44 protein-coding genes, 6 tRNA genes and 1 rRNA gene (1 of these 51 running past the window's edge) are annotated in these 57671 nt (G+C 38.4%); 38 read left to right on the plus strand and 13 right to left on the minus strand.

Annotated features, from left to right (window positions below):
• Nucleotides 1-201: 201 nt before the first annotated feature.
• The 6 genes from rrf to ihfA all read left to right on the plus strand — a co-directional run bounded on the left by rrf (nucleotide 202) and on the right by ihfA (nucleotide 6932).
• Nucleotides 202-316 (plus strand): 5S ribosomal RNA (rrf, locus tag I6F42_RS04445).
• An 819-nt stretch (nucleotides 317-1135) separates the two neighbouring features.
• Nucleotides 1136-2191 carry a DUF2066 domain-containing protein gene (locus tag I6F42_RS04450; protein WP_197151138.1) on the plus strand — a complete coding sequence of 352 codons (1056 nt, stop codon included), beginning with the start codon at nucleotides 1136-1138 and terminating at the stop codon, nucleotides 2189-2191.
• Entirely contained in the window at nucleotides 2191-2901 is a 711-nt protein-coding gene (hda, locus tag I6F42_RS04455; protein WP_007580342.1) for a DnaA regulatory inactivator Hda, read from the plus strand. The genes I6F42_RS04450 and hda overlap by 1 nt, the downstream gene beginning before the upstream one ends.
• Nucleotides 2902-3246: 345 nt before the next feature.
• Nucleotides 3247-4227, plus strand: coding sequence for a phenylalanine--tRNA ligase subunit alpha (gene pheS / locus I6F42_RS04460; RefSeq protein ID WP_002960692.1), 981 nt, complete (start codon nucleotides 3247-3249; stop codon nucleotides 4225-4227).
• A gap of 15 nt (nucleotides 4228-4242) precedes the next feature.
• On the plus strand, nucleotides 4243-6630 hold the full coding sequence (gene pheT, locus I6F42_RS04465; protein ID WP_197151141.1) for a phenylalanine--tRNA ligase subunit beta: 2388 nt from the start codon (nucleotides 4243-4245) through the stop codon (nucleotides 6628-6630).
• A gap of 2 nt (nucleotides 6631-6632) precedes the next feature.
• On the plus strand, nucleotides 6633-6932 hold the full coding sequence (gene ihfA, locus I6F42_RS04470; protein ID WP_002960690.1) for an integration host factor subunit alpha: 300 nt from the start codon (nucleotides 6633-6635) through the stop codon (nucleotides 6930-6932).
• 239 nt (nucleotides 6933-7171) lie between these two features.
• On the opposite strand, the gene I6F42_RS04475 is transcribed toward ihfA, so the two are convergent.
• Nucleotides 7172-7972: a DUF2989 domain-containing protein gene (locus I6F42_RS04475; RefSeq protein WP_197151143.1), complete on the minus strand. Its 801-nt coding sequence runs from the start codon at nucleotides 7970-7972 to the stop codon at nucleotides 7172-7174.
• Between the two features lie 174 nt (nucleotides 7973-8146).
• On the opposite strand from I6F42_RS04475, the gene I6F42_RS04480 reads away from it, so the two are divergent.
• From I6F42_RS04480 to ccoG, 10 genes are all read left to right on the plus strand, one after another.
• Nucleotides 8147-9589 (plus strand): glyceraldehyde-3-phosphate dehydrogenase, encoded by a 1443-nt coding sequence (locus I6F42_RS04480; protein WP_010554014.1) that lies wholly within the window; start codon nucleotides 8147-8149, stop codon nucleotides 9587-9589.
• A gap of 184 nt (nucleotides 9590-9773) precedes the next feature.
• Entirely contained in the window at nucleotides 9774-10901 is a 1128-nt protein-coding gene (locus tag I6F42_RS04485) for a M14-type cytosolic carboxypeptidase (protein ID WP_197110724.1), read from the plus strand.
• 376 nt (nucleotides 10902-11277) lie between these two features.
• Entirely contained in the window at nucleotides 11278-12780 is a 1503-nt protein-coding gene (locus I6F42_RS04490) for a sodium:alanine symporter family protein (RefSeq protein WP_010554016.1), read from the plus strand.
• Nucleotides 12781-12919: 139 nt separating this feature from the next.
• A complete protein-coding gene (locus I6F42_RS04495; RefSeq protein ID WP_007580349.1) occupies nucleotides 12920-13246 on the plus strand; it encodes a hypothetical protein in 327 nt (108 codons plus the stop codon).
• Nucleotide 13247: 1 nt separating this feature from the next.
• The gene (locus I6F42_RS04500; protein ID WP_007378333.1) at nucleotides 13248-13529 is read left to right on the plus strand and encodes a YeaC family protein; all 282 of its coding nucleotides are present in this window, start codon (nucleotides 13248-13250) and stop codon (nucleotides 13527-13529) included.
• Nucleotides 13519-16200 carry a DUF349 domain-containing protein gene (locus I6F42_RS04505; RefSeq protein ID WP_007580352.1) on the plus strand — a complete coding sequence of 894 codons (2682 nt, stop codon included), beginning with the start codon at nucleotides 13519-13521 and terminating at the stop codon, nucleotides 16198-16200. The genes I6F42_RS04500 and I6F42_RS04505 overlap by 11 nt, the downstream gene beginning before the upstream one ends.
• A gap of 366 nt (nucleotides 16201-16566) precedes the next feature.
• Nucleotides 16567-17121, plus strand: a complete 555-nt coding sequence (locus I6F42_RS04510) for a DUF1439 domain-containing protein (RefSeq protein ID WP_002960677.1) — start codon at nucleotides 16567-16569, stop codon at nucleotides 17119-17121.
• A gap of 68 nt (nucleotides 17122-17189) precedes the next feature.
• Nucleotides 17190-18494, plus strand: coding sequence for an AarF/ABC1/UbiB kinase family protein (locus I6F42_RS04515; RefSeq protein WP_197151145.1), 1305 nt, complete (start codon nucleotides 17190-17192; stop codon nucleotides 18492-18494).
• Nucleotides 18495-18587: 93 nt separating this feature from the next.
• Nucleotides 18588-20006, plus strand: coding sequence for a sigma-54-dependent Fis family transcriptional regulator (locus I6F42_RS04520; RefSeq protein WP_197151154.1), 1419 nt, complete (start codon nucleotides 18588-18590; stop codon nucleotides 20004-20006).
• A gap of 145 nt (nucleotides 20007-20151) precedes the next feature.
• Nucleotides 20152-21534 carry a cytochrome c oxidase accessory protein CcoG gene (gene ccoG, locus I6F42_RS04525; protein WP_197151165.1) on the plus strand — a complete coding sequence of 461 codons (1383 nt, stop codon included), beginning with the start codon at nucleotides 20152-20154 and terminating at the stop codon, nucleotides 21532-21534.
• 25 nt (nucleotides 21535-21559) lie between these two features.
• Here ccoG and I6F42_RS04530 read toward each other — a convergent pair whose 3' ends face one another.
• The 3 genes from I6F42_RS04530 to I6F42_RS04540 form a co-directional block, all read right to left on the minus strand.
• Nucleotides 21560-21979 carry a hypothetical protein gene (locus I6F42_RS04530; protein ID WP_197151168.1) on the minus strand — a complete coding sequence of 140 codons (420 nt, stop codon included), beginning with the start codon at nucleotides 21977-21979 and terminating at the stop codon, nucleotides 21560-21562.
• Between the two features lie 144 nt (nucleotides 21980-22123).
• A complete protein-coding gene (locus I6F42_RS04535; RefSeq protein WP_121954316.1) occupies nucleotides 22124-23047 on the minus strand; it encodes a M14 family metallocarboxypeptidase in 924 nt (307 codons plus the stop codon).
• Nucleotides 23048-23161: 114 nt separating this feature from the next.
• A complete protein-coding gene (locus I6F42_RS04540) occupies nucleotides 23162-23899 on the minus strand; it encodes a hypothetical protein (protein WP_197151170.1) in 738 nt (245 codons plus the stop codon).
• 282 nt (nucleotides 23900-24181) lie between these two features.
• Here I6F42_RS04540 and I6F42_RS04545 point away from each other — a divergent pair, with 282 nt between their 5' ends.
• Together I6F42_RS04545 and I6F42_RS04550 are read left to right on the plus strand one after the other, a co-directional pair.
• The gene (locus I6F42_RS04545) at nucleotides 24182-27031 is read left to right on the plus strand and encodes a UvrD-helicase domain-containing protein (protein ID WP_197151185.1); all 2850 of its coding nucleotides are present in this window, start codon (nucleotides 24182-24184) and stop codon (nucleotides 27029-27031) included.
• 126 nt (nucleotides 27032-27157) lie between these two features.
• On the plus strand, nucleotides 27158-29428 hold the full coding sequence (locus tag I6F42_RS04550) for an EAL domain-containing protein (protein WP_197151188.1): 2271 nt from the start codon (nucleotides 27158-27160) through the stop codon (nucleotides 29426-29428).
• 76 nt (nucleotides 29429-29504) lie between these two features.
• Here the strand turns inward: I6F42_RS04550 and I6F42_RS04555 are convergent, their stop codons facing one another.
• The 3 genes from I6F42_RS04555 to I6F42_RS04565 all read right to left on the minus strand — a co-directional run bounded on the left by I6F42_RS04555 (nucleotide 29505) and on the right by I6F42_RS04565 (nucleotide 31503).
• Nucleotides 29505-29903 carry a hypothetical protein gene (locus I6F42_RS04555; protein WP_197151190.1) on the minus strand — a complete coding sequence of 133 codons (399 nt, stop codon included), beginning with the start codon at nucleotides 29901-29903 and terminating at the stop codon, nucleotides 29505-29507.
• Nucleotide 29904: 1 nt separating this feature from the next.
• Nucleotides 29905-30819: a zinc dependent phospholipase C family protein gene (locus tag I6F42_RS04560; RefSeq protein ID WP_197151192.1), complete on the minus strand. Its 915-nt coding sequence runs from the start codon at nucleotides 30817-30819 to the stop codon at nucleotides 29905-29907.
• 96 nt (nucleotides 30820-30915) lie between these two features.
• Nucleotides 30916-31503, minus strand: coding sequence for a hypothetical protein (locus I6F42_RS04565; protein ID WP_010554028.1), 588 nt, complete (start codon nucleotides 31501-31503; stop codon nucleotides 30916-30918).
• A gap of 262 nt (nucleotides 31504-31765) precedes the next feature.
• Between I6F42_RS04565 and I6F42_RS04570 the strand changes: the two genes are divergently transcribed.
• Together I6F42_RS04570 and I6F42_RS04575 are read left to right on the plus strand one after the other, a co-directional pair.
• Nucleotides 31766-33403: a cyanophycinase gene (locus I6F42_RS04570; RefSeq protein WP_197151193.1), complete on the plus strand. Its 1638-nt coding sequence runs from the start codon at nucleotides 31766-31768 to the stop codon at nucleotides 33401-33403.
• Between the two features lie 103 nt (nucleotides 33404-33506).
• Nucleotides 33507-33755: a hypothetical protein gene (locus I6F42_RS04575; RefSeq protein WP_007580368.1), complete on the plus strand. Its 249-nt coding sequence runs from the start codon at nucleotides 33507-33509 to the stop codon at nucleotides 33753-33755.
• Nucleotides 33756-33828: 73 nt separating this feature from the next.
• On the opposite strand, the gene I6F42_RS04580 is transcribed toward I6F42_RS04575, so the two are convergent.
• The 5 genes from I6F42_RS04580 to I6F42_RS04600 all read right to left on the minus strand — a co-directional run bounded on the left by I6F42_RS04580 (nucleotide 33829) and on the right by I6F42_RS04600 (nucleotide 39621).
• The gene (locus I6F42_RS04580; RefSeq protein WP_010554030.1) at nucleotides 33829-34584 is read right to left on the minus strand and encodes a DUF1266 domain-containing protein; all 756 of its coding nucleotides are present in this window, start codon (nucleotides 34582-34584) and stop codon (nucleotides 33829-33831) included.
• On the minus strand, nucleotides 34568-36679 hold the full coding sequence (locus I6F42_RS04585; protein ID WP_197151194.1) for a CDC27 family protein: 2112 nt from the start codon (nucleotides 36677-36679) through the stop codon (nucleotides 34568-34570). The genes I6F42_RS04580 and I6F42_RS04585 overlap by 17 nt, the downstream gene beginning before the upstream one ends.
• A 114-nt stretch (nucleotides 36680-36793) precedes the next feature.
• Complete coding sequence (locus I6F42_RS04590; protein WP_010554032.1) at nucleotides 36794-38452, minus strand: Hsp70 family protein; 1659 nt, start codon at nucleotides 38450-38452, stop codon at nucleotides 36794-36796.
• Nucleotides 38453-38810: 358 nt separating this feature from the next.
• Nucleotides 38811-38887: transfer RNA gene (locus I6F42_RS04595), tRNA-Pro, on the minus strand.
• Nucleotides 38888-38997: 110 nt separating this feature from the next.
• The gene (locus I6F42_RS04600) at nucleotides 38998-39621 is read right to left on the minus strand and encodes an arylesterase (protein WP_007580376.1); all 624 of its coding nucleotides are present in this window, start codon (nucleotides 39619-39621) and stop codon (nucleotides 38998-39000) included.
• Here I6F42_RS04600 and I6F42_RS04605 point away from each other — a divergent pair, their 5' ends adjacent.
• The 17 genes from I6F42_RS04605 (at nucleotide 39622) to I6F42_RS04685 (ending at nucleotide 53174) form a co-directional block, all read left to right on the plus strand.
• Nucleotides 39622-40335 (plus strand): ABC transporter ATP-binding protein, encoded by a 714-nt coding sequence (locus I6F42_RS04605; RefSeq protein WP_008137049.1) that lies wholly within the window; start codon nucleotides 39622-39624, stop codon nucleotides 40333-40335. It begins immediately after the preceding gene.
• On the plus strand, nucleotides 40325-42826 hold the full coding sequence (locus I6F42_RS04610) for an FtsX-like permease family protein (protein WP_197151195.1): 2502 nt from the start codon (nucleotides 40325-40327) through the stop codon (nucleotides 42824-42826). Before I6F42_RS04605 ends, I6F42_RS04610 begins: the two co-directional genes overlap by 11 nt.
• Before the next feature lie 130 nt (nucleotides 42827-42956).
• Nucleotides 42957-43481, plus strand: coding sequence for a crossover junction endodeoxyribonuclease RuvC (ruvC, locus tag I6F42_RS04615; RefSeq protein ID WP_002960649.1), 525 nt, complete (start codon nucleotides 42957-42959; stop codon nucleotides 43479-43481).
• 2 nt (nucleotides 43482-43483) lie between these two features.
• Entirely contained in the window at nucleotides 43484-44101 is a 618-nt protein-coding gene (ruvA, locus tag I6F42_RS04620) for a Holliday junction branch migration protein RuvA (protein WP_197151196.1), read from the plus strand.
• A 7-nt stretch (nucleotides 44102-44108) separates the two neighbouring features.
• On the plus strand, nucleotides 44109-45116 hold the full coding sequence (gene ruvB, locus I6F42_RS04625; RefSeq protein ID WP_007580382.1) for a Holliday junction branch migration DNA helicase RuvB: 1008 nt from the start codon (nucleotides 44109-44111) through the stop codon (nucleotides 45114-45116).
• Nucleotides 45117-46225: 1109 nt separating this feature from the next.
• Complete coding sequence (tolQ, locus tag I6F42_RS04630) at nucleotides 46226-46930, plus strand: protein TolQ (RefSeq protein WP_007580384.1); 705 nt, start codon at nucleotides 46226-46228, stop codon at nucleotides 46928-46930.
• Nucleotides 46917-47345 carry a protein TolR gene (tolR, locus tag I6F42_RS04635; protein WP_007580386.1) on the plus strand — a complete coding sequence of 143 codons (429 nt, stop codon included), beginning with the start codon at nucleotides 46917-46919 and terminating at the stop codon, nucleotides 47343-47345. Before tolQ ends, tolR begins: the two co-directional genes overlap by 14 nt.
• 4 nt (nucleotides 47346-47349) lie before the next feature.
• Nucleotides 47350-48276 (plus strand): cell envelope integrity protein TolA, encoded by a 927-nt coding sequence (gene tolA / locus I6F42_RS04640; RefSeq protein WP_007580388.1) that lies wholly within the window; start codon nucleotides 47350-47352, stop codon nucleotides 48274-48276.
• 9 nt (nucleotides 48277-48285) lie between these two features.
• Nucleotides 48286-49644, plus strand: coding sequence for a Tol-Pal system beta propeller repeat protein TolB (tolB, locus tag I6F42_RS04645; RefSeq protein WP_010554039.1), 1359 nt, complete (start codon nucleotides 48286-48288; stop codon nucleotides 49642-49644).
• 34 nt (nucleotides 49645-49678) lie between these two features.
• Nucleotides 49679-50221, plus strand: coding sequence for a peptidoglycan-associated lipoprotein Pal (gene pal / locus I6F42_RS04650; protein ID WP_010554040.1), 543 nt, complete (start codon nucleotides 49679-49681; stop codon nucleotides 50219-50221).
• 13 nt (nucleotides 50222-50234) lie between these two features.
• Complete coding sequence (gene ybgF, locus I6F42_RS04655; RefSeq protein ID WP_197151200.1) at nucleotides 50235-50984, plus strand: tol-pal system protein YbgF; 750 nt, start codon at nucleotides 50235-50237, stop codon at nucleotides 50982-50984.
• Between the two features lie 226 nt (nucleotides 50985-51210).
• Nucleotides 51211-51286 (plus strand) — tRNA-Lys (locus I6F42_RS04660).
• 66 nt (nucleotides 51287-51352) lie between these two features.
• Nucleotides 51353-51428: transfer RNA gene (locus tag I6F42_RS04665), tRNA-Lys, on the plus strand.
• Nucleotides 51429-51512: 84 nt separating this feature from the next.
• Nucleotides 51513-51588: transfer RNA gene (locus I6F42_RS04670), tRNA-Lys, on the plus strand.
• A gap of 63 nt (nucleotides 51589-51651) precedes the next feature.
• Nucleotides 51652-51727: transfer RNA gene (locus I6F42_RS04675), tRNA-Lys, on the plus strand.
• 141 nt (nucleotides 51728-51868) lie between these two features.
• The gene (gene nadA, locus I6F42_RS04680; protein ID WP_007580396.1) at nucleotides 51869-52909 is read left to right on the plus strand and encodes a quinolinate synthase NadA; all 1041 of its coding nucleotides are present in this window, start codon (nucleotides 51869-51871) and stop codon (nucleotides 52907-52909) included.
• Between the two features lie 175 nt (nucleotides 52910-53084).
• Nucleotides 53085-53174: transfer RNA gene (locus I6F42_RS04685), tRNA-Ser, on the plus strand.
• A 70-nt stretch (nucleotides 53175-53244) separates the two neighbouring features.
• On the opposite strand, the gene I6F42_RS04690 is transcribed toward I6F42_RS04685, so the two are convergent.
• On the minus strand, nucleotides 53245-55923 hold the full coding sequence (locus I6F42_RS04690; RefSeq protein ID WP_197151203.1) for a CHASE domain-containing protein: 2679 nt from the start codon (nucleotides 55921-55923) through the stop codon (nucleotides 53245-53247).
• 658 nt (nucleotides 55924-56581) lie between these two features.
• Between I6F42_RS04690 and I6F42_RS04695 the strand changes: the two genes are divergently transcribed.
• Nucleotides 56582-57671, plus strand: partial view of an OprD family outer membrane porin gene (locus tag I6F42_RS04695; protein ID WP_169043456.1) — the 5' portion only. Its footprint extends 236 nt past the window's final position; 1090 of the gene's 1326 nt are visible here — the first part of the coding sequence; it begins with the start codon at nucleotides 56582-56584; its stop codon lies off the right edge, out of view.

Here is a 57671-nt window from a genome sequence, read left to right on the forward strand (position 1 = left end):
AAGTGGTGTGAGCCATTAAGCTAACTTGTACTAATTACCCGTGAGGCTTAACCATACAACGCCAAACGCGTTTTATGCGACAGTTTAGACAGAAGTTAATATGACTAAAGTAGATATTACTTAAGAAAGACTTAAAAAATATTATCAGATATTTTCCAAATTCAGTTAATACGTAACGATACGAATTAACGCCCTAATTTGCTTGGTGACAATAGCGTTTTGGACCCACCTGATCCCATGCCGAACTCAGTAGTGAAACGAAACAGCGCCGATGATAGTGTAGCATTTGCTATGTGAAAGTAGGACATTACCAGGCTTCAAATTGTAGAAAGCCCGAATCTAACGATTCGGGCTTTTTTACGTCTGCAGAAAAGTAAATGTGCGTAATTAATACACACTACATCAACACGCATCACGTAGGGCGGGCGAGCATAGCGACTCCCGACGTTAAAATCACAACAAAACCCCTCAATAACTCAGTCGGCCAATAAATTAGCATTTGCTACGTGACTTTCTACTGCTGTGGGCACTATGACATTACACAAGCTTCACATTGTAGAAAGCCCGGCTCTAACGGTTCGGGCTTTTTTACGTCTGCAGAAAAGTGAAATGCGCACAATTAACACACACTACATCAACACCTATCACGTAGGTCGGGCGAGCGCAGCGACTCCCGACGCTAGAATCACAACAAAAATCCTCAATACCCCAGTCGGCCAATACAGCAGCATTTGCTACGTGACTTTCTACTGCTGTGGGCACTACGACATTCTACTGCGTAGCGCACCGACTTCACATTGTAGAGAGCCAACATCTAAAAATTCGGGCTCTTTACGTCTGCAGAAAGTAAAATGTGAACCAATAACGAACAATCAATGCCATAACATCATCAAGTACTTACATTAAATACCTTCATGATCTAACTAAACCCGAAAGGTTCGCGTTTTAAAAGTATAGCAAAGTTAAATGTAGGTAAATAGCGTACAACTCACTCAACTATCTTATTCATATTTAATCTTTTTTACTTTCTATAAAAGCTAATTACTTTCATTTCCTTAGATAACAAATTTAATTTTGCTTTGTTACTGTCTTTGATTTAGGATCAAATCAGTTTAAAACCAAGAACTAACAGCCTGTGTATAGATTATTAATTAGCTCCATATCCATTTTATTTTGTTTTTCTGCGTCGGCAGTTGAAGTAACTGATCTATATCAAGATATTTTAAAAGTGGATGACAAAACACGAGACACTCGATTAGCTGCGAGTCGTAAAGCTTTGCTCAATGTTTTAGTGAAAGTAAGCGGTGATGAAACTGCGGATCAAAATAAATTAGCACAGCAACGCACTAAAGATATTTCTGATTATATGCTTAAGTTTGAATATGACGAGAGAGCAAATGGACAGTTGAAACTTGTTGTTAAATTTGAAGCTCGAAAGATCAATGCGTTAATCAAAGAGTTAAACTTACCTTTATGGGGAGTACAACGCCCGTTAGTCGCAATATGGTTAGGTATTGAAGACAATTGGCGCAGAGAATTAGTAACACAAGAAAGTTACCCGCAATTAGAGCAGTTAATTTATGACAAAGCAGGACGCCGTGGTCTGCCTGTCGTTGTGCCATTACTTGATTTACAAGATAGACGTTTAGTAGGTATTCCTGAGGTATGGGGTAACTTTTCTGAACCAGTAGAAGAGGCCTCTAGACGCTACAGTGCTGAGCGAAGTATTACAGCAAGAATGTATAAAGAAGCGGATAGTGAAAATTGGATTTTAGATTGGCGTTTTACTAATGATGATCAATTTGATTCAAATAGATTAACGGGCGATAAGCAGCAAATAGTGAGTCAAATGATTGATACCTTAGCTCGAGGCCTTGCAAGCGAGTACGCTATTGATCCAAATGCTTATTATGAACAAGCCGCGGCCACGCTAATATTAAAAGGCACGCAAAGTTTTGTTGATGTTGAATTAGCAAAACAAAGATTATTGAACTTAAGCGTTGTTACGCAAGTTAAAATTGTTCGTAAAACACCAGAATTTGTAGAATTTAAACTAAACCACACTGGTAACCTAAGCGATCTTAAAAAAGGGTTAGGGTTAGACTCCTCATTTAAAGATTATGAGGATCCACGCGCTTTTTATCATGTTGTTGATAAAAATAGCTTAGAGTATCAATGGATAACGCCATAATGCTAACTTCTGAGCCGATGCAAATGGCATTACCGGTTACCTTGCCGGATGACGAAACATTTGCATCGTACTTTGGTGGGGAAGATTCGTTAGAGGTTAACCATTTAAAAGATAGCTTTTCGAAGTTAGCTAAAAAGTTTCAGTATACTTATTTATGTGGGTTAGGTGATTCGGGTAAGTCTCACCTTTTGTATGCAACCTGCATTAAAGCACAAGAGCGTGGCCTATCTAATATGCTGCTGTCTATGCGCGAAGTAATTGACTTTGGGCCTATGGTATTAGACGGTTTAGAAGCACTTGATGTTCTATGTATTGATGACGTGCATTTAGTTGCAGGCAATGATGCATGGGAAAAAGCACTATTCAACTTTTTTAACCGGTTTAACGAACCCGGAAAAATGTTAGTAGTAACTGCCGATTTACTTCCTAGCATGCTTAATATCTCGCTGCCTGACTTAGAGTCTCGCTTAACGTGGGGAACAACCTTTCAAATTCGTTCTATGAGTGACGACGATAAAGCACAAGCACTTGTTAAGCGCGCTCATATGCGCGGCCTTGAATTAAGTGATGAGTGTGCACGCTTTTTACTAACCCGTTTAAGCCGTGATATGCGTGCTTTATTAGATGTACTCGACAAATTAGATCATGCATCTATGGCAGCACAGCGAAAATTAACTATTCCTTTTATAAAATCAACGTTAAAGCTGTAGTAGGTCTAGAATCTAGACCCTTCTTTCAGTTATCATAAGCTATTATCAGAGCGTGTTTACCTTTCCTGATTGGAATTTGTTTAACTTAAGAGTGCTTTAATCGCGTCGTGAGGGCTTTAGCGTAGTATTTATATGCGAAACCCGAACAACAAAGAACGTAGCCTCCGAGATAAACACTTCAAACTGCATGTGTTTGGTCTTTATTTAGCGTTATTGCATCACTTATGTAGGAAACTACAGTCCAATGCTTAACCTTATTTAATAACCAACCACACTGTTGTAAAGCAATCTTGAAAGGCCAACACGCTCTTAAGCAATCACCTTCTGTGAAAGATCAGGTATCGAATGAACTTAGAAAACATATTAGCGCAAGCACTTGAGGCGGTAGCCAGTGCCAGTGAAATAGCGCAGTTAGAAGATATCAGGGTTAATTACCTTGGTAAAAAAGGCGAAATCACTAGCTTACTTAAAACGTTAGGTAAAATAGCACCTGAAGAACGTAAAGAAGCAGGCCAAGTTATAAACCAAGCTAAACAAGATGTACAAGCTGCTATCAACGAAAAGCGTGAGTTGCTAGCAAGTAAAGCACTTGAAGAAAAACTAGCTGCTGAAACTATAGATGTAACTCTACCAGGGCGTGTTATGCCTACTGGCGGTTTACACCCAGTTACGCGCACTATTGAGCGCATAGAAAGCTTTTTCGGTGAGTTAGGTTTTGAAGTTAAATCTGGTCCAGAAATCGAAGACGATTTTCATAACTTTGATGCGCTAAATATTCCAGAGCACCATCCAGCACGTGCTGATCATGATACCTTTTATTTCAATCCTAAATTAGTACTACGTACACAAACAAGTGGCGTGCAAATTCGTACTATGGAAACTGAGCAGCCGCCACTGCGCATTATTTCACCTGGACGCGTATACCGTAACGATTACGACCAAACACATACACCTATGTTCCATCAGGTTGAAGGTTTAATGGTTGATACCGATGTTAGCTTTACTGAGCTAAAAGGTATTTTGCATGATTTTTTACGTAACTTTTTTGAAGAAGATATGGAAATTCGTTTCCGTCCTTCATTCTTCCCATTTACAGAACCTTCGGCTGAAGTAGATGTTATGGGTAAAGACGGTAAGTGGTTAGAAGTACTAGGCTGCGGCATGGTACATCCAAATGTACTTAAGTCTGTGGGCATTGACCCAGAAAAATACACCGGCTTTGCTTTTGGTATGGGTGTAGAGCGTTTAACTATGTTGCGCTATGGCGTAAACGATTTGCGTGCATTTTTCGAAAATGACTTAAAATTCCTGAACCAGTTCCGTTAAGAGTGAAACAATAAAATGAAATTTAGTGAAAAGTGGTTAAGAGAGTGGGTTAATCCTGCTATTGATACGCAAGCTCTTTCGGAACAGCTTTCAATGGCTGGTCTAGAAGTTGATGGCGTTGAGCCTGCTGCTGCCAAATTTAATGGCGTAGTTGTAGGTGAAGTTGTTGAATGTGGACAACACCCTGATGCAGATAAACTGCGTGTTACCAAAATTAACGTAGGTGGCGACGAGCTACTTGATATCGTGTGTGGTGCACCAAATTGTCGTTTAGGTATTAAAGTTGCTGTTGCAACTGTGGGCGCTGTACTGCCTGGTGACTTTAAAATTAAAAAAGCCAAACTACGCGGTCAACCTTCGAACGGAATGCTATGTGCTTTTGTTGAGCTAGGTATTAGCGAAGAAGGCGACGGCATTATGGAATTGCCAAGCGATGCACCAGTAGGCACTGATTTACGTGACTACCTAGGTCTTGATGATAATATTATAGATGTTGATTTAACACCAAACCGTGGTGACTGTTTAGGTATAAAAGGTTTAGCACGTGAAGTAGGTGTTTTAAATAGTATTGATGTAAATGTATTAGATATTCCAGCTGTTACTCCAACAATTGATGACAAAGTATCAATTGAGCTAGTTAATGAAGATGCATGTCCTCGTTACCTTGGTCGTGTGATAAAAGGCATTAACCTTGACGCAGAAACACCACTTTGGATGGTTGAAAAGCTACGTCGTAGTGGCGTACGTTCAATCGACCCAGTAGTTGATGTTACAAACTATGTATTACTTGAACTTGGTCATCCAATGCACGCGTTTGATTTAAATGCGGTTGAAGGTGGTATTAAAGTACGTAGTGCAAACGCAGGTGAAGAACTTGTTTTATTAGACGGTAACACCGCTAAATTAAACGACACAACACTTGTGATAGCCGATCATAACAAAGCACTTGCAATTGCAGGTATTTTTGGTGGTGAGCAATCAGGTGTTACAGATAAAACATCTGATATATTACTTGAAAGCGCATTTTTTAATCCTGTAGCAATTGCAGGGCAAGCACGTAGCTACGGTTTACACACTGATGCTTCACACCGTTATGAACGTGGTGTTGATTTTGCTCTACAACATGATGCAATGGAACGTGCAACAGCACTTCTTCTTGAGATTGTAGGTGGTCAAGCAGGCCCTGTAGTTGAAGCTGTTGCGGCTGACAAACTACCAAAAGTGACTGAAGTACGTCTTCGTCGTGCACGTTTAGACCGTGTTATTGGTCATCATATTGAAGATGCTAAAGTAACAGATATTCTTACGCGTTTAGGTCTTGATGTTAAAGTAGAAAATGAAAGCTGGAGTGCGGACGTACCAAGCTACCGTTTTGATATTCGCATCGAAGAAGATTTAATTGAAGAAGTAGCACGTGTTTACGGTTACAACAGCATTCCAAATGTTGCACCAACTGCAAAACTTAAAATGACGACACATAACGAAGCAACTATTGCGCTTAGCAAGTTCCGCAATACGTTAGTGACTCGTGGTTACCAAGAAGCAATTACATATAGCTTTGTAGACCCTAAAGCACAAGCTATTTTACACCCAGAGTGTAAAGCAATGGTATTACCGCACCCTATTTCAATTGAAATGTCAGCGATGCGTGTAAGTTTAATGCCGGGTTTATTAGCGTCTGTAGTGTATAACCAAAATCGCCAACAGCCTCGTATTCGTTTATTCGAACATGGTCTTAAATTTATAAGCGACGAAAGTGCAGAAAACGGTGTTTACCAAGTACCGGTTATTGGTGGTGTTATTACTGGTCTTGTAAATGGTGAGCATTGGGTTGAAGAAAAACGTAACGTTGATTTTTACGACCTAAAAGGTGATGTTGAAGCCTTACTTGCAATTACTAATGACGTTACTCGCTTTGAAATTAAAGCCGAGCAGTCAGATGGACTTCACCCTGGTCAATCAGCTGTAATATATGTTGATGGCAAAAAGGTTGGTTTTTTTGGTGCTTTACATCCTCAAGCTCAAAAGTCGTTAGATATCAACAACGCAACTTTTGTTTTTGAAATTGAAATGTCAGCAATAGAAAAAAGAAATTTACCGCAAGCAGAAGGGGTGTCTAAATTCCCTTCAAATCGCCGCGACATCGCGATTTTAGTGGCAGACAGCGTTAAATCTGGCGACATTTTAAGTGTGATCGAAAAAGTTGGCGGAAATCAATTGGTTGACCTAAACTTATTCGATGTGTATAAGGGCAAAGGTATTGAGCCAAATTATAAGAGTTTGGCGATTGCTCTAACACTGCAAGCGGTTGATAGAACACTCGAAGAGAAAGATATCAATCTAGTAGTTGATAACGTGGTGGCCGAATTGGCCGAACAGTTTAATGCATCGTTGAGGGACTAGATATGGCGCTTACTAAAGCCGACATAGCTGAACACCTATTTGAAAAGCTCGGGATCAATAAAAAAGATGCCAAAGATTTAGTTGAAGCGTTTTTTGAAGAAATCCGCTCAGCGCTAGAAAAAGGCGAGCAGGTTAAGCTCTCTGGATTTGGTAACTTTGATCTTCGAGACAAAAAAGAAAGACCAGGCCGCAACCCGAAAACAGGCGAAGATATTCCTATTTCGGCACGTCGCGTGGTGACTTTTCGACCAGGTCAAAAGCTTAAAACCCGCGTAGAAGTGGGCACAAGCAAAGCAAAATAAAAAAAGGCAGCGTAAGCTGCCTTTTTATTTGACTGAATAACCTAGTTATTAAATTATACCAACCTGCATAAATCTTTGATCAATTTAACGAATTAAATTGCACTATAACGTCGTTAAAAATGTTTTATTTAGAACAACTAGATACAAAAATTTTTGCCTAGTTCTAGCGTAATTTCCTTAACGTTAAATAGACCCCATATATAAGCAGATTGGTATTAGGTTATTTTTGCGATTATAAATTAAAACTCTCGAGGAGATACAAAATCACCTGCCATTATTTGCTGAAATGTTTGCTCTGCAAGTACATCTAGGCTGTCTAAGCTTTTACCATTCGTTATTAATTGCTGCTCAATTTCAAACACGTCAATATTTTCAATCCCCGACATTTGCGCTACTTTAGAAAATATATATGCATGCTTAAATTTATCATGTTTATAAAAAAGACTAATAAGTGATGTATACACTTCAGGATTCGGTACGTTGTCTTTTTTATTGAGTTCTAAAGTTTTATAAAGCAAATCAATGGTTTTTTCATCGTCGAACTTAATATAGTACGATGCTAAAAAAAATTGCATTTCGGCACTTTGCGTTACACTTTTGTCATTTTCTATCGCCAATAATTTAGTCAGTGCGTTTTGGTTATTATTTCGTGACCATTGGTAGTAGAGCAAACCTGGATGGTTCGTATTTTGGGTATCTTGATATAAGCGAGTCATTTCTTTAATGCTCGTTAATTGACCGTCAATACGTGACGTTTTTTTAGCTTTTAACTTAATATGTTCAATTTTGGCGGCCAAAGTTATGCATTGGTTATAAGATTCAAAGTCCTTGAGTAATTGGTATTTATTTTCATCAGTAGGGTCTTTGTATTCTATGTAACGTTTGATAATTACATCAGAACGCTCATCCTTGCAGTGGCTGTCTTTGTTTAAGTCGCTACAAAAGCCAGGTGTTTCTTTGCACACTTGTGCGAGTGTCAAGGGCTCTTCACACCCTGTCAACGTTAGCAAACCCAATAGTACACTTGCTTTTTTAAGCATCCCTTAACCCCAAATGAATATCTACCTTGTTATTCTAACGCAATCATTTAACGCCTAACAGTAGAGAATAACTTCAGATTAAATTAGAATAGCCCTGCCTGAAGTGCATTACTCTCAAAATATAGTGCATTTTTAAAGGCTATCCGTTCAAAATGATAAACTTAGGTAAATAAAATGACCTCATCTCACGAGTTAGAATACACAAATAGTTGGCAAGAGCGCCAAGATTACGCAGAAAGCATGCAACCAATTATTGGTAAACTTTACCGTAATCGTGGTATCGAAATCGCTGTATATGGCCGTCCTCTCGTAAATGCCAGTACTATCGATATTATCAAATCTCACAAAACCGTTGCTCAGTTTGAAGGCACTAAATTACGTTTGCGTGAAAGCTTCCCATTTTTAGAAGCTATCAGCAAAATGGAATTAAACTCTGCACGTATTGATATTGGTAAGCTTGCATATAGTTATTTGTTCACTGAAGCTGCAAAAGGCCGCTCAGTAGAAGAATTTGTAAAAGATGAACTTGCAGAAATAGCTGACTTACCAGCGAAAGAACCACGCGATGTTGTATTGTATGGTTTTGGTCGTATAGGTCGTTTACTAGCGCGTTTATTAATTGAAAAATCAGGTCCATATTCAGATTTACGTTTGCGCGCTATTGTTGTGCGTGGCGGTAAAGAGGGTGATCTTGAAAAGCGTGCAAGCTTACTGCGTCGTGATTCAATTCACGGTCCATTCAATGGCTCAATCACTATTGATAAAGAACGTAACGCAATTAAAGCCAACGGTAGCTACATTCAGGTTATTTACGCTAACTCTCCTAGCGAAATTGATTACACTCAATACGGTATCGACAATGCATTAATTGTTGATAACACCGGTATTTGGAAAGACGAAGCGGGCCTTGGCCAGCATCTAGAGTGTAAGGGCGCTGCAAAAGTATTATTAACAGCTCCTGCAAAAGGTAATATCAAAAACATCGTATATGGTGTTAATAACAAAGATATTTTACCTGAAGATAAAATTGTTTGTGCAGCAAGCTGTACAACCAATGCAATTACACCAACGCTTAAAGCACTAAACGATAAGTTTGGTATTAATAATGGCCATGTTGAAACTGTACACTCGTACACGAACGATCAAAACCTTATTGATAACTACCACAAAGCAGAGCGCCGTGGCCGCGCCGCAGCACTTAACATGGTAATTACTGAGACAGGGGCTGCAAAAGCGGTTTCAAAAGCATTACCAGAGCTTGAAGGCAAATTAACAGGTAACGCAATCCGCGTACCTACACCTAATGTGTCGCTAGCTATTTTGAACCTTAACTTAGCAACAAGCACATCAGTTGAAGAGCTAAACGCATTTTTACGCGATACTGCACTTCATTCAGACTTACGTGACCAAATTGATTACACAGCATCAACGGAAATTGTTTCTACCGATTTAGTAGGTAGCCGTTACGCAGGTGTTGTTGATTCACAAGCAACGATTGTTGAAGATAACCGTATTGTTTTATATGTATGGTACGACAATGAGTTTGGTTACAGCTGCCAAGTAGTTCGTTGTATGCGCGATATGGCCGAAGTGTCATTCCCAAGCTTACCTCGCTAATTTATTTGCAGTGACTTAAAAGCCAGCATGTTGCTGGCTTTTTTGGTCGTGTATTATTTTTAAAGCGTATGCCTTGTGATAGGCTTTAATTAAGAAAATGCACATTCGTTTTACTATTTACAAAATAATGTCAGTTCTGTGAATTAATAAGCAGATAAACTTATTCAACCTAAAGGTTTTTTTCATGAAAATCAGCAGCAATTTCGACAGTGGTAATATCAAAGTTATTGAAGCCACCGATCCTTTAAATATTCAATTAGAAATTAATAAAGATCACCAGTCTGAATTTTATCAGTGGTTTCACTTTCGTCTTGAAACAACGCCTTACCAATTGCATAAGTTAAATATTAATGAGCTTGATAAATCAGCTTACCCAGATGGTTGGGAAGGGTATCAAGCCGTTGCATCATATGACCGCCAAACATGGTTTCGTGTACCATCAAGCTATAAAAATGGCACATTAAGCTTTGAAATTGAACCAGAGTGCGGCAGCGTGTATTTTGCTTACTTTGCGCCATATAGTTACGACCGCCATTTAGATTTATTATCTTGGGCACAAAGCCAAGGCGCTTGCCAATTAATAACGCTTGGTGAAACACTTGATGGCCGCGATATGAGTGTGCTCAAAATTGGTGAGCCAAGTGAAGATAAGAAAAATATCTGGATCACAGCACGTCAACATCCAGGTGAAACAATGGCGCAGTGGTATGTTGAAGGTCTACTGCACAAACTTCTTGATGACGAAGACCCACATGCAGCTGCGCTTCTATCAAAAGCAGTGTTTTACGTTGTGCCAAATATGAATCCAGATGGCAGCGCACGCGGACATCTCCGTACTAATGCTAAAGGCGTTAACTTAAACCGTGAATGGCAGACACCAAGCATGGAAAATAGCCCTGAGGTTTACCTAGTACTAAATAAAATGCGCGAAGCTGGCTTAGATATGCACTTAGATATACACGGCGATGAAGCTATTCCGTATAACTTTGTGGCAGGCAGTGAAGGTATTCCAAGTTACGATGCTCGTCTTAAAGGCCTTGAAGATAGCTTTAAAGCTGCGCTTTTAACTATTACTCCAGAGTTTCAAGATGAGCATGGCTATCCAAAAGATGAGCCCGGCCAAGCTAACCTTACGGTAGGTTCATCAGCTACTGCTGAAGAATTCAAAGCATTAACGTACACAATTGAAATGCCATTTAAAGACAACAACGATTTACCTGATCCAGACTATGGCTGGTCAGACCGTCGTTCGTATCAATTTGGTCAAGATACGTTAGCGGCAATTGTTAATGTTGTTGATAATTTAAGATAAAACGTTTATTTGAAGGGTATCAATAGTTTTGATGCCCTTTTTGCTTTTAGTAAAACCCCTTTTACAAAAAATAATAATCATATAGCAACTTCACTCCAAAACGTTTTTAACGTTTCTTCGCCGCGTATCATCACCGTATCGGTACAAATCAATCTACTTTCCTTTAAATACTGCTGATGTAGTGCCTTACAATAGCTACGTAATTAGATATTTTGAAAATTAAGTGTTAACAAAGTTGGGGTACTTAAGTTAAGATTAATTAAATAATGAGTCTGGACGGGAGAGGTAAAACCTTATTTCGTGAAACTTATGTTGCGTAGTAGCTAAAGCAGAGTCTCGTAATTAAAAATAATAAATATAACTATAGAGGATATCCATGGAAGCTTTTGTAAGCGCTGTTAATGATGTTGTTTGGAGTAATGCACTCATCTATTTATGCCTAGGCGCAGGCTTGTTTTATTCAGTATTAACTCGATTTGCTCAAGTTAGACATTTTAAAGAAATGTGTAAGTTATTATTTAGTCCAAACACGTCTGATAAAGGTATTTCATCTTTTCAAGCCCTTGCAGTATCGTTGTCTGGACGAGTCGGTGTTGGTAATATCGCAGGTGTTGCAGCAGCTATCGGTTTTGGTGGACCAGGTGCTATTTTTTGGATGTGGGTTGTTGCTTTTCTAGGTGCAAGTACCGCATATGCAGAATCTACTTTAGGCCAAATTTATAAAACAGAAGAAAACGGGCAATATCGTGGCGGCCCAGCGTATTATTTTGACCGTTGTTTAGGGCAAAAATGGCTAGCTGTTTTATTTGCTGTTTCGGCAATTATTGCATGTGGTGTTTTTCTGCCAGGCGTACAAGCAAATGCGGTAGGTAATGCATTTACTCAAGTTTTTGGCGATGGCAATATGGTTTCTACTAGCTTTGGTGACGTAGGCAGCTTTAAATTGGTCGCTTTGGCAATTATCCTTATTGTTTTGGCGTTTATTATTTTCGGCGGAATAAAGCGTATTGCGAACTTTACGCAAATAGTAGTGCCATTTATGGCGCTTGGTTACATAGTATTGGCACTAATCGTAGTATTTTTAAATTTAGATAAAGTGGGTGATATATTTTATTTAATTATTAGTGATGCGTTTACTGCGCAGGCCGGTTTTGGTGCTGCTATTGGTTGGGGCGTTAAACGCGGTATATATTCTAATGAAGCAGGCCAAGGTACTGGGCCTCATGCAGCAGCCGCTGCAGAAGTTGATCACCCTGCTCAACAGGGGTTAGTACAAGCTTTCTCTGTTTACGTTGATACCATCTTTGTGTGTACTGCAACAGCATTAATGATTTTAATAACGCAGCAATACAATATTGTGGGTGAGTTACCAGCAGGGCAATTTATTGTTCAAAATGTTGATGCAGCCACTGAAGTGGGTTCAGCAGCCTTTACGCAAATGGCTCTATTTAGTGTATTTGGTAGCTTTGGGCAGGCATTTGTTGGCATCGCATTGTTCTTCTTTGCTTTTACCACAATACTTGCTTATTACTTTATTGCAGAGACTAATATTGCTTACTTAAATCGTTATTTTAAAGGCAGTATTCCGCTTGTTATCGTGAAGTTTGTGATTATGTTTATGGTTGCATACGGCATGGTAAACAATTCAGGTTATATCTGGACTATTGGTGATATTGGCGTTGGCTTAATGGCCTGGATCAACATACTAGGTATTTTAGCTATTTTCTTCGTAGCTAAGCCTGCTTTGTTATGTTTGAGCGATTATGAAGAACAGAAGAAAAAAGGCGGAAAAATCATATTTGATCCAGTTAAATTAGGCATTAAAAACGCCACGTTCTGGGAAAAACGCTTAGAGAAGCAGTCAAAAGACGCAGAGTAATTAAACTTAGTGGGCAACTTAGAAAATTATCGCCCCAAAATTAGTTATTGGTTTGAATTCAAAAAAGACAACGAGAAATAAAACAAGTACAATAAAGGCGCCGAAAGGCGCTTTTTTTATGCGTAGTATGGAGAGAAGTATGGCGATTATTCGTTGCCCAAAATGTGCAAAATCAATTTCAGATAAACATAAGCAATGTCCGCATTGCGAAAGCAACATTGCAGAGCTAAACGACGAGCAAGTTTTGCAACTTCAGCGCGAACAGCGAATTAAAAAAAAGCAGATGTTTATAAATCACTCCTTTTTGGCGCTTATCTTATTTTTAGGTGGTTTTTTCTGTTTGTACTTTTTACAACCGCAAGAAAAAACGCTTCAGTGGTATGCTTATACTGCGGCTATTGGCGTAGGGTGTATTTGGTATCTTATAAACCGAATTGTTTTAGTGACTCTAAAAAAGAAAAAATGACATGAATATCGACAATCTTGTACAAAATATTACTCCCGAATTATTCGAACGCTTACAATACGGTGCATCAACTGGCAAATGGCCAGACGGTACCGTTTTATCAGACGAGCAAAAGCAACAAACAGTGCAGTTGGTTATGTTGTATCAAGCAAAAGTGGCTCAATCAAACGAGCAATTTACGATTGGTGCTAATGGTGAAATGATCCAAAAGACAAAAGCTCAACTACAAAAAGAATTTAAATCAGACAACGAAATAGCTAGGTTTAGTGAACATGATCTTTAAGCACCTTTTTACACCGAAATGGAAACACCCTAAGCAACAAGTACGTCTTGATGCTATCGAAAAATTAGACATTGAACGTGATGCAACCATATTAAACACGTTAGCACTTGAAGACAGCTCAGCTGAAATACGCCGCAAAGCACTACAAAAAGTAAACGAGTTACCACTTTGGTGGAAAGCGTATAAACAAGATCAAGCATTAAAAGATATAGCAGAGCTGCAAATATCTAATGCTGTTTTAAATAGCGAAAGTGCACTAACACCGCAAATTAAAAACGAATACATAGAGCGTTTTGCACCCGTCAAAACACTCGAAAAGTTAGCGTTTGCAGAAAAAGAACTGCAAGTACGCGTTAAATTATTAAAACGTTTAGCAAATCCAAAACTAGTAGAAAAAGCATTTAAAGAAGGTAGCGAAGAGCTACAAACTCAATTAGTTGAACTTGTTATTACCCATCAATTAATTAAGCCATTAGTAAAGCATGCAAAGGATGGTGCAAAAGCAGCACTTGAAACGCATATTGAAAATGAGCGTTTAGCAATAGAAATGCCACTGCAGGTTGAAAGTGCAACACGTGTTATTTTAGCTAAGTTAAATGCTTTACGTGAAAAAACAGATTTTGGTGTTGTAAATCCACAAGCCGGCGAATTAATGGCCCAGTGGCAAGCACTTGAGCTCAAATGGCTAAGTGATGAGCGTGTTAAGCTTCTTGACGAAAAATATATTTCGATTACCACTAAGTTAGATGCACACATTGAACAGCTAAAAGCGATACACGACAAAGAGCAGCAAAAATTAGCGCTACAACAGCGCCAATTGCTAGCGCTTGCAACTGTTGAAGCGTTAAGTGAAGAAATAGAAAACGCCTTACAGCTAGGCCTTGAAACACCAGAGCAAATTCAACAAGATTGGCTTGATGCAAAAGTAGCGCAAGCTAAGCAAGCTATTAGCGAAACAGAACTTGCTAATAATACGCAATCTAAACTGGCTGTAAGCAAGTTAGAAAAGCTATTTACTCAAGTTGCTAAATTACCTGAGCTAACAACGGCTATTAAAGAGTACAAACTCGCTTTTGCAGCATTATGCGAAATTAAGCCAGCAGAAGATTTAGCGCAATACGATGCAACTCTAACTGAATTTAATAATGGTTTTAAAGCAGCGCGTAGTCATTTAAATATTTTAGATGGTGCACTGCAAAGTACCTTTAAAACACAGTTAAATACGCATAAAAAGCAATTTTTAGCACCAATGAGTGAGCTAGTTAAGCCACTTGAAAAAAACCAAAGCCAAGCAAAACGCAAAGCTCGTGATGTTAAACGCCTAATTGAAGAAGGTCGTTTTAATGTTGCCTTTGGCGTGTTTAAAGGGTTTGAAGAGTTATTTAATACACTCACTGAGCAATATCAACAGCCGCTTGTAAATATTAAAGCGGAACTTGAAGCGCAACTTGCAGATGCTAAAGATTGGCAAAAATACGCTGCAGCACCAAAGCGTGAAGCTTTATTAGAAGAAGTAAGTGTATTAGTAAGTGAAGAGTGTACTGACCCACAACAACGTGCAGAGCAAGTAAAAGTGCTACGCAAACGTTGGAATGAGTTAGGTCGCTTAGATACAGATGAAGAAAAGCAACAAGGCGTACAGTTTGATGAAAAAATCGAGCTGTTATTTGCACCTTGTCGTAGTTACTTTGCAGAGCAAGAAGTACAACGCGAAGCGTCAAAAGCACAACGCGAAAGTATTATTAGCGACATGCACGCGCTTCATTTACAGCCTACGGCTGAGGATGACTTTGATTGGAAGCAATATGAAAGCCAATACAATCGTTTAAACAAAGCGTGGCGCAGTGTAGGTAAAGTTGACCCTAAAACATACCGTACACTAAACGATCGTTATAAAAGCGAGCAACAACAAGTACTGGCTTTATTAAACGCATTTCATAAAAGTAATGCCGTACTTAAAAATGAATTAGTAGAAAAAGCGCAGCAATTATCACAAAGCGATGATTTAGCCGCTGCGTGCCAAGAGTTGAAGCAAATGCAGCAGCAATGGCAAACAATTGGTTTTGCAGGTTTAAAAGCTGAAAATGCGTTATGGCAAAAATTTCGTCAATTTAACGATGAAACATTTACTAAACGTAGTAGTGAATTTGAGCAGCAAAAACTTGATCAAAATGAGTCAGATAAACAAGCAGTTGCAGAACTTGCTGAGCTTGAAGCAGCACTTAGCGATGTAAATCAAAGAGCACAGTTGCATGACCTAGAAACAAAAGTGAAAGGGTACACGCAATTTAGATCGTTAGCGCCAAAAGTTACTAAGCTACTAGCAGCTATTGACGATAAACTTGCATTGCTTACAAGCAAATCAGAGCAAGCTAATCTAGATGCGTTAATTACAGCACTTGAAAACAATGAGGCGTTACCAAGTCAGTATCAAGCACCGCTTAAAACAGCATTAAATACAGATCAACTTATTACGCGCATGGAAATATTAGCGAACGTAAGTTCAACTGATAAGTCACTTAGAATGGCAGAACAAGTAGCCATGTTAGATGACAAACATCGTGGCGAACATGCTGATTTAAACTATTATTTAAAACAGTTATTAGCGCTCAGTGCTGGTTCAGTTGAACCTGACACACTAACGCGACTTAAAGCGACACTTGCAGCTTAATATACTAGGGCGTGTTGACCTTTCGTGGTTGAATTTGCAGCAGACTGTTTGGTATTTAGGTAAGGCAGAGTCTATGTAGTGTGGTTATTCCCCATAAATAGGCGATAACGCAGCATAAATGCCAAACATGCGCTGCCCTTTGGGTTCTTTCTAGGGACGATTAACTCTTTGTTGCTCGGTTTTGACTTAGCCCGCTAGGTTACAAACCTCACGCCGCGATTAAATCGACCCTAGATTGAACAAATTTCAATCCACAACGGTCAACACGCCCTAGAACCAGCGTAATATATGCTGGTTACTATTTTAATAAGCCGCTTTAATAGCGGCTTTTTTATGTATCACTAATTTATAAACAAAAGGGTTCTCATGAGAATTTTAGTTATTATTGCAGCGTTATTTTTAACTGCCTGTAATACCACGCAAGGCATATCAGTATATTCATTTACTAACTCTGAGGTTGAGTCTGTACTGGGTAAGCAATTACCAAAGTTAAGTGAAAAAGTAAGCTTAATGGGTTTGCCGGTTCAGTTTGATGTAAACGACTTAAGTGTAAATATTGGGCCTGATAACCGCGATGTTGTTGTTCTTGGTGCCGATTCAAGCGCTGAAATTAATGCATTCGCACTTAAATACCCAGTGCGTTTAAAGCTACAAATTGAAGGTAGCCCATTTTACGACAGTGAGAAAAAAGCAGTGTTTTTACGTAATATTAAATTACTTGATTCGAGTGTTGATGCCGGTGGTTTCAAAGGTAATTTAGGTGCACTTGATAGCCAAGCAATGGATGTTATTAATGCTTTTTTAGCGGTTAACCCTGTTTATACTCTAAATATGGATGACCCTAAAATGATGCTACTTAGTAAGCTTCCACTTGATATGAAAGTGGTTGAAGGTGCAATTAAGCTAGTACCTCGTCTATAAGTAGATCTACCTACTTACAATATACGTATTAATTAGCCTGACTTTCAGGCTAATTAGGTTTTAATATTATGGCGGCTCCTCGTACTGTTCCCACTTCTCGGCTTTCTCGCTTTGCAAAATTAGGCTCACTTGCCACAGGTGTTGCTACCAATATGTTAGTTGATGGCGCTAAGAGCGCGCTAACCGGTAAAGGTTGGGACAATAAAAGCTTGCTACTACAACCTAAAAACATTGAAAAACTAGCCACACAGCTATCTCATTTACGTGGTGCAGCAATGAAACTCGGGCAATTACTCTCAATGGATGCCGGTGACTTACTCAGTCCTGAATTAGCTCAATTACTTGCTTTACTGCGCTCGGACGCGAATCCAATGCCTCATAAGCAACTTGTAGCGGTATTAAAAGAGCAATGGGGAGATGACTGGCTAGCGCGTTTTTCTCATATTGAGTTAAGGCCTTTTGCAGCGGCTTCTATAGGGCAAGTTCATTTAGCTTATAGAGAAAATGGCGATCAGCTTGCTGTTAAAATTCAATATCCTGGTATTGCAAAAAGTGTAGTAAGTGATGTCGATAACGTTATTTCTTTATTAACGATTTCTCGATTATTGCCAAAAGGTCTTAATATTAAACCACTTATTAGTGAGGCTAAAGCGCAGTTATTAGCCGAGGCTGATTATAAGCGGGAGGCTCAGTACTTAATACGTTATAAAAATGCACTAGCAAGTAATCCCCACTTTAAAGTGCCTAACGTATATCCAGAGCACAGCACACAACAAGTACTTACTATGGAATATATAAAAGCAGAGCCCATTGAGAGCATTACAGAGCTACCTGATAGTCAAAAAAGCTTTGTTGCAGAGCAACTTATTGATTTGTTTTTTAAAGAAATGTTTGAATTTAAATTAATTCAAACCGACCCTAACTTTGCCAACTTTCATTATCAGCTTGATACACAAAAAATTGTCTTATTTGATTTTGGTGCAACGCGAGAAATATCAACCGAGCTTAGCCGCGCTTATTTAGCTTTATTTAAAGCGGGTAGTGAAAACAACAGAGAAGGTGTGCTTAGAGCGGCTTCACACATTGGTTATTTTAAAAATGACTTAGTTGATGAGTATAAAAATAACGTCATTGATTTATTCTTAATGGCGTGCGAGCCACTGAGAGCAGAGGGAGAATTTGATTTTAAAAATAGCGAACTAGCGCTCAAAATTAAAAATGCAGGGCTTGCTCTTAGTGCGCAATCTCAGCAATGGCATACACCGCCCGTTGATGCGCTATTTATTCACCGAAAACTTGCAGGACTTTACTTAATAGCCGCAAGGCTAGGTGCAAAAATAGATGTAAAAACGCTATTTCAGCACTATTTATAGCGTTTTAATTTACACGTAAGTGCATTTTAAGTAATGAGTGCACTTAATGTATAAAATTGCCATAATGCTCGCGATATTTCGCGAGGTGCATTTATGATAAAACAATTTTTAAACGATCCTAAATTATTGCTAAACGCAGTAGGTGAGGGCATATACGGTTTTGACCTGTCGGGTAATGCGGTGTTTGTTAATCCTGCCGCTGAGCGCATGACAGGCTGGTGCGCTGAGGAACTATTAGGTAAAAAAATACACCAATATCATCACCATACTCATGCTGATGGCACGCCCTATCCCGCTGATGAATGCCAAATATATTGCACCATGTTTGACGGAAAACGTCGTGAAGTTAAAAATGAAGTTTTTTGGCGTAAAGACGGTAGCTCATTTGCAGTGGAATACACCTCAACACCGGTTTATAAAAATGATGAGTTAATTGGTGCTGTAGCGGTATTTCGCGATATATCACTGCAACAACAAACACAAAATGCTTTGCAAGAGGCACTTGAGCAAGTAAATCATTTAAGTGAGCAGCTAAAAGATGAAAACAACTACTTAATTGCAGAACTTAACGAAGATTGGCAAGACTCAGGGCTAGTTGGACAAAGTCATATATTTCAAACCATGTTAGATCAAATAAAACTGGTGAGTGAAACCGACAGCACAGTGCTTATACTTGGCGAAAATGGCACGGGTAAAGAATTAGTAGCCCGTAATTTGTATCGACTAAGCAAGCGTAGCGAACAAGCCTTTATAAAAGTAAATTGCGCCGCATTTACCCCAAGTTTGCTAGAGTCGGAATTGTTTGGCCATGAAAAAGGCGCGTTTACAGGTGCAAATGAACGCCGTAAAGGGCGTTTTGAACTTGCTGATAAAGGCACCTTGTTTTTAGATGAAATAGCAGAGCTTCCACTTGAGGCGCAAAGTAAACTACTTAGAGTCCTGCAAGAACAAGAGTTTGAACGTGTAGGTGGCAGCAATACGCTAAAAGTAAATATTAGAGTGATTGCAGCGACTAACCGCGACCTGTGGGAAATGGTACAAAAAGGCACGTTTAGAATTGATTTGTACTATCGGCTTAATGTATTTCCTATAAAAGTACCCGCCCTTAAAGATCGAAAAGAGGATATTCCTTATTTATGCGCTAATTTAATTGCGCAGATAAATAAACGACTGGGTAAACACTTAAAAGGGCTAAGTAAAAAAGCAATTACACAGCTGCAAGCCTACAATTGGCCAGGCAATATTAGAGAGCTGCAAAATGTACTTGAACGCGAAGCTATTTTATCTAATCAAGCGATACTTCAGCTAAGTCAGCCTTTGCAAGCGGGTGGTGAAGTAGTTATTAACCCTTCACTTACGCTTGATGAGGCCCAAAAGCAGCATATAACCTCTGTTCTCGCGTTATCGCACTGGCAAATATCGGGTGATAAAGGGGCAGCAGTTAAATTGGGCTTACCTGAAAGTACACTACGCTCAAAAATGCGAAAGTTAGGGATTGCTAAAAATTCGTGATATATCGCGCAGCGCGTTTAATATCGCGAATTTTATTTTACTTCGTTGAAATAAGCTGTTTAATATCAATGATGTAAGTAAGGTTTCAGTTTGGTCTGAAAGTTGCAAATACTTGCATAATACCCGTCATTATGAAGCAAGTACTATGAAGTTTGATATTAAAGAAGAAGACATGATCATTAAGCCCTATAACACCGAAGGGCCAATTTATATCCGCGAGCAAAAAGGATTTTTTCAGCGCATACGCCGTAATTTAGGTTGGCTGTTAATGCTAACTTTTATTGCAATACCGTGGATCCAATATAACGGACAACAAGCTGTGCTGCTTGATGTGGCAACGCAAACTTTTACTATTTTTGGTCTAACACTCCTTCCTCAAGATTTTATGATTTTAGCCCTACTATTTATGGTGGGGGCTTTTGCATTATTTTTTGTAACTAACTGGCTTGGTCGGGTTTGGTGTGGTTATACGTGCCCGCAAACTATATGGATGCTCATGTTTTCGTGGGTAGAGCAACGCATAGAAGGCACTCGAAATCAGCGAATTAAATTAGATAAATCACAGTGGACGCTAAGCACTTGGCGTAAAAAAATAACTAAGCACAGTGCATGGATTGTTATTTCAGTTTTAACCGCCACCTCGTTTATGGCATATTTTATTCCGGCAAAAAGTTTGTATATGGAAATGCTTACGTTTGAGTGGTCAGGTATAACGAGCTTTTGGGTGTTTTTATTCGCTTTTTGTACTTATGGAAATGCAGGGTTTTTACGCGAAAAAATGTGCACTATTGCTTGCCCGTATTCTCGTTTTCAGGCTGTTATGTTTGATAAAGATACGTTGCTTGTTACATATGATAACGAGCGAGGTGAAAGCCGAGGACCACGTAAACGCAAAGCTGATCCAAAAGAGCTTAACTTAGGTGACTGTGTAGACTGTAACTTATGTGTAGAGGTATGCCCTGCAGGAATAGACATTCGAAATGGGTTGCAATATGAATGTATAAACTGTGGCTTATGTATTGATGCCTGCGACGATACCATGGAAAAATTTGGTTACGAAAAAGGCTTAATTAAATACGCTAGCGAAAAACAAATGGAAGGTAAAAAAACCAATCCATTTAGGTTAAAGCTAGTAGGGTACGGCGCATTAACGGCTTTGTTAATCATTTCGATGTTTGCATGGATGCTGCAACGTACACCAATAGAAGCCTCAGTACTACGCGATAGGAATGCGCTTTATAGAGTTAACTACGAGGGCCTTGTAGAAAACCCTTATACACTTACTATTATTAATAAAACGCAGCAAGCACTGCATTACAGTATTGCCATAGAGGGTTTACCAGGAGCAACGCTCTCAAGTCCGAGATCTACGCTTGTACAACCGGGTGCGATGAAAAGAGTCCCCGTTACTGTAACAGCCGATGGTTACAATATTGAGCGTAAAGTGAGTAAGTTACAATTTATTGTAACAGCGCAAGAAAACGGCAGCATTACGATAACCAAAGATAGTCAGTTTTACAAAAACTAAGATTGATAAAGCAAGGTCAATTATTTTATATCAGTTGGCCTTGCTTGCTTTTTAAGTTGTGAGAAACAAACTGTTTAGCGCTATCTAAATCGGTAAATATGCACTCACTAAAATTAACATTTCTTTTGGCGCATTTTAAAATGCGCTTCATTTGATTTATAGCGATAGCTGATGTGAGTACAAACGCGCTACTTAGGCAGTTGTTTGCTTTCATTAAATGGCTAATATCTATCATTTCTTTTTCTGCCTCAGGCGTTGCAGCCAAAACATCAAAAGAATCACTAATATAGGCCCAAGGCTGATTTTTGAGTGACTTTATTTTTTCGCATAGTTCAATTTTAAACGCACGAAGAAGCCCTGAGGTGATGTATCCCGAAAAGTGAGCGATAACAACGTTATTTTCAGTATAGAGGCTTACCTGTCCATATTTGTTTTTAAACCCCAATGTATACTCCTTGAATTTGAGGGAAGGCTAACCTTATACCTTTAAATCCAATAAAACCAGTCCTTTTGGGTTGTTTTTTGTTATCAGATTGTTTCTTTTTTTGGCGGGTACTTAATTTAATGAGTACCCGCTCTTGAACAGTGGTTAATCTTTTGTAGAGGTTGTAATGTAATTTAGCGCGCTCGTTATAACGGCTACTTGTGCCAAAATACATTCTTCATCGGTGGCTGTTGGGCTATCTGGGTACACTTCTGTAGTAGTTACATAGGGTGCATCAGTAAAGCCCATACATAAACCTAAATCGCGTGCTGCATAGTTAATCACGCCAAATTGCTCTTGAGGTACGCCTATTAGCTGGTTATTTTCATCGCTCGGTGCAATATGAGTTACCTTTGCAACGCTTTCTATAATGACTTTTTGAAACTCCGGCTCAGGCTTTTTGGTATCTGCAACTAAATAAAACCCGTCAGGTATGTTCCAGTTAGTATTTGTAGTGCCTTCACGCGCAGCGAGTGCGGGTCTAAATTCACTGTTATCACTATCTGTTGTTTCGTGTAAATCAATATGAGCGATTAAGTCAGTACCTAATGATTTTACAAACGCCATAATAGCGGCTGATTCTTGAGCTGGGCTTCCCTCGTAAAATGAGCGATTAGGATCAATAGCATCTGGGTTCCAGCGGTTTATAGTCTCATATCCCCAAGGGCTAATGCAGGGTGCAACAATAATATTAAACTGTTCGCAATATTGCATAGCCGATGTCTTAGCAAACCTAAGTGCGCCATGTACGCCACTGGTTTCGTAGCCATGTACACCACCGGTGATTAAAACAGTTGGTTTATTAGCATTAAAGTTAGGCGTTTTTAATATATATAATGGGTAAGTGCCAGCGGTGTAATTAAGCTCGCCGTATTGCTCTATATCTAAGGTGCTCTTAAGGTCATTAATTAGCGTTACGACTTCGTTTTGGTAACTGCGTTTAATGTTTTGGCGTGTTAACCACTGGACTTTATCGTTGTCATTCCATTTTTTGCCAGGTGTGCCAATAGGGTATGTGCTGTTAGTCATAATAAACCTTTATATCAATTGTTATTAGCTCTCCTATAAATAAGGAGGGCAATTACAATTGGTAGAGTTACTTAATAAAGGCGTAGCTTAACGCTGAGTAAATTAGCGTGCAAATTAAAACGTTAAAGTCATATTTTTTATAGCGCACGATTGCTGGGATTTAATATAGCTTTGGTTTGCGTATTCACCCGAAATACTACCGAATCGATCGCGTTTAACACTAATTGTTAAATCACACGTTTTACCTTGATCTACTTGCGAGCTGCTAAACATATCTAAACTTTGCAGATCTATTTCAAGGCGCGAAGTGTTAAGCGCAAAAAGCGTTGATTGTAAAAGTGTTTCATTATTATTGTTAGTGCAGCTACTGCTAAGTTCTACTTGGCTAGTACTATTAGGATCAGTGCCATCTAGCTGAACTGTAAGGGGACTATTAATATCAAAATTTTGATTGTTACTCGGGGTTAAAATAATAAAATTTAAAGGCAACTCCACGCTCGAATTAGCATTTATGCCATCATCCCGTTTAAATTTTATATCAAACTGTTGGTTATCGTCAGTGGCATTTATATACGCTTGGTAATCAACGTCTAAAAAGTCGGTATCTTTTGTAAGTACAATAGCAGTGCTATTAACAACAGCTTGTAATGAGTCGCTATCGCTTAAAACAATGTTAGAGCCATTAGCATCGCCTGCATTTAGTTCTGCGTTAACACGCGTGCGGTTACCGTCAGAAACTAGTTCAAAACCTGCCCAAATACCTTGTGTTTTTACTAAATCCGACTCTGTTTCTGAGGTGCAAGCGCATAATGCTAAAATTAAAGCCGTTGTGGTAATGCATTTTTTAAGCATGTTAGCTCCTTTAAACCACTTAATTAGGCTGTAAATAATTGTTTAATTGGGGATATACCTAACAATTATATGAAGTGTAAGTTTGTATATGTGCATTGTTACACAACAAGCTATCTATGAATGTTTAAATTTGTTAATGGTTGTAAATAAAATATTAATCATCAGGTTTAAAAACTAACTTACCAATTGAATTGTTTACTAAGCAAGCACCGATTTAGCGCTAAATGTATTACAAAAGAGTATGTTACAATTAAGGTAAAGCATATCTTCATATTGAGTATTATGGCGCAGTATATTGCTACTCCAAGTTGGCTAGGCCGTTTTTTTACCCGTATTAAACACGTAACTATTGAACAAGAGCGCCTTGTTGTGCATTTTAGAAGTGCTCCCGCACGGACATTTTTAATTAAAGACTTTTATAATTACTCAATACTTAAAAACCGTTTATTTAGCGCCAAAATTAATTTGTGCGACAGTAGTAATACATCAATTAGCTTTTTAAACAAATCACAAGCGAACGCTTTAAATACGGCCCTTAACACGCGGTTTTCAGCCCTGCTTGAGCAAAAGGTAAATAACGCAAAGATTTCGCTCAAGCGCTATGCTTTAGATGAGTTTTTACGTGATAGTTCCATAAATACACTTAATAATGATGTGTTTTTGCTTACCAAGCAGTACGCTAAAAGTACAAGTGTGTGGCAACAACACTTATCGCAAAGTAGTATTAAATTTTTAAATATACTGAGCACTACGCCCAATACTCACGATGCAATTGCACAGTTGCGCCATAAATATGAAAAAAAGCAACTAACTCTTAAAAATGACTTTTTTAATCAAGTAGAGTCAAATCCATTAACAACAGAGCAGCGCTTAGCGGTAATACGCGATAACGATAAAAATTTAGTATTAGCGGCAGCAGGCACAGGTAAAACATCTGTGATGGTAGCAAAGTCTTTAGATTTAATAGCATGCAATATTGCCAAGCCTGAGCAAATTTTGGTGCTGGCCTATAATAAAACAGCAGCAAATGAGCTTAAAGAGCGCTTTATTAAACGCGCCACGCATGCAAAATTGCATACCAAAGCACCCACTATTTTAACATTTCATGCGCTTGGGCTTAAATTACTACAAAGTGCTAAAAAGCCAATCGAGTTGTCAAAATTTGCAACTGACCCAGTTCAATTAAATAGTTGGTTAACTGGGTGGGTAAGTAAAAAAATACAAACCGAGCCACAGTTTTTAAAAGCATTTGTAGATTTACTCCATGAGCCGATTGATATATTTAGCTTTAAAGATAATGCACAGTACGAGCGGTACGTACGCGATAACGAATACCGTAGCCTTGCGGGTCATAAAGTAAAAAGTTATCAGGAAGTGCTTATTTCAAACTGGCTGCATTTGAATTGCGTACCGCACAGTTATGAGGTGAATTATCACTTTAGCCAAGGCGCAGAGCTAAGTGGGCAATACCAACCAGACTTTTATATACCTCAATATGATATTTACCTAGAGCACTTTGGCATTGATAGGCAAGGGAATACACGTGCCGATATAGATAAAAAACACTATAACGAGCAAATTGCATTTAAGCGCAAACTGCATAAACAAAATGGCACCACCTTACTCGAAACCTTTCATTACAACTGGGTAGAAGGAAAGCTAGAGCAAACCCTCGCAAAGCAATTAAAGCAGCATAATGTTGAATTAACACCTTTAAGTAACGACGAAATATTTCATACTTTAAATAACTCAGGGCAGTTACAGCAAGGGATTGATAAGTACATAAAATGTTTACAAGCTATTCGAGTGGAGCAACTAAGTAATAAGCAAATAGCACAGCGCATTAAGCAAAGTGGTATTAAAAATTACCAGCAATATGCAAACTTGTTAGTGCAAATTCATGATGCTTATATAAATGAACTAAACGCGCAAAGTACCATTGATTTTGACGACATGATTATTCAAGCAACAAAGGCGATAGTAAGCGGAGATTTTAATATTGTGTGGAGCCACATTTTAGTTGATGAGTTTCAAGATATATCAAGCGCGCGTATGGCTTTCATAAATGCCATATTAAAACATGGTAACGGAATACGCTTTACTGCGGTAGGTGATGACTGGCAAGCAATTTATCGGTTCTCGGGTGGTAATTTAGCGCTTACTACACGCTTTAATGAATTAGTGGGCAGCCACTCACTTACTATGCTGCAAAAAACATTTAGATATAACAATAGTATTAGTGATGTAGCAGGGCGTTTTGTAATGCAAAACCCTGAGCAATATAAAAAGCAGATCAGCACACATACACAAGTAACCACACCACAAGTTATTTTATTAGACGATTTATACCAAGGTACTAAATCGATAGAAATGAAAGTACAACAGAGCATAAGCACTATTCAAAAAAATGATGCATCAGCGAGCATTGCCATACTTAGTCGATATAGATACATGTTAAATAGCGTGCAGCAGCATTTAAAAGATAAAAAGCATACAAACTCTCTTTATTTTTGGACATTGCATAGTGCCAAAGGGCTTGAAGCCGATTACTGTATTATTATTGGTTTTGAACAAGGTAAATTAGGGTTTCCTAGCGATAATCAAAATAATGTGCTGGTGGAGGCGTTATTACCAGAGCAAGATGAATTCACTCACTCAGAGGAAAGGCGTTTGCTTTATGTAGGTATTACGCGCGCTAAACATAAAGCGTATTTAATTGCAGACCCTTATGCATGCTCAGCGTTTGTAAAAGAACTAGTAAATGACAATTATCCCATTCAAATCGCTTCAACGTTGTTTAATAAGTCGCAACTAAAGCAAAGAGAGTGTAGTACGTGCAGCGACGGTTTAATTGTGCCAAAAACGGGTCAATATGGTGATTATTATAGTTGTACTAATACGCAAATTTGCGAAACTAAATTACGAGTGTGTAAAAGCTGTAGTGGCCCATCGATTGATAAAAACACGTACTCACAATGTGTGAATACAGAGTGTAAAATGCAGCACCCAATTTGTGAAAAGTGTGGTCGCGAAATGCGTAAACGCAAATCTAAGCACGGTGAATTTTTAGGGTGCAGTGGTTTCGCGCTTAAAGAAGATAACTGTAAAAACACTCGAAAAATGATTGTTTAACGGCTAACAGGTAGGTTTACACTTGTCTATTTTATAGAACTATGTAAATAGAAATTACATTCATTAGATTGATTTTAACAAGCTATCAATGTCTAATAGAAGAATGAGCTTTAACTGTTGTTTATTATGCATTTTTTCAATAGATTCTTTTTATTAAATGATCATTATTCAGCCCCTGGTCAGGTTGCTAATTGGCGAATAAGTGCACTGCGCATTATTCTATCATTAGTAATGGTGTTATGTTTTGCTGTGGCGTGCCACACGTACACAAGCGCTATTGAATTTAACTTAATTTATATTGTTGTATTAACAAGCAGTTTTCTTGCTACTGCATGTGGTTTACTTATAGCAAGTAAGCGTTTTTATCACTTTAGCGCTCATGCACTTTTAATAGCCATTGTAGCTGCTAGCGTGTCAATGAACTTATTTTTAACAGACCTAGAGCTTGCTAAAGTGGGCTCTATGTATATGTATTCCTGCCCGATAATAGCACTTATGCTCCTTGGTTATAGAACAGCCCTTGCTTATGGCGTATTAAATATTGCGCCGTTTTATATGATCATCAATAACGTTGATGTCTCGGGTTTAACCGGCATAGCTCAACAACTTCCCGACGCTGACTTATACATTACAGGGCTTATATTTTTATTTTTTAACATTTGTATTCCCCTTGCTGTGGCGCGCACAATTGTGGCTGCTAAGCGTTTAAACAAAACAATGATAAGCGCTAATACACACCTTAAAGATAAAAATGAGCTTTATCGAAGCCTGTTCACCGAATCAAATAAAGCCAAAATTATTGTTGACGAAAACCTTGTCATTACTGATTTTAATCAACATGCTATTGATATGTTTGGTATAAAAAAAGAATTAAAAGAAGGAAACGTTAATCTTTCTCATTTATTTCCGGCCTTAGTTTTTGACGACTCTAATGCTCAAAATAAAATTGTGAAGTACAAAAAAAGTTATTTTAAAGCCAGTTATCAGCAAATAACAATGAGTACAAACTACCGTGTATATGACTTTTACGATTGCACGCAAGAGCAGCTCATTAAACAAAATTTATCGATGATGGAACAAGAAAATAAACGTTTACGCTTTAGAGACTCGCAAACAAAACTACCTAATAGAGAATGGTTTGAGCTGCAATGCGACAGATTAACAAGCAAATACCAAAAAGGTTTTTATATCGTTGTTGCGCAAAGTGCAAATAGTGAATACTTAAATTTGAAGCTCACTAAAGCCGACTCTCAAGCATTACTTATTAACGCGTACAAGCGTTTAAAAGCGATGCCAGATGGGCCGCTGTTGTGTGCTCATATAGGAGTAGGAAAGCTTGCTTTTATAATTGGCGCAAACTCGCAAAACGAGCTAGAAGATAAGCTATTAATGCAAATAAAAAATACATTAGATAAAACATATAATGTATTTGGCACTAAGTGTCAGCAATCATTTTTATTTGGTTTTGCAAAGTATCCTGATCATGGAAAAAACAGCGCAACAGTACTTAGCAATGCATGCGAAGCACTTAAACTAGCAAATTGTAATATGGCCCTTAGTGGTTATAACGAAAAACAATCACACGCTTTTATCGAAAAATACGAAATTTCAATGTTATTAGATGAAGCGCTTCAGCAGGGCGATTTGTCGGTGCACTATCAACCTAAAGTAGATGCAACGGGTCAATGTATAGGGCTTGAAGCCTTAGCGCGTTGGAACAGTCCAATACTGGGTAATGTGTCGCCAGTGGTATTTATTCCTATTGCCGAAGAATACAGAATGGTTAGTCGGCTAACCGACCTGATTATTCAAAAGGTGTGCGCTCAAATTGCCGATTGGACCAAGGCGGGTTTACCGAGTGTGCCGGTGGCAATAAATATATCTCTAATTGATTTTAGCCAAACCGATTTTATGTCAAAACTGGTTAAATACCTTGCCGACTTTAACGTAAAGCCACCTCAAATAGAGTTAGAGCTGACTGAAACCTCTCTTGAGGCAAACCAAGCGCATTCGCTAAAGCTTATGCAAACGCTGCAATCGTGGGGTTTTACTATTTCGGTCGATGATTTTGGAGTGGGGTATTCTAATATTGCACGCCTTGCCGATTACCCTATTAACAAGCTCAAGTTAGATCGCTCATTAATAAGCCAAGTAACGAGCTCTACGCGTCAAAAAAGTTTAGTTAAAGCGGTGCACGTTATGTGTGAAGAGCTTGATATTAAGTGTGTAGCCGAAGGAGTAGAAACCCAAGAGCAAGTAGCAATAATGACGCAAATGGGGTGTAAAGAATTTCAGGGCTTTTACTTTGCTAAACCAATGCCAGCCGAAAATTTTGCACAGCATGTTAGTGGCCATGGCTTAGTGTTTAACCCTAAAGAGATGACAGCTCAACTTTAAATGTATTTAGTGGCACTATATAGAACATATACACCTAAGGTATGTATGTTCTATAAAACTAGCTGGGTTTTATTACCTAATTACAGAGCTGTTGGGCGTTTATGGTTATTTCGCACTGATGAATAGCCTCAGCTCCCCAATGCTGTATATCTGATTGAGCAGTGCAGCCTGCATCTTCAATTAAAGCAGTATTGGCATCACATAAGAGTAGCACTGCGTTATCATCTTGTACGTTCACGATAAGCGTGTATTCCCCAAAGGGTGCAAGTTTTCTTAAATCGTTATTAACAGCAGCTTTTAATAACTCATCAGTTGTTGAATAGGGTGTTTCACTAAATTTTAATGTGCCATCAACGGCTGTAGCAATATCTTTTAATTGTGAGGCTAAGTCGGCCATCGCTTCTGGATTGTTATTTTTTGAAGTGTAGCAACCGCTAAATAATACTATGAGGCTTATACAAAGTAAGTGTTTCATTTTATTTGCTCCATACCGTCATCGTGTTGTGTTCATCGTAGCCTGTATCTAGGTTCCAATTTTTAATTGCACTGCAATCAGTACCTAAAAATACGGCATTGGCAATAACGGTTATGTAGTGCTGAATATTGCTAACGGCAAAGTCAAAAATATCGTTGTAATGCATAGGCTCGTGCGGCGTTTTTAGTTGTTCAATAAAAGTGGAATCTACTTCGTTTGGGCGAGGATAAAACAAGCCTAAATCAGCAGCAACATGGCGTGCACAGGCAAATAATCGATAGCTTTCTTCAACATTATTTACTACAAGCTGAAAACCGTTATGCCATGAATTAAAGTTAGGAGCGTGTTGTGCTGCGTAGCTTGGGTGAACCGTTAATAAAGCATGTTGCCAAATTTTTGCAATATCGGTATCAAAATTATCGTCTTTGTTAGTACAAGATCCAATATTTTGTTGCACGCGGTCAGCATAACCTAACTCACCTAAATTTAAACGCTGCCAAATAAATGCATCTTGGTTCATTTCGCAGGTACGGTGCGCCGTTTGATTTTGCTCATACGGGCCTACTTTTAATTCAACAACCGGATGCACCGTTATATCCGCAGCAACATGGGACATATAACCGCATAACCAAGCAAAACACTTTTCAAATGCTTCACTTTCAAGTGTTTTGCAGTATTCAATCATGGCTTTAAGTAAATCGCCTGTGTGCTCATAGTGCATTAGGTCGGCCCACGCATTTTGGCTAGGCTGCGCTACTGCTAAGTAAGGATAATCGGGGGCTACACAGCCTAGTTCAAGATATGCTTGGCGTTGGCTCAAAATAAGTTTTGCCTTTTTAGGCATATCCATTTTAGCGAGTGATTTGGTTTGCGTTGCAATATTAACGGCTGTGATGTGCGCAAAAGCACCTGGCATTGTCATATCCTTATGATTTATTAATAGGGGGACAGATTAACATTGAGAGGGGGTTAAATAAAGCCAAGTGAAGTGCTTGTGAGTGTTTAAAAGAGACTAAATTAACTGTTCAATTAGTTGTCCATCTTCGTACAGCTTAGCATATTGGCGTTTATGTTCTTCAAACAGATAGGCGCGTAATTGCTCTTGTCCGCTATGAATCTGAGTGATTTTTGCTGCAATCCCTAAGCTACTTTGCCTAACGGGTTCTACATCTATCGATATGCTTTCTTTGTTGGGTAAGGTAAAGCTCATGTGCTGTAATTTTTTTAAGCTCTTTCCACTTTTTAATGGTTTTAAAAATATACCAGTACTGGAAATCGATTCAATGTTAAAACCTTGGCTTTTAATATTTAGCTCACTCCAGCGCCAACTACGTTGAGTGCCCTTTGTATCAATTACTTCTGGTGCGCTCAAAGTGGGGTTAATTACACCTAACTCATCAATTTTTAATTGCAAGGGAAACCAAAGTTGGTAATTAGCAACTTCAGCAAGCAAAGTTAGATTAGCGTGGGTAAAAAGGTGAGCAATACTCGCGGGTATAGAGCTTTTCATTGTAAGCATATGGTCGCGAGGGGAACGCTGTTTTGTATTTGGTTTGAATAACTCAGCTAAAAAATTTACCTCTTCATTAGAAAAGTCCATATTTCACCCTAGTTACATAAAACAATGCACCACCGTAATTTAAACAATGAATTTGATCAATAAATGCTCTGTTTAAATTTGTTTAGTTAATATTTACAAGGGCAAGTATGTAAGCTAAACAATTTATTTAAATGAAGTGCTTAACGCTATCGCTTTTCAGGGGCTTGAATTATTTAACATTTATAAAAATATATTTAGGCTCAAGTGGCTAGCTGTTAAACTACAACATATTAGTTTTATAATTTATATTAGAGTTTACATTATGATATGTGCATTTTTACGTGATCAACAGCCGAAGTTACTAGGTATGTTAGTGGCATTGTTTGGTGTTGGGTATTCAATAAATGCAGTGGCTCAAGAGCAAAACCAAACTTTAATTTTAGTGGGGTCAGAGCTTACTACCTGTACTAGCGCAAAGCTTAACAATTGCCAAAAAGAGACTGCTATTGATGGTAAGTCACATAATTTATATGCTGTTAGCAACGCTCAAATAAAAAACATCACGCAGCACTGGCCTAATAATAACGTTGAGGCAAAAACGGCTGTATTAAAAACACTTAAAACCTTGCTAGGTAAATCGTCAAATAGCGTATCTAAAACAGATTTATTATGGCTATGGCGCGATATAAATAACCAGCAATTAGAAAGCCTGACTCAGCAAGAATACAACTTTGTATTTGATATGCTAGAAGTGCCGCTACTTGATAAAAACGCTGAGCGCTTAAAAGAGCAAGTAAATACCGATTTTAATATTGAGGTCGCGACTAATAGTATTTTACAATTTGTGTCGGGCAGTTTAAAAGTTAATAACGCAAAACCCACCATGCTTGCTATTACGGCATCGAGCCGCGACCCTTATGAGTCGGCAGATGTAGCGCAGAGTCTTTTAGCACAATCAAATATAAACACTCAATGGTTAGCACTAACGCCAGCACTTGCTAAAGCGATTACGAGTAACTCGTGCGATGAATTACCCGCTCTCAGAAATACATTAATGAATGTGTATAACCGGGAAGCAATTTATCCAGAGTACACAAAGTCCGAATACGCTTTATGTAAAAGTGGTACTAATGCACTTGTATCACTTATTAAAAATAGTACCGGTGTGATGTTTAATAGCGGTAATGCAGCATTAACTCACAAGGTATTATTTGATCAAAACAATAATCCATACCCGTGGACGCAAGCATTGCAAACTCGCCCAGTAATTGTAGGTGAAGGCGCGGGCGCAGCAATCCAAAGTAAAGTGACGGGCATGCTTACAAATACGACAAGCCTTGAGGCACTTCGCAAAAATGAAAATAACACTAATGCTGGTGGACTTGGCAGCTTTAATTTTGGTGTACTAGATACTCAGTTTAGCGAACAAAACCGTACATTTAGGCTCGCAGCGGCGTTAAATAAAAATGAAGTAAAAAAGACTAAAACAGAGATTCAACATGGTTTTGGTATTGATGAAAATACGGCTTTGGTTGTTATTAAATCGCCAGAAGGTAGTTTAATAACCGTAATAGGCAAAAGTGGTGTAGTGCATTTAGCTAACCAAGGTAAAGCACAACCTGAGAGTAAGAGCTATAGCTACTCGTATTGGCCTACAAGCAGTGTAATTGAAATTACCAATAACACGTTTACTCTAAGCAAGCGCACAATAGATGAAGCGTTACCCGCTATAAAAATACCTCCACTGCCAGTGCAGCGATTTGGTGCAATTTTAACAAATTCAAAACTGCGATCACTTACTCAAGCTATGTGCCTAAGCCAAGAGCAAAGTACGGTAGCCCAACAAGATGAGTTTATAATTAGCCTTACTGCAACGAGTGACACACAGTATCATCGCGTTAATGCAAAAGAGTTTGGTTGTGCGCTAAGCAATTTAGAGTTAGCTATAAAGTCGATTTAGTTACTAATCTGAGCCAAGGGTTTAAGTTTTTGGCTCTTCTCTATAAAATAGCCACCATAATGATTTAAAAGCCTAGCCAAGGCCTTACTAAAAGAGTTTTAAAATGAATAATGAAAATGACGTAATTGATACTTTAGCCGAACTAGAAAGCTTTTTAATAGATGTCGAAAACGGTGGTTTTGGACTTAAAGGTGTTGCCGGTGTTGGTATGGCTACTAATAACAAAGATGGCAGCCGTTTTGTTGCTGTGTTTGACGATAATCAAAAGCTACTTTTAGCACGCATGATTACAGAAGACGTATTCCAAACAGGGCAAGACATGGTACGAAATGGTGTAGGGCGCAAGCACTAATATTAACTTTACTGAATAACGCCACTGTAAAATGCGTTATTCAGTAAGTATTTATAAAATCAAAGTATTGAAATTAAAAGTCCATTTCCCAATCTAGTTGGCACCATGGGTGCTCGTCATCAGCTAATATACTTTGTAATGTAGCAGCCGTATCATTTATTTTTTCAAATAAATCATGGCTAAAATTAAAGTCAGGGTTTGGCTCGCTGTACGTTTCTTGAGTTGTAATCTTTTGCCATATACACCGACCAACTACATAACTAGTTGCATATTCTTGCCAGCTAATAAATAAGGTTTGTGCCAGTTTTCCAATAGGCTTAAGGTAATGCCATGCTTCTTCTTCGGTTAAAAAATTAACGCTAACACCACAACGACATAAAAAAGCATAGCGGCCAATATCAAAAGCTCTAATACCACAACGAGCCAGTGAGAATTTATGTATTCCTGCCCAGTCCGACATAATACCTATAGGCGTATTTTGATAGGCAGTAGATTTATTCTCAATGTAGTATCTTGCTAATAAATCATTTCTGGTGAGTTCAGCCATACAACTCATGAAAACTTGGCTATTTGATGTGTTATAAAAAACATTTAAAGTTTCAATTAATTCTTCTTTTGTTGTAACGCCATAAGCATTACCTAAAATACTTAAATTACCGTTAGCAACTGACTCGTCAGTGTAGTTTTTATTGTGATGCTTTAAGGTATTCAATGAATAGCCATTTTGCATTGAAAGGTGGCCTGAGAGGCTAATAAGCCATAATTTTTGTTCTGAACTTAAGGTCGCATCATCCGCAACTACACAAGGCACTTCACTTTGATTGTGCATCTACAATCTCCTTTGTTGTTTGCAGTTTTAGGCATATCTCATTGTAATTAGGATGCATTGGTTGTCCATGTTCAACGAGCTTTTCACAACACTCCACTGCAAATTCAAGTGAGTATATCCCAAGCCTCTGATGTCCGTATTTATCTGCGGCTAATATTAATATAGGTATTGCTGCATCATATTGCTCTAAGGCAGCTAGCGATCGCCCTTTGTAATAGTAGGTTTGAGGTAAATTAGAAAACTCGCTAATCGTGATGTTTGCGAGCTTAATACAGGTATCAAAATCATCTATATCAAAAGCTATGTGAATAAACTTTAAGCTCCAACTTGGTTGGTGTGTGATTTTTGGCATAGCTTGCTTAATCGCATAAATAGCGGCTTGTTTTATTTGCTTCACAATCACTTTATCTTCGAAGTTTGCCAATTTAGCCATTAACGCATGTAGCATTGCCCAAGCATATTGCTGTTTATAGTCTAAATCAGCATAGAGGCTGTAACCCATGGGTTTATTGGGTTTTCCATCATGATCAGTCGCTGGAAGATCTAATGTTTTGAGTTCTAATTGTGAGTATATATTCTCTTGTACAGAGCCTAGCACGCGAGGGGTTTTATAAAACTTGTTAGGAGATGGTTGTATTTTTTTTGCGATAGTTTCCATTATCAAATTGAAATCAATTGAGTCTGGGCAATATATAAATAAATCAACCAGTAGTGGCCAAGGATCTACCTGTTTTTGTAAATGTAGATTAATAAAGGCGATAAAAACGTCAAATGCTTCATCTAAGCGTTCTAGCTTAGCAAGGCATAAAGCCTGTAAATAATTGCAATCAGCGTGAAAAATTAGAGGGTATGTTTGAGTCGTTATTAAAGCATCTTTGTAGCGACCATTTTCAAATTGTAACGTCGCTATTTTAAGAGCGTTACTTTCCTCATTTTTTTTAAGATCTTTTATGTAGTATCGACGGGCGATAATCAAAGCAGAGCGAAGGTCTATATCCTCAGGGCTAGTATAAAAATAAGAGTTTAAATACGTATATGCTTTTTCATAATTTTTAAGGTGCAAATAACACAGACCAATCTCTTTAGTCATATTCATCGCATAAAAACTTTTCATAAGTTCTCGCTGCGCAAGATAAATAGTGAGTGCTATATCATAGTTTTTAAGCTTAAATTCTGCGTGTGCTTGTAAATCTCGCAGCTGATCTATGCTTGCATCTGTAGGCTCTGGCAATGAGGCAAGTAACTTACTAATTTCTGTGTATGCACCCAATGTCCATAAATAGTTAGCAACATAAAGATAAAGTGACTCGTCATTATAAAATACCAAATTAATTCGCTGCATAAGCGTAATTAGCTGCTCAGCTGTAAGCTTAGAATATATACATTGCTCTTCTATTAAGTTACGTAACTGAAGATGCTGCTGCAGCTGTTCAAAGCTGATATTGTGATCAATGTTAGATAGGGCATCGATTCGCAGTGGTAGGCTCTGAATATAATGATGCAGTGCAATAGCAAGTTCACGGTAGTGATTATTTTTATTGGTTACTAACTCACTAGAGATTTTCATACTCTCATCTAAAAATTTAAATACCGTGGCAGATAAAAAGTAATTCTCTGAAAAGAAATCAATTAAAGTAAATGAGACTTGCTGACTTTGATCGATATCCCAAAATAATGGCGACGAAAATAATAACTTCCATTGTTCAACATCGCTGCGAGATAACACATTACAATATAATTCATTGAGTGCTACTTGCAGCTCTGAAATAGAGCGAACACAATTTAACTCGATAGGTTGAGGCTTAACTATTTCAACTTCTGTAGGTGCGGGAGAGGGCTCTTTTTTATCAAAAAATGACTCGTTAATAACGCCTTTTTTTTCGTGCTCATCTTCAAATACTTGATTGGGTGCTTTGTCTTCATTTTTAGCAGGTCGTTTAGCCTCTTTAATAGCTAACTCATATGCTTTTCGTAAATCTTTAAACTCTTCGGGAAACTCTGTTGGCGATGTTTTTTTTAGAATCTCTGTATAAGCGAGTTTAATAAGGCGTTTATCTGTTGTGGCTTCAATGCCTAATATTTTCCAATGGTTCATTACTTCACTCTTAATTTAATGCATGTAATTTTTTAACTGAAACTATTTTTTATTAGCTAACTTTAATAACTAACTTTAATAGCTAATTTTAATAGCTAATTTTAATAACTAATTTTAATAGCTAAGATAGCGCTTTATATTTTCGATCATACGCTCTATTTTGTGGTTATCGTGTGTTTCTAACACTTCCATAAATTGACCAATCGCCTCGCCAATCTCTCGCCTTTTATCGCCTAGATTTTCTTGGAATAAACGCTCTAACTTTGCTTTAAATGCAGTATTTACAAGTTTGTCTTTAGGCAAAACCTTAAGTGCGTTAAGTCGTGAAAAACGTTCACGTAACTCACTTTCACTCAAGCTTTCTTCATTTTCGCCTACATAAGTGCGGTATTTTTTGTCACTTGCAACATTAGTCACTTCAACCTCAAGTACACCATTAAGATCGTAGGTATATGTTAAATATAACTCTTGTATTATATTTAACGGCTCAAGATTTATTTCTAAATCGCCTAAAAACACATTATCTTTAGGGAGATAATGTTCACCCTGATAAATTTTAATGAGTACTTTTTCTTGTTCAGGGTGAGCTGAATAAACAGAACGAGTTTCGCTTACAGGAATCGTCGCGTTACGTTCTATAATAGGCAAAAACTCAGACTGACCATGTTTGTTATTTACCTCCACGCCTAAAGTGAATGGGCAAACATCAGTCATTATTACGTCTTTCAATTCTTTAGCACGTGCGCTCATACCTGCCTGAATTGCAGCACCAGTAGCGATAGCATGATCAGGGTTATATTGAGTTTGCGGTATACGTGAAAACACACGGCTAATTTGCTGTTGAAAAATAGGCATACGCGTAGCGCCGCCAACAAGAATAAGTCCATCAACGTCTTCAAGTGTTAAGCCAGCGTCAGACATCGCACGGTTAATAGGAAACTTAATTCGCTCAATTAACTCGCTACACAATGTACGATAATCTTCCAGAGTGAGGGTATATGAATACGTTTTTTCTTTATATTCAAAATTAAAGCTGGCTGTTGACTCGTTAGTTAATTGGCACTTTAAACGCTCGCACAGCGACCAAATATTACGTAGTTCACTATCTGAGAAAAAACCTTTGTACAAATCGTTTTTCTTATAAAGATCTTCTTCAATAACGTTAGTAAAGTCGTTACCGCCTAAGTAGTTATCACCCGATGAGGCGTGTATTTCAAATATGTCGTTAAATACCTCAATAACCGACACATCAAATGTACCGCCACCAAGGTCCAGTACTAAGTAAGTTTGCTCACAGTCTTTATTATCGAGCCCATAAGCGAGTGCTGCGGCTGTGGGTTCATTAAGTAATCGCTCAACTTTAAGGCCTGCAAGTAAAGCCGCTTGTTGCGTTGCTTGACGTTGTTTATTGTTAAAATAGGCCGGTACCGAAATAACGGCTTCAGTAATAGGCTCTTGTAAATAATGTTCGGCTTGCTCTTTTAGGCTTTTTAATAAAATGGCTGATAGTTCAGTTGCGCTATAATCTTGCTCGCCCAATGAAAAGGTTTTATCAGTGCCCATAAAACGTTTAAATTCACAAATTGTGTGTGCGGGGTGGGTTGCTAATCGATCCCTAGCGGCTTGGCCTACAAGAATATAATTATCTTCCGACAAGCCAACAATTGAAGGAACGAGCACATTACCCTCCATATCTGGAATTAACTTAACCGCGTTATCTTGCCATATTCCCACTACGCTATGAGTTGTACCGAGATCTATCCCTATTTTCATTTTATTTCCCTTACTGAATGACTTAAATCATCGCTATGCTAAGTTACTTAATACAGAGCCTTAAATTCAACTTAGTTTTGCACCGACGTAATTATACAGTTTAATTAAAAACCTATTATTAATATCTGATTGAAAATTATACGCTTAACTTTATTTTATTAAAATAGGTAGCGGTTCTTGATGAGAGCAAAGAGGTCTTTAAAAGAATACATATTGGAGAGGTGCAAGCAGATTAGTATTAAGGTTGATAACAAAAAAATATGGATCTAGATATAGAGTATTATCGAATTGCTGGAAGTAAAGTTTACTGATGGTTAGGTTTAGATTAACGAAAATTGTTATTTTTAAAGGAATTAATTGGTCGGTATGGAGAGATTCGAACTCTCGACCCCTGCCACCCCATGACAGTGCGCTACCAAGCTGCGCCACATACCGATTTGTATGCAATAGTACGTGTATTTTTTTAAAAATCAATAAGCGATTGTTTGTTTGGGTGTTTATTACGCAAGAGACCTAAAAAGGCACTCTTGCGGTGTATTAATTGGCTAGTCTTTATTTAACCACTTTTTGATCGAGTCATACATCTCATCTCGTATTAATGGCTGAGCTTTTTTGTTAGGGTGTAAACTATCGTTTTGCATTAGCTCAGGTTGACCAGCAACATCGAGCATAAAAAAGTTCATTAAATGCGCATTTGTCTCTTCGCTAACGCGCGAAAAAGTGTCTGTAAACATTTTGCTGTAACGCGGACCGTAATTAGGGGGAATGTAAATCTCCATTAAGGCGGTCATCGCATTAGCTGCTTGGCTTTTTTGAATAAGAGACGTTAAGTTAGTTTGCATTTTTTTGACAGGAAAACCACGTAAACCGTCATTAGCACCTAGCTCAATAAGTACATGAGTGGGTTCGTATTGCTCAAGCAATGCATCTAAACGGCGTAGGGCTCCACCAGATGTTTCGCCACTAATACTGGCGTTGATAAGTTCAATGTCGGCTTGTTCGTCATCGTATTTATCTTGTAACAATTTTACCCAGCCTTCTTCTTGTTGAAGTCCGTAGGCTGCGCTTAAACTGTCACCGAGTATTAAAATCGTGTTGTCGGCTGCTGCGCTCAGCGGTTTGATAACTAAAAATAAAATGAATACTAAACGAAGGATTGAATGAGTCATATGTCAGCGCTTTCTCAATTAAATATAATTCAGGTTAATGGTTTGTCTAAAGTAGTCTCTACCTTTGAAGGTGAGCTGCCCATCCTCAGCGACATCAGCTTTAATGTCAAGCATGGCGAGTCTGTTGCTATTGTTGGCACGTCGGGCTCTGGTAAATCAACGTTACTCAGTTTATTAGCAGGGCTTGATACCGCAAGCAGCGGCGAAATATTTTTAGATGGCGAGCCATTACACAATTTAGATGAAGAAGAGCGTGCTGCACTGCGCGCGGCTAAAATTGGATTTGTGTTTCAATCGTTTATGTTAGTACAAAGCTTAACTGCACTTGAAAACGTTATGCTACCAGCAGAGCTTGCTGGTGAAAGTGATGCAAAAGAGCAAGCAATTGCATTACTTGAAAAAGTAGGCTTGAGCCATCGAATTGATCATTACCCGTCGCAACTCTCTGGCGGTGAACAGCAACGTGTTGCTATTGCGCGAGCATTTATTGGTACACCTAAAATACTGTTTGCTGATGAGCCTTCGGCTAACTTAGACAGCAAAAACGGTAAAATGATTGAGTCGTTATTATTTGATTTAAACACGCAACACGGCACTACGCTTATTTTGGTGACTCACGATGAAGGGCTTGCACAAAAATGTGAGCACATTATTCAAATAGAGGCGGGTTTACTAGTAAAAAGCCAAGTAGAGGACGTTGCTAATGTGGGTTAAGTTAGCGCTTAAGTTATTTTCGCGAGAATTTCGCCGTGGTGAGCTAACAGTTATAAGCGCAGCTATTGCCCTTGCTGTTTTAACCGTGCTTACACTGTCTATGGTTACTGAGCGAATAGGGCAAAGTATTGCGCAAAAAAGCAGTGCTTTTATTGCAGCAGACCGTGTACTTGCAAGCGATCATGTTCTCGACACTGCTTTTATTACTCAAGCACAGAGCCAAAATTTAAAAACGGCGCAAATGGTGTACTTCGACACTATGTTGTTTGCCGATGATGAAATGCAGTTTAGCTCAGTAAAAGCGGCATCTAATGCGTACCCGCTAAAAGGGCAGTTAAAAGTTAAAGATACCTTAACAGGTGAAACTAAAGTTGCTAATAGCGGGCCAACGCCTGGTAATGTGTGGCTAAGTGAATCAGTATTTTACAGTTTAAACATTGATATAGGCGCGCAAGTAGAGCTTGGTGCTGCATTATTTAATGTTTCAAAAGTTATTGTAGAAGAGCCCGATGCGCCATTTAATGTATTTTCGAGCAGCCGCCGCGTGCTTATTAATATTGACGATGTGGCAAAAACCGAAGTTGTGCAGCCAGGTAGTCGTGTTTATTATCGCCAACTTTATGCAGGTAGTGAGGCCGATATAAATAGCTTTTACGAGTGGCTTAAACCACAAATGAAAGAAAACCAACAATGGTACGGCGTTAAAGACCGTCAATCACCTATTTCAAATAGTTTAAACCGTGCAGAGAGCTTTTTATTACTTGCCGGCCTATTAGGTATTATTTTAGCCGCAGTGGCTATAGCCGTTTCAGCAAAACGTTATTGTGAACGCCAATACGACCCAGTAGCGATGATGAAAACGCTAGGCGGTAGCCGTTCAATGATCCGTAAAATATACATGCTCCATTTATTGCTTGTATGTGCAATGGCGGTAAGTATTGGGCTGTTAATTGGTTATGGCTTGCAAGAAATAGCAACAAGTTACTTATCAAAAAGTATGGGCACAGAGCTACCTTTAGGTGGCTTTAAACCTTGGCTGGTGGCTATAAGTACTGGCGTAATTTGTGCCGTTATGTTTTCTATTAAACCGTTATTTGATTTATTTGATATTCCACCGCTTAGAGTGCTGCGCCGTAACTTAGGTGACAAGTTGGCAATAAGTCGTGTGCATTTAGGAATGAGTGCGCTAACCGTGTTTTTATTAATGTGGTTATTTAGTAACAACATAAAAATAACGCTTATTTTGTTTGCCTCAACGCTTGCGCTAATTGGTGTGTTGTTTTTGATATCTAAATTAATATTTGGTGGCGGTCGAAAGCTTGGCTTAAAACCTGGTAACAGTTGGTCGCTTGCAATTGCGTCTATTCAAAAGCGTGCAAATGTGAACGCGGTACAGTTAATTAGTTTTTCATTAGCGATTAAGTTACTGCTGTTTTTAGTGGTACTTAAAAACGACATGATATCTGATTGGCAATCGCAACTTCCTGCCGATGCGCCTAATGCGTTTTTAGTTAATATTACGCAAAATGAGCTTGAGCCAATTAATGAGTATTTAGCACAAAAAGATATTCAGGTATCAGAGTTTTATCCCACTATTCGTGGACGCGTAAATGCGGTAAACGGCGAGTTGGTAGCACGTTCTGTATCGCTGCAAGACAACGAGAAAAAAGACGAAGAAGCACGTGCAGGTATTGGCCGTGAGCTAAACCTTACATGGCTTAAAGATGTGCCTGACCAAAATGAAGTTACACAAGGCACGTGGTTTGGTGAAAATGCGATGGCTGAAGCCTCAGTAGAGGAGTCGATGCTTGAGCGTTTAGATGTTGAGATAGGCGATACGCTTACATTTTTAATTGGTTCGCAGTCATTCGACGCTAAAATCACCAGTGTGCGCAAAGTTAATTGGGCCACGCTTAAACCTAACTTTTTTATTATTTTAAGCCCAGATGTACTTGCAGATTTTCCGGCAACGTATATTTCGTCGGTACGTATAAACCCAAATCAAAAGCGTGATTTTAGCCAGTTATTGCGTACTTACCCTACTATTACAGCGATTGATATTGATAACTTTGTTAAGCAAATACAAACAACTATTTCGCAAGTATCACTCGCCATTGGCTTTGTACTTGCAATTGTTGTGCTGTGTGGCGCGCTTGTACTTATATCGCAAGTGCAAGCTAGTTTAGGTGAGCGTATGCAAGAAATTGTAATACTGCGAACGCTTGGCGCTAAAAGCCGATTAATTAAAAACGCGACCTTGTACGAGTTTTTATTACTCGGCGGTTTAGCTGGCTTAGTTGCTGCATTTTTTAGTGATATAGCGCTTTTAATTGTGCAGCAACAAATGTTTGATTTAGCAGGTAAGTTACATCCGCATATATGGATTATTGGTCCGGTAGCTGGCGGTGTATTTGTGGCTGGTTTAGGCTATTTAATGATTGCCCGAACACTTAAACAAAATACCCAAGGATTAGTGCGTGCCCTAGGGTAAGCTTAAACTAACATGCTCCTTCAAATACCCACCTAACACGTGGGCATTTTTGTTTTTCTTTGTACTGGTAATTTATACAGTGCTCTGGCATTATTAGCGTAATTTAAAAATAATAACAATGGAGTGCTGTTTGGCCATTATTTTAGGGATCGATCCTGGTTCACGTTTGACCGGATATGGCGTTGTTGCCCACCAAGGTTCTAAATTTACATACTTAGGCAGTGGTTGTATTAAGTTAGCCGATCATCCTTTTCCGGTTAGGCTTAAAATGATCTATCAAGGCATTACACAGCTTATTGAGCAGTTTTCGCCAGAAACCTTTGCCATTGAAAAAGTATTTATGGCGCATAACCCCGATTCTGCTTTAAAGCTTGGCCAAGCTAGAGGCGCTGCTATTGTAGGCGCTGCAATGGCCGACTTGCCCGTATTTGAATATTCAGCTAGGCAAATTAAGCAAGCAGTAGTAGGTAACGGTGGTGCAGATAAAACTCAAGTGCAACACATGGTAAAAAATATTTTAAAACTACCAGGTACGCCACAGGCCGATGCAGCTGATGCACTCGCTATTGCGATTTGCCACGCTCACTCAGAACAAAATTTAATTAAACTAGCGGGTAGCGCAAGCAAAACCGTTAGAGGACGATTAAGGAAATAACTATGATAGGCCGCTTAAATGGTATTTTAGTCGAAAAACAGCCACCAGAAATATTACTCGAAGTAAGTGGTGTCGGTTACGAAGTACAAATGCCAATGACCTGTTTTTACGATTTACCAAAAATTGGTGAAAACGCGATTGTTTATACGCACTTTGTAGTGCGTGAAGATGCTCAATTATTATTTGGTTTTAATAATAAAGTTGAACGCGCCTTGTTTAGAGAGCTATTAAAAGCAAATGGCGTTGGTCCAAAACTTGGCTTAGCTATTTTATCGGGCATGTCGGCAAAGCAATTTGTAAGCTGTGTAAATAACGAAGACTCAACGTCGCTAGTTAAATTACCCGGTGTAGGTAAAAAAACAGCCGAGCGTTTAGTACTCGAAATGAAAGACAGATTAAAAGATTGGGGTAATGATTTATTTACGCCATTTAGCGACAGCGCATTAATAGAGCCAATGAGCGATGCGACAATAGCTAATAACGCAGCCGATGATGCCGTATCGGCACTGCTTGCATTAGGTTATAAATTGCCACAAGCTCAAAAAGCAGTAAAATCGATAAGCAAACCCGATATGTCTACTGAGGTTCTTATTAGAGAATCTTTAAAATCAATGTTGTGAGTAACCCATGATTGAAGCGGATCGCTTAATTGATGCGACTGAAAAAACAAATGAAGACTCTATAGATCGTGCAATAAGACCAAAACTTTTAGCCGACTACAGAGGCCAGCCTCATGTTAAGCAGCAAATGGAAATTTTTATTGAAGCTGCTCGAACCCGTGGTGAAGCGCTCGATCATTTATTAATATTTGGCCCACCAGGGCTTGGTAAAACCACGCTTGCAAATATCGTTGCCAACGAATTACACGTGAGTATTAAAACAACATCCGGCCCTGTACTTGAAAAAGCAGGCGATTTAGCTGCGTTACTTACTAATTTAGAAGAAGGCGATGTACTGTTTATTGATGAAATACACAGGCTAAGCCCGCAAGTTGAAGAAATACTGTATCCAGCAATGGAAGACTACCAGCTTGATATAATGATTGGCGAAGGCCCAGCTGCGCGTTCTATTAAATTAGACTTACCTGCATTTACGCTTATTGGTGCCACTACGCGAGCAGGCTCACTTACATCGCCACTACGTGACCGTTTTGGTATTGTGCAGCGATTAGAGTTTTATTCTGTAGAAGATTTGTCGCACATAGTAGGGCGCTCTGCACATTATCTTGGTTTAGAAATGTGTGACGACGGCGCAACCGAAATTGCACAACGTTCACGTGGTACACCACGTATTGCAAACCGTTTATTACGCCGTGTACGCGATTACACACAGGTAAAATCTGACGGTACAGTAAATGCCGAAGTAGCTAAGCAAGCGCTTGATATGATTGACGTAGATAAAAGTGGTTTTGATTATATGGATCGCAAATATTTACTCGCCATAATTGAAAAATTTATGGGCGGCCCAGTAGGGCTCGACAATGTAGCTGCAGCTATTGGTGAAGAGCGTGAAACAATAGAAGATGTAATAGAGCCGTTTTTAATTCAGCAAGGATTTATTCAGCGCACACCACGTGGGCGAATAGTGTCAGACAGCGCATACCATCACTTTGGTTTACTTCCTAAAAAAGACTAGCCTATATACTTTACTTGCTGTGGTTTATTGCACAGCAGGTAATTGACTTAGTATCGCTTTCTTTCAAATATTTATACAGGCTGGCATTTCACCTAAAACCTCAGCACACTGTTGCAAGTGTTACTTAAAAATTTATGCGCTTTATGGTTAACTGTTAATTCACAGGGCGTTAAGACTCGCGAAGCTATCCTGCGTACCATTCAAACTAGTAACCGAATTACTTATTGTAAAATAGGTAGGGCAATTATTAGTTTATAAATAATACCAATCTGCTTATATATGGGGTCTACTTAACGTTAAGAAAATTACGCTAGAACTAGGCAAAAGTTTTTGTATCTAGTTGTTCTAAATAAAAAATTTTTAACGACGTTAAATTGATCAAAGATTTATGCAGGTTGGTATAAAATATGTAGCGCACTAAATTGCAGGCAAAAAAAAGCCCGCAAAAAATGCGGGCAAACAACAAGTTGAAGGAAGTAATCCAGGGAACTACGTTTTACTAAATTTGGTTTTATCCAGAAAGAGTAAAACAATGTAATACGATAAAATATCCTATTACTAAGAACTTGGCTTAATGAAACTATCTCATTCAGTGCGCTAGCTCGGTATGGGAGAATAATACGTAAGTTTACTTTTTTGTTCAAACTAGAAAATTTGTATTTTCAGATTAGAAAAACTAATTCGGTGAATTTTATTGTTGTTTGAATCTTGCGCGTTAATTAATCGTTAAATTTATAAGTTAATGAAATTTATAGTTTAAGTAATTTCTTTTGATGTGACTCGGTATTAGTTTTACTATTACGTGAAGGTAAGGCTTATAGGTTTTGAGTGTTTATGCTCTTATTTTGAATAAACGGCGCATTTTATGACGTTTTACTTGTATATTTACGCATATTTATAGTTAGCGAGTTTATTTAAAAGATTAAATAAAATACTGAGGCAAAGGGAAATGCCAACTAAAGCTGTTTTTTAACGTTTTTTGTTGCCTATTCATAGCAATACCGTTGTCAGCTTGAAATGGACTAGATACACTAGATGCAACTTTTGACCGTATAAACGGTCATATTTACACAAATTAACCGTATTTTGAAATTACTTAGGAGTTTAACGTGGGATCAGGGCTTAATTTTTTAGATCTAATTTTAGAAGCAAGCTTGCTTGTTCAGTTAGTGATGTTAGGGCTAGTTGCCATGTCTGTAATGTCGTGGACAATTATATTTCAGCGTAAAAAAGCAATATCAGATGCACTATCAAATGCTAAGAAATTTGAGCAAAAGTTTTGGTCGGGTATCGACTTAAGTAAATTGTATAACGAAATATCGTCACGCAGCGGTCAGTCTCAAGGTATTGAAGCTTTATTTACTTCAGGCTTTAAAGAATTTGCTCGTCATAAAAAGAATACATTTCAAAGTGCGAGTATTGTTATGGAAGGGACGCATCGTTCTATGCGTGTTGCGCTTTCTCGTGAAATTGAAAAAATTGAATCTAGCTTATCGTTTTTAGCAACGGTAGGTTCTATTAGTCCATACATCGGTTTGTTTGGTACAGTGTGGGGTATTATGAATGCCTTTATTGCACTAGGTGAAGTTAAGCAAGCTACATTACAAATGGTAGCACCCGGTATAGCAGAGGCACTTATTGCGACTGCTATGGGTTTATTCGCGGCAATTCCGGCCGTTATTGCTTATAACCGCTTTTCAAACAGTGTTGAAAAGCTTGAGTCTCACTATATTAACTTTATGGAAGAGTTTGCTAATATTTTACACCGTCAAGCAGCTACACAAATAGAGGCACAAGCGAATGTATCAGCGTAAAAAGCGCCGTCCGGTCGCAGAAATTAATGTAGTACCTTACATTGATGTAATGTTGGTATTACTTATTATATTTATGGCAACAGCACCGCTTATTACACACGGTGTAAAAGTTGATTTACCTAAAATGGAAGAGTCTGATTTAGTTGATACTAAAGATACTCCTCCCATTATTGCTTCAATTGATGCAGAGGGTAAATATTATGTAAGCGTAGGTACTGATCCTGAAGAGCCTATGGAAGCACTTGATGTTGCTGCGGTTATAAAATTACAGTTAATGAAAAACCCTGACGTGCCAGTTATGATTAAAGGCTCGGGTAAGGTGTCGTATCAAGAAGTATTATTACTAATGGATTTTTTGAAAAATGCAGGCGTACCATCAGTAGGATTAATGACTGAATCCTTTGAGGGGAAGTAGCTGTATGAATAGTTCAGTAGTAAAATCGATAGTACTTCATTTAGGAATTGGTGGTTTTTTGTATGCGTCTGCAAACATTCATCCGCCAGCACCTAAAGTAATGGAAGTAACGCTTAATTCGGCTATACCTACGCCAGATAAAGCAGTATCAGCCGTTACAGTTGATCAAAAACAAGTTGAGCAAAAAATTGCTGAACTTCAAAAGAAAGAAAAAGATAAAAAAAGTGCTGAAGACAAACGTATCCGCGATTTAGAACGCAGAGCGGCCAATGCACGTAAGCAACGCGAATCTGAATCTAGGCATATTAAAAAGCTAGAGCAAGAACGTAAAGCTAAAGAAAAAGAAACAGCCGAGGCGCAAGCGCAAGCTAAAAAAGCACGTGCCATTGAGCAAAAAGAGCGCGCTAAAGCTAAGCAAGCTGAAAAGCAAAAGCAAGAAGCTGAAAGTGCAGCAAAAGCTGCTGCTGATAAGCGTAAAACCGAAGAAGACGCACTTAAAAAAGCAGAAGCTGAACGTAAAAAACGTGAAGAGGAAGCAAAAGAGCGTGCAGCCGAGGCAGAACGTAAACGCCAGCAAGCAATGCAAGAGCAAATGTTACAAGAGCAACTTGCCAAAGAGCAGGCTGCCCGTAGTAAAATACGTCAACAACAAGTGGTAAGCGAAGTTGATAAGTACCGTGCATTAATTATGGCGCGTATTCAGCAAAACTTATTGATTGATGAAAAAATGAAAAACCAACAGTGCCGAGTAAATATTCGTTTAGGTTTTAATGGTTTAGTAACGCAAGTTAAATCATTAGGTGGCGATAAGTTGGTATGTGAAGCTGCATTAAGAGCAGTGCGCATGGCCGACACATTACCGGTATCTAAAGATAAAGACGTATTCGAACAACTTAAGAATATTAATTTAACAATCAAGCCAGAATTTTAAAGGAATGATATGTTCAACAAAATAAAAATAGCCTGTTTAGTTTTACTGTTTGGGTTTGTGGGTGTTGCTAATGCAGCACTTGAAATTGTAATAACTGAGGGTGTAGACGGTGCAAGGCCCATTGCTATAGTACCTTTTAAGTACCAAGGTGTTGGCCCAATCCCTGAAAAATTAAGCAGTGTTATTGCTGCCGATTTAATGCGCAGTGGTAAATTTAAACCTGTAGATGTAGCGCAAATGCCACAACAGCCAACCAAAGATAGCGAAATTGATTACGCATCTTGGGTTAATAAAGGTGTGGAAGCGATATTAGTGGGCGAAGTTGAGCAGCAAACTGATGGGCGTTACTTAGTGCGTTATGAGTTAGTTGACGTGATCCGCGGCCAAATTACCGGTGGCAACACACAAATGATGAGTAATGGTAAGCTAGTTAAAAGCCAAGATCATATTTTGGAAGCGCGTGAAAGTGTTATTGGTGAAAGTGGTTTTCGCCGTTACTCTCATCGAATCAGTGACGTTATTTATGAAAGATTGACTGGTGAAAAAGGCGCATTTTTAACTAAAATTGCCTATGTAATAGTACGTGATAATGACCCTAAGCCTTATCAGTTGGTTGTTGCCGATTACGATGGTTTTAATGAGCAGGTATTACTTCGCTCAAAAGAGCCGTTAATGTCGCCAGCATGGTCACCAGATGGCACTAAACTAGCGTATGTAACGTTTGAAAATCGTCAAAGCCAAATTTACATTCAAGACATTTACACAGGTAAACGCGAAATAATAGCAAGTTACCGTGGTATTAATGGTGCGCCTCAGTTTTCGCCAGATGGTAAAAAGCTACTTTTAGTGCTTTCTAAGGATAAAACGGGTGCAACAGAGATTTATATGCTTGACTTAGCTACACGTAAAGAAACACGCTTAACAAATCACCGCAGCATAGATACTGAACCATCGTGGCATCCAAATGGTCAAGATATAGTATTTACATCTGAAAGGGGTGGTAATGCTCAGATTTATAAGTTAAATTTAAAAACAGGCAGGTCACAACGACTTACCTTTGATGGCGATATGAACCTTGCGGGTTCTATATCACCAGATGGAAAAGAATTAGTGATGGTTAACCGTACCAACGGGCAGTACCATCTTGCTAAGAAAGAGCTGGCTACAGGTGCGTTTCAAGTATTAACAAGAACACGCCTAGATGAATCACCGAGCATAGCGCCAAATGGTTCGATGATTATATATAGCACGCTTCATAATAATAAACAGGTACTTGCGCTAGTATCGATGGACGGCCGCTTTAAAGCACGGTTACCTGTGCTAGACGGACAAGTAAAGGCACCAGCTTGGTCGCCATACTTACAGTAATATTACTGGTTTACTCAAAATAGGAATCTACTCAATGCAACTTAACAAAATACTTAAAGGCCTGCTAATTGCTGTGCCAGTAATGGCATTAGCAGCTTGTAGCTCATCTTCAGATATTGACGAAGGTGCTGCAAACCAATCAAACCAAGGTGTTGTTGAGCAATCAATGAATACTGATACGGTTGAAGTAGCGACAATTTCTCCAGAACAACAAGCAGAAGAGCAACTTCGTCAAAAGTACGAAGCACTTCGTCAAGAGCAAGTAATCTACTTCGATTTTGATACTGCAACAGTTGAAAGCAAGTACGCAGACTTACTTCGTGCACATGCTGAGTTTTTAGTTCAAAACTCATCTGTTAAAGTACTAATTGAAGGCCACGCAGATGAGCGCGGTACTCCAGAGTACAATATTGCACTAGGTGAGCACCGTGGACAAGCAGTTGAAAAATACCTATTAAGTTTAGGTGTTTCAGCTAGCCAAATGTCAGTGGTAAGCTACGGTGAAGAGAAGCCAATGGTTAAGTCTCGCACTGAATCAGCTTTCGCTAAAAACCGCCGTGCGGTACTAGTTTACTAAGATAAGAGATATTATGAAGCCGAAAATTATTTTGGCAGCCATGATATTGAGCGGGAGCACCCAGTTAATGGCTGCTCCCGCTCCTGTTTCAGAAGCTGCAAGTTCACAATCAAGTATTGAGAAGCGATTAGCGTCGCTTGAAAATATGATGCAGTCGCGTAACTTTTTACAAGTAGAGTTACAGCAACAGCTTAATTTGTTGCAAGACGAAGTAAGTCAAATTCGCGGTGTAACCGAAGAGCAAAGCTACAAGCTTGAAAAAGTACTGCAGCGCCAGCGTGAGTTATATCAAGAAATTGAAAACCGCGTGAGCCAGGCTTATACACAGCCAGCAGCAGCTCCCGCAACTGATTACACGCAACAAAGCAATGCACAGACCTATAGCAGTGACTTATCTGAAAATGAAGCCTATGAGCGCGCTGTCGCGTTAATAATGAAAGATAAACGCTATGACCAAGCGATTCCTGAATTTCAAACGTTTTTAACTACCTACCCAAACTCTGTCTATGCGTCTAATGCGCATTATTGGTTAGGGCAGTTGCTTACTATTAAAAATGATGGTGTAAAAGCAGTAGAGCACTTTAAAGTCGTTGTGAACGAATTTCCAAATTCTAATAAACGCCCAGATGCGATGCTAAAGTTAGGCACACTTTTACAAGATCAAGGTTCAGCGGCGCAAGCGCAAAAAATATTGAGCGATCTTATCAATCAATACCCAAGTACAACCGCTGCAAAACTAGCAACTGATCGTTTAGGAAACTAAAGTTCACTAGCGATTAAATTTCTAGTTAGGGCGAGCAAACTACATGGAAACTCTCGAAGAATCTTGGATTTGCATGTAGTTTGAGCACAAACGGTTTAATTTTGTGCATCTAGACATAAAAACTTAAAAAAAGAGACAATTTCGGTTGCACTCATTTTATAAATAAGTATTATAAGCGCCCGCAGCAAACGAATGGTTACCCCACTCGAAATGCGACAAAAAGAGCGGGTTATTAGCTCAGTTGGTAGAGCAGTTGACTTTTAATCAATTGGTCGATGGTTCAAATCCATCATAACCCACCATTCTTTGAGTTGTTTTAATCGGCGGATTTACGTAAGTTTATTCAAAATGAATAAGCGCATCAGAGCGGGTCATTAGCTCAGTTGGTAGAGCAGTTGACTTTTAATCAATTGGTCGATGGTTCAAATCCATCATGACCCACCATTCTTTATTCCTTGTGAATAATGTTTGGCATCAATCGGCGGATTTACGCAGGCTTTAACTTAGAAATAAGTTAGCAACTGGAACGGGTTATTAGCTCAGTTGGTAGAGCAGTTGACTTTTAATCAATTGGTCGATGGTTCAAATCCATCATAACCCACCATTCTATGAAAGTTTTAATCGGCGGATTTACGCAGCTTTTTACAAAGCAGATTTATATTAGAGCGGGTCATTAGCTCAGTTGGTAGAGCAGTTGACTTTTAATCAATTGGTCGATGGTTCAAATCCATCATGACCCACCACTCTCTAATACTTTCCTTTATATTCTTTTTTAAATTCCCATTCTATTTTTTATAAACAGCTTAACTAGTTTGCTGTTATTTATGTTTATATTCTCGTATAATTCGCCCTAATTAATGCACTGTAGATAAGTGGTCGAGAACATGAGTCTAGCTCAAACTATTATGCCTGAAGGTTATATTTTCCCCCCTAAGCCAGCACCGTTAACAAATGACGAGCAAGGCGAATATAAAGCGCGTATAAAACAATTACTAAAAGATAAAAATGCAGTACTTGTTGCACATTATTATACCGATCCTGAAATTCAAGCACTTGCAGAAGAAACCGGCGGCTGCGTTGCCGATTCGCTAGAAATGGCACGTTTTGGTGCACGTCACGATGCAGATATGATCATCGTCGCGGGCGTGAAATTTATGGGCGAAACAGCCAAAATTTTAACGCCAAATAAAACGGTTGTTATGCCAACGCTTGAAGCGACGTGTTCGTTAGATATTGGTTGCCCGATAGACGAGTTCTCAGCGTTTTGTGATGAGCACCCTGACCGTAAAGTGGTTGTGTATGCAAACACCTCTACCGCAGTTAAGGCGCGTGCAGATTGGATTGTAACCTCATCATGTGCACTTGAAATAGTAGAGCACCTTGATGAGCAAGGCGAAAAAATTATTTGGGGCCCAGATAAGCACCTTGGTAGTTATATTCAAAAAAATACCGGTGCTGATATGCTTATGTGGAATGGTGCATGTATCGTACATGATGAATTTAAAACTAAAGCCTTAAAAGATATGAAAGCACTGCACCCAGATGCAGGCGTATTAGTTCATCCTGAGTCACCAGCAGAAATAGTTGCACTTGCCGATTCGGTTGGATCTACAAGCCAATTGATCAAAGCAGCTCAAACAATGGACAATAAAAAGTTTATTGTAGCAACCGATCGCGGCATCTTTTATAAAATGCAGCAACTATGTCCAGATAAAGAGTTTTTTGCGGCTCCAACGGCAGGTGAGGGCGCTTCATGTAAAAGTTGCGCACATTGCCCTTGGATGGCAATGAATGGCTTAAAAGCGATTGAGGAAGCCCTCATAAGCCCTAAAGGTAAAGAAGTATTCGTTGATATGGATTTACGCGAAGGCGCACTTAAGTCACTTAATCGCATGCTTGAATTTACTGCGAGCATGGCTAAGTAATTTTAAAAGTATAAATTAAAACGGTTAGGTCTTAGATTTAGCCGTTTTTTGTGCCTATAGATAAGCTATTGCTTGATAAGTAAGCATTTAAAGGCTCATATTTAAAAATGCCTTGCACCTTAAGGGTCTATTTCATACTATAGCGCGCTGTTGCATTACACAATTGCAGCACTGTGGAGGGATGGCTGAGTGGCTGAAGGCGCACGCCTGGAAAGTGTGTTTAGGTTTATCCCTAACGAGGGTTCGAATCCCTCTCCCTCCACCATTATTCTTAGAACCCAGTTACTAATATCGAAAGGTATTAGTAACTGGGTTTTTTAATGCCTTCGCAATGACTAACTATTAACTAAATAGAGTGTTGATAACATGCTTACAAGCTCATGTTTTTCAATTGGCTTAGAAACGTAACCATCAAATAACTGCCTGTATATTTCTTTTTGCTCTGTAAAAACATTAGCGGTTAACGCGATAACAATTTGTTCGTTATTAAGCGCCTTAATTTTTTTACATGCCTGAAGACCATCCATTTTAGGCATTTGAATGTCCATAAAAATAATGTCTGGCTTGTGTGACTCGTATAATGAGATTGCTTCTAACCCATTGTTGGCAATAATAATGGTGGCTTTTGTAGGCTCAAGCATCGCAGATGCAACAAGCTGATTTATTTTATTATCTTCAGCTAATAAAATAGTTTTTCCAGATAGGTCAGGAAGCTCAACATTTTTTGTTATTAATGTGCTTTCATCAATCTGTGCTTGTTTTAATGGTAAGTACACATAAAACTGACTACCTGAATCTAATTGGCTTGTTACTTTAATTTCGCCATTCATTAAACCTATTAGTGATTTAGTAATAGGTAAGCCAAGACCTGTACCGCCATATTCACGCGTAGTTGATTGCTCTGCTTGTTCAAAGCGCTCAAACAATCGCTCTATAGCCTGCTCAGAAATTCCAATTCCGGTGTCTGATATACAACAACATATTTTATTTTCGTCGGTTAGCCTAAACGTTACTGTAACGCCACCTTGCGACGTAAACTTAATCGCATTAGATATTAGGTTTAAAAATATCTGTCTGAGTCTAACGGGGTCGCCTACCCAATACTTATGCTCAATATTAATTATAAATTTGAGATATATATTTTTATCACTGGCTTGCAGGCCAAGATCAGACTCTAAGTGGTGAATAAGCTCAAAAAGGTCGAATGATTTATATTCTAATGAAAGCTTCCCAGCTTCAATTTTAGAAAAGTCGAGGATATCATTAATAATAGTGGTGAGTGAGCGGGTCGAATAAAGTGATTTTTTTAAATACTCTTTTGATTTTTCATTCAATGGCTGCTCTTGCAGTAACTGTAATGTACCTAGTATGCCATTCATAGGTGTGCGTATTTCGTGACTCATATTTGCTAAAAATTCAGATTTAGCTTGTGATGCCTGTTCAGCTAATTCTTTAGCATGTCCGAGAGCTTGTTCGTGATTAATTTGTTCGGTCAAATCGTATGCTACACCCAAATAGCCAACAATTTCATTTTCGTTATTTAATAAAGAGGTAACACTTATATTAACTTGTATGTGCTCGCCTGTAGAAGAAATGTATGTCCACTGATTGATATCAGGCTCTGTAGAAGTTGCTTTTAAGATAAACACTTCAAAACCAGGGAAAACAGGTTCATTTAACTCTGCACTAAGCTGTTTGGCTTTTTTTATAATTTCTTCTTTTAAATGAAAAATACCCGGGTTTTCAATTCCAATAACGTCTTGCGCTTTATAGCCTAATAACTTCTCAGAGGCGGGATTAAACAAAGTAATTAAGCCATTTATGTCGGTCGCAATAATAGAGTAACTGGCACTGTTTAAAATACTTTGTTGAAGCATACTTATATCGGCAATTTCTTTAGTGCGTAATTTTACTTCTTTTTCTAATTTTAAATTTGTTTGCTGCAGCATATGCTTATTTTGTTTAGCTTTGATAATTCTTCGCTGTGTTCTTTGTGCTCTACGGTAAAAAAACAGCTGAATTATTAAAGTTATCAACATACAAATAAGGGTATAAAAAACACCATTGACAATAGCTTGATATTTACTCGGTAAGTGTAGTGATTCAATAAATGTGTCTGAAGCACTAAGTGTGATTTCCCATGTTCTTCCCATCACTTTAATTACTTTATTTAACTGATAATCAGCCGAGTTGCTTTTAATGCCGTAGCTAAAAAAGTCAGTTTTAACGTTGTTACCTATGTCGCTAATGACTAGCTTATTTTCATCAGCTTGGGAAAGAGAGTCTAAAATATTGTTTATTAATAAAGGGGAGTAAGTCCATCCAATTAATTGCTCTAAACGCTGGGTTTTATCAGTTGGAATACTAATATTTTTATAAACTGGTAGTAAAATTAAAAAGCCTTGTTGCGATTTGTTATCCGCTTGGATTAACGTAATAGGCGCCGATAATTGAACTTGGTTATTAATTGCAGAATTTAATGCTGCTTTTTTACGTGTACTTTCCGATGCAATATCGAGCCCTAGAGCCCGTGAATTACTTTGCTCAGGAAATATGTACTGAATAATAAAGTGCTCATCACTTTCGTTAGCTAGTTTATTTAGTTTGAATATTTGGTTAGGTCGATCGGATTTTGCAGTTTTTAAGAATTGAGCTAAGTTTTCGGCATTCACTTTTCTTATAAAGCCAATACCATTTGCTCCAGGGAATTCTTGGGCGTAGTTGCGACTGTTAGAGTAATTAGAAATTGTTTGGTAGCTTAAATTATTAACGCCAATGCCGTGTATAAATCCTTTTAAACCGTATAGCCCATATTTATATAAGGCGAATCTGCTAGTAACGCCTGTTGAGAGTGAAGAAAGGCGGTTGTTGAGGGCTTCATTTATTTTGTTATTAACAGCATCTTGATGCGCAGCGTGGGCAAAGTAAGTTAATACAATACCACTGATGAAAAAAATAGCATGAGTAAGCACCGAGATTAATAACCTTTTACTAACCGGTCGTCCTGAAAACATTAACTCATCCTTTATTATTAATATACTGACAGTATATCTGTTTTATCATCGAAATAAATATAGCACTTATTATTCAGGATACAACTTTGTTATTAATTAGAATATATATATTTTATAAAGGTTTAGAGTGGATGTAATATAAAAAGTTGATTTTACTCACCAAGATAAGACGAACATGTATATAAATATAATAATTTTTATGTTTTTTGCTACTTTATAGCGAACAACAAAAGTATTAGCTAAAGGTGATGATTTTTATATTTATCGATTTTTTAGTGAATATTAGGTGCTCAAAAAACAACGGATAGCTTTTAGTTTTTGCTTATAACTTTACTTTGTTAAGTTTAAATAAAGTAAAATTTAACCAATATTATGACGCTTTTAAAGGGAACTATCGGTATAGGTACGAGCGAGCAAGAGACAATGCTCACCTTACTTTTATAATTCATCCGAAACAAAACAAACACTTAATATTTTATAATATGAAAATTAAAACATTAAAAACTTATATTGTTCTATATTTTAGTAGCGTGAAAGAAAACGTGATTACTTAAAATGTAATTACCTTATGACATGGTTACCGTGTAGGTCGAAAAAATACACGCTGCTATGCACTGCACAGTTAAAACTTAAACAAAACAAGGTAACGGAGATAACTATGGCTCACCGAGTATCTAAATTACTTGCGGCAACAGGCGCAGTATTAACATGTATTTCTATTCCTTCGTATGCCGCTGTTAATGGGCTGACAGAACAAGATGAATTTAATATAAAACTTAGATCAATTTATTTTGACCGTGACTACGATAACGACGCAAGTGACGATTCAACTTTTGCTCAAGGTATAGAGCTCAATTACACATCGGGTTATATAAACGATTTAGTGAGTGTGGGTGTATCGACTTACACCGTGATGGATATTAATTCTACGGGTTCAGCCGCAGGTAATATTTTGCCAGCAGGTAATGAGAGCGGTGGAGTTGACGATAGCTTTTCTAAATTTGGACAATATTTTTTAGATTTTAAATTGGGCAACAACGGTCACGTTAAAGTAGGTGGGCAAAAAACCAAAAGTATGTTGCTTAAAAGCTCTGGGAGTCGGGCTATTCCTAATACTTTTAGAGGCGTTTTTGGCGATTACAAAATTGGTAACACTAAATTATACGGTTACGTTTACGATAAATGGAGCCGTCGACACGATGATAGATGGGAAGACTTTTCTACCGATCAATCGGCAACTGGTGCTATTAGCGTAATTTGGGGCGTAGGTGCTACGCATAAAAAAGACAATCTAATATTAGAGGCTGAATATTTAAATTCGCACAATTATTTAAGTAAAATCGGATTAAAAATCAGTTACGACATTAAGCTTGAGCAAAGTAAGTTAACCCTTTCAACTGGCATATTTACCTCACAAGATGATGGTGATTTATTTGTAACAGGCGCAGAGGGCGGAGATTTAGATGATGAAGATACATCTGGTGCATTAACAGGTTTAACTAAAAGTGAAAACGATGGATTTGCCTATTACCTAGATGCTGATTGGAAAAAAGATATTTGGAGTGTAGGTGCGGCATTTACTAAAGTAAGTGATGCTTGGATTGAAGATAATTTCAGTGGCGACCATGGTACAAACCCATTTCCAACTCGCTCATTAATTGGTGCCGATTTAACAAACCAAAATGAAACATCATGGCAAGCTCGTTTAGGAATTGATTTGAAAGCAGTATCGCCTGGCTTAACAACTA

The organism is Pseudoalteromonas sp. SWYJZ12 (genome assembly GCF_015864395.1).
Classification (GTDB): Bacteria; Pseudomonadota; Gammaproteobacteria; order Enterobacterales; family Alteromonadaceae; genus Pseudoalteromonas; species Pseudoalteromonas arctica.

What these genes read in the sequence shown, in the direction of transcription:
- tolB (WP_010554039.1), top strand. Translation starts at nt 48,286, where the DNA reads ATGTTCAACAAAATAAAAATAGCCTGTTTAGTTTTACTGTTTGGGTTT.
- pheT (WP_197151141.1), top strand. Translation starts at nt 4,243, where the DNA reads ATGAAATTTAGTGAAAAGTGGTTAAGAGAGTGGGTTAATCCTGCTATT.
- I6F42_RS04510 (WP_002960677.1), top strand. Translation starts at nt 16,567, where the DNA reads ATGAGAATTTTAGTTATTATTGCAGCGTTATTTTTAACTGCCTGTAAT.
- I6F42_RS04555 (WP_197151190.1), bottom strand. Translation starts at nt 29,903, where the DNA reads ATGAAACACTTACTTTGTATAAGCCTCATAGTATTATTTAGCGGTTGC.
- tolA (WP_007580388.1), top strand. Translation starts at nt 47,350, where the DNA reads ATGAATAGTTCAGTAGTAAAATCGATAGTACTTCATTTAGGAATTGGT.
- pheS (WP_002960692.1), top strand. Translation starts at nt 3,247, where the DNA reads ATGAACTTAGAAAACATATTAGCGCAAGCACTTGAGGCGGTAGCCAGT.
- ccoG (WP_197151165.1), top strand. Translation starts at nt 20,152, where the DNA reads ATGAAGTTTGATATTAAAGAAGAAGACATGATCATTAAGCCCTATAAC.
- I6F42_RS04610 (WP_197151195.1), top strand. Translation starts at nt 40,325, where the DNA reads ATGTGGGTTAAGTTAGCGCTTAAGTTATTTTCGCGAGAATTTCGCCGT.
- I6F42_RS04565 (WP_010554028.1), bottom strand. Translation starts at nt 31,503, where the DNA reads ATGGACTTTTCTAATGAAGAGGTAAATTTTTTAGCTGAGTTATTCAAA.
- I6F42_RS04550 (WP_197151188.1), top strand. Translation starts at nt 27,158, where the DNA reads ATGCATTTTTTCAATAGATTCTTTTTATTAAATGATCATTATTCAGCC.
- ruvA (WP_197151196.1), top strand. Translation starts at nt 43,484, where the DNA reads ATGATAGGCCGCTTAAATGGTATTTTAGTCGAAAAACAGCCACCAGAA.
- I6F42_RS04490 (WP_010554016.1), top strand. Translation starts at nt 11,278, where the DNA reads ATGGAAGCTTTTGTAAGCGCTGTTAATGATGTTGTTTGGAGTAATGCA.
- I6F42_RS04575 (WP_007580368.1), top strand. Translation starts at nt 33,507, where the DNA reads ATGAATAATGAAAATGACGTAATTGATACTTTAGCCGAACTAGAAAGC.
- I6F42_RS04485 (WP_197110724.1), top strand. Translation starts at nt 9,774, where the DNA reads ATGAAAATCAGCAGCAATTTCGACAGTGGTAATATCAAAGTTATTGAA.
- I6F42_RS04545 (WP_197151185.1), top strand. Translation starts at nt 24,182, where the DNA reads ATGGCGCAGTATATTGCTACTCCAAGTTGGCTAGGCCGTTTTTTTACC.
- I6F42_RS04500 (WP_007378333.1), top strand. Translation starts at nt 13,248, where the DNA reads ATGAATATCGACAATCTTGTACAAAATATTACTCCCGAATTATTCGAA.
- I6F42_RS04580 (WP_010554030.1), bottom strand. Translation starts at nt 34,584, where the DNA reads ATGCACAATCAAAGTGAAGTGCCTTGTGTAGTTGCGGATGATGCGACC.
- I6F42_RS04560 (WP_197151192.1), bottom strand. Translation starts at nt 30,819, where the DNA reads ATGCCAGGTGCTTTTGCGCACATCACAGCCGTTAATATTGCAACGCAA.
- pal (WP_010554040.1), top strand. Translation starts at nt 49,679, where the DNA reads ATGCAACTTAACAAAATACTTAAAGGCCTGCTAATTGCTGTGCCAGTA.
- I6F42_RS04540 (WP_197151170.1), bottom strand. Translation starts at nt 23,899, where the DNA reads ATGCTTAAAAAATGCATTACCACAACGGCTTTAATTTTAGCATTATGC.
- hda (WP_007580342.1), top strand. Translation starts at nt 2,191, where the DNA reads ATGCTAACTTCTGAGCCGATGCAAATGGCATTACCGGTTACCTTGCCG.
- I6F42_RS04600 (WP_007580376.1), bottom strand. Translation starts at nt 39,621, where the DNA reads ATGACTCATTCAATCCTTCGTTTAGTATTCATTTTATTTTTAGTTATC.
- I6F42_RS04505 (WP_007580352.1), top strand. Translation starts at nt 13,519, where the DNA reads ATGATCTTTAAGCACCTTTTTACACCGAAATGGAAACACCCTAAGCAA.
- nadA (WP_007580396.1), top strand. Translation starts at nt 51,869, where the DNA reads ATGAGTCTAGCTCAAACTATTATGCCTGAAGGTTATATTTTCCCCCCT.
- I6F42_RS04535 (WP_121954316.1), bottom strand. Translation starts at nt 23,047, where the DNA reads ATGACTAACAGCACATACCCTATTGGCACACCTGGCAAAAAATGGAAT.
- tolR (WP_007580386.1), top strand. Translation starts at nt 46,917, where the DNA reads ATGTATCAGCGTAAAAAGCGCCGTCCGGTCGCAGAAATTAATGTAGTA.
- I6F42_RS04475 (WP_197151143.1), bottom strand. Translation starts at nt 7,972, where the DNA reads ATGCTTAAAAAAGCAAGTGTACTATTGGGTTTGCTAACGTTGACAGGG.
- ybgF (WP_197151200.1), top strand. Translation starts at nt 50,235, where the DNA reads ATGAAGCCGAAAATTATTTTGGCAGCCATGATATTGAGCGGGAGCACC.
- I6F42_RS04495 (WP_007580349.1), top strand. Translation starts at nt 12,920, where the DNA reads ATGGCGATTATTCGTTGCCCAAAATGTGCAAAATCAATTTCAGATAAA.
- I6F42_RS04515 (WP_197151145.1), top strand. Translation starts at nt 17,190, where the DNA reads ATGGCGGCTCCTCGTACTGTTCCCACTTCTCGGCTTTCTCGCTTTGCA.
- ruvB (WP_007580382.1), top strand. Translation starts at nt 44,109, where the DNA reads ATGATTGAAGCGGATCGCTTAATTGATGCGACTGAAAAAACAAATGAA.
- I6F42_RS04520 (WP_197151154.1), top strand. Translation starts at nt 18,588, where the DNA reads ATGATAAAACAATTTTTAAACGATCCTAAATTATTGCTAAACGCAGTA.
- I6F42_RS04570 (WP_197151193.1), top strand. Translation starts at nt 31,766, where the DNA reads ATGATATGTGCATTTTTACGTGATCAACAGCCGAAGTTACTAGGTATG.
- I6F42_RS04605 (WP_008137049.1), top strand. Translation starts at nt 39,622, where the DNA reads ATGTCAGCGCTTTCTCAATTAAATATAATTCAGGTTAATGGTTTGTCT.
- I6F42_RS04590 (WP_010554032.1), bottom strand. Translation starts at nt 38,452, where the DNA reads ATGAAAATAGGGATAGATCTCGGTACAACTCATAGCGTAGTGGGAATA.
- I6F42_RS04690 (WP_197151203.1), bottom strand. Translation starts at nt 55,923, where the DNA reads ATGTTTTCAGGACGACCGGTTAGTAAAAGGTTATTAATCTCGGTGCTT.
- I6F42_RS04585 (WP_197151194.1), bottom strand. Translation starts at nt 36,679, where the DNA reads ATGAACCATTGGAAAATATTAGGCATTGAAGCCACAACAGATAAACGC.
- ihfA (WP_002960690.1), top strand. Translation starts at nt 6,633, where the DNA reads ATGGCGCTTACTAAAGCCGACATAGCTGAACACCTATTTGAAAAGCTC.
- I6F42_RS04480 (WP_010554014.1), top strand. Translation starts at nt 8,147, where the DNA reads ATGACCTCATCTCACGAGTTAGAATACACAAATAGTTGGCAAGAGCGC.